General features: G+C 61.4%; 53 protein-coding genes and 1 riboswitch (2 of these 54 running past the window's edge). Of the genes, 23 read left to right on the top strand and 30 right to left on the bottom strand.

The window, feature by feature from the left end; all coding sequences use genetic code 11:
* Both kdpB and kdpA read right to left on the bottom strand, forming a co-directional pair.
* Nucleotides 1-1,291, bottom strand: the 5' portion of a protein-coding gene (gene kdpB, locus H8S62_RS12265; RefSeq protein WP_186919582.1) for a potassium-transporting ATPase subunit KdpB. It extends 785 nt beyond the left edge of the window; the window shows 1,291 of its 2,076 coding nt (coding positions 1-1,291); the start codon lies at nt 1,289-1,291; its stop codon lies beyond the left edge, outside the window.
* A gap of 14 nt (nt 1,292-1,305) precedes the next feature.
* A complete protein-coding gene (kdpA, locus tag H8S62_RS12260) occupies nt 1,306-3,129 on the bottom strand; it encodes a potassium-transporting ATPase subunit KdpA (RefSeq protein WP_186919580.1) in 1,824 nt (607 codons plus the stop codon).
* 277 nt (nt 3,130-3,406) lie between these two features.
* Between kdpA and H8S62_RS12255 the strand changes: the two genes are divergently transcribed.
* Entirely contained in the window at nt 3,407-3,637 is a 231-nt protein-coding gene (locus tag H8S62_RS12255; protein WP_186919578.1) for a hypothetical protein, read from the top strand.
* A gap of 181 nt (nt 3,638-3,818) precedes the next feature.
* On the opposite strand, the gene H8S62_RS12250 is transcribed toward H8S62_RS12255, so the two are convergent.
* The gene (locus H8S62_RS12250) at nt 3,819-4,337 is read right to left on the bottom strand and encodes a LytTR family transcriptional regulator (protein ID WP_186919576.1); all 519 of its coding nucleotides are present in this window, start codon (nt 4,335-4,337) and stop codon (nt 3,819-3,821) included.
* A 260-nt stretch (nt 4,338-4,597) separates the two neighbouring features.
* Between H8S62_RS12250 and H8S62_RS12245 the strand changes: the two genes are divergently transcribed.
* From H8S62_RS12245 to H8S62_RS12215, 7 genes are all read left to right on the top strand, one after another.
* Nucleotides 4,598-5,344: a LytR/AlgR family response regulator transcription factor gene (locus H8S62_RS12245; RefSeq protein ID WP_155148616.1), complete on the top strand. Its 747-nt coding sequence runs from the start codon at nt 4,598-4,600 to the stop codon at nt 5,342-5,344.
* The gene (locus H8S62_RS12240; protein WP_186919574.1) at nt 5,337-6,224 is read left to right on the top strand and encodes a hypothetical protein; all 888 of its coding nucleotides are present in this window, start codon (nt 5,337-5,339) and stop codon (nt 6,222-6,224) included. The genes H8S62_RS12245 and H8S62_RS12240 overlap by 8 nt, the downstream gene beginning before the upstream one ends.
* A complete protein-coding gene (locus tag H8S62_RS12235; protein ID WP_186919573.1) occupies nt 6,224-7,513 on the top strand; it encodes an ATP-binding protein in 1,290 nt (429 codons plus the stop codon). Before H8S62_RS12240 ends, H8S62_RS12235 begins: the two co-directional genes overlap by 1 nt.
* A 95-nt stretch (nt 7,514-7,608) precedes the next feature.
* The gene (locus H8S62_RS12230; RefSeq protein ID WP_186919571.1) at nt 7,609-8,226 is read left to right on the top strand and encodes a thiamine diphosphokinase; all 618 of its coding nucleotides are present in this window, start codon (nt 7,609-7,611) and stop codon (nt 8,224-8,226) included.
* 301 nt (nt 8,227-8,527) lie between these two features.
* The gene (locus H8S62_RS12225; RefSeq protein ID WP_155148624.1) at nt 8,528-8,890 is read left to right on the top strand and encodes a DUF134 domain-containing protein; all 363 of its coding nucleotides are present in this window, start codon (nt 8,528-8,530) and stop codon (nt 8,888-8,890) included.
* A gap of 1 nt (nt 8,891) precedes the next feature.
* Nucleotides 8,892-9,290, top strand: coding sequence for a NifB/NifX family molybdenum-iron cluster-binding protein (locus tag H8S62_RS12220; RefSeq protein ID WP_155148626.1), 399 nt, complete (start codon nt 8,892-8,894; stop codon nt 9,288-9,290).
* A gap of 61 nt (nt 9,291-9,351) precedes the next feature.
* The gene (locus tag H8S62_RS12215; RefSeq protein WP_186919569.1) at nt 9,352-9,864 is read left to right on the top strand and encodes a P-loop nucleotide/nucleoside kinase family protein; all 513 of its coding nucleotides are present in this window, start codon (nt 9,352-9,354) and stop codon (nt 9,862-9,864) included.
* A gap of 174 nt (nt 9,865-10,038) precedes the next feature.
* Here H8S62_RS12215 and H8S62_RS12210 read toward each other — a convergent pair whose 3' ends face one another.
* Nucleotides 10,039-10,209, bottom strand: a complete 171-nt coding sequence (locus tag H8S62_RS12210; RefSeq protein WP_155148630.1) for a hypothetical protein — start codon at nt 10,207-10,209, stop codon at nt 10,039-10,041.
* A 153-nt stretch (nt 10,210-10,362) separates the two neighbouring features.
* Here H8S62_RS12210 and H8S62_RS12205 point away from each other — a divergent pair, with 153 nt between their 5' ends.
* Complete coding sequence (locus H8S62_RS12205) at nt 10,363-10,944, top strand: RNA polymerase sigma factor (RefSeq protein WP_186919568.1); 582 nt, start codon at nt 10,363-10,365, stop codon at nt 10,942-10,944.
* A complete protein-coding gene (locus H8S62_RS12200; protein WP_186919566.1) occupies nt 10,941-12,554 on the top strand; it encodes a PepSY domain-containing protein in 1,614 nt (537 codons plus the stop codon). The genes H8S62_RS12205 and H8S62_RS12200 overlap by 4 nt, the downstream gene beginning before the upstream one ends.
* A 131-nt stretch (nt 12,555-12,685) precedes the next feature.
* Here the strand turns inward: H8S62_RS12200 and H8S62_RS12195 are convergent, their stop codons facing one another.
* The 3 genes from H8S62_RS12195 to H8S62_RS12185 form a co-directional block, all read right to left on the bottom strand.
* Nucleotides 12,686-13,843, bottom strand: coding sequence for an aldo/keto reductase (locus H8S62_RS12195; protein ID WP_186919564.1), 1,158 nt, complete (start codon nt 13,841-13,843; stop codon nt 12,686-12,688).
* Nucleotides 13,844-13,890: 47 nt separating this feature from the next.
* The gene (locus H8S62_RS12190) at nt 13,891-14,910 is read right to left on the bottom strand and encodes an inorganic phosphate transporter (RefSeq protein WP_186919562.1); all 1,020 of its coding nucleotides are present in this window, start codon (nt 14,908-14,910) and stop codon (nt 13,891-13,893) included.
* A 396-nt stretch (nt 14,911-15,306) separates the two neighbouring features.
* Entirely contained in the window at nt 15,307-15,810 is a 504-nt protein-coding gene (locus tag H8S62_RS12185) for an SLOG family protein (RefSeq protein ID WP_155148639.1), read from the bottom strand.
* A gap of 160 nt (nt 15,811-15,970) precedes the next feature.
* Nucleotides 15,971-16,115: riboswitch (FMN riboswitch) on the top strand.
* 81 nt (nt 16,116-16,196) lie between these two features.
* On the opposite strand from H8S62_RS12185, the gene H8S62_RS12180 reads away from it, so the two are divergent.
* The 4 genes from H8S62_RS12180 (at nt 16,197) to H8S62_RS12165 (ending at nt 22,082) form a co-directional block, all read left to right on the top strand.
* The gene (locus H8S62_RS12180) at nt 16,197-16,901 is read left to right on the top strand and encodes an ECF transporter S component (RefSeq protein WP_155148640.1); all 705 of its coding nucleotides are present in this window, start codon (nt 16,197-16,199) and stop codon (nt 16,899-16,901) included.
* Between the two features lie 294 nt (nt 16,902-17,195).
* On the top strand, nt 17,196-18,446 hold the full coding sequence (locus H8S62_RS12175; RefSeq protein ID WP_155148642.1) for a DNA polymerase Y family protein: 1,251 nt from the start codon (nt 17,196-17,198) through the stop codon (nt 18,444-18,446).
* 265 nt (nt 18,447-18,711) lie between these two features.
* Nucleotides 18,712-19,092, top strand: a complete 381-nt coding sequence (locus tag H8S62_RS12170; RefSeq protein ID WP_155148644.1) for a BlaI/MecI/CopY family transcriptional regulator — start codon at nt 18,712-18,714, stop codon at nt 19,090-19,092.
* Nucleotides 19,092-22,082: a M56 family metallopeptidase gene (locus H8S62_RS12165; RefSeq protein WP_186919560.1), complete on the top strand. Its 2,991-nt coding sequence runs from the start codon at nt 19,092-19,094 to the stop codon at nt 22,080-22,082. The genes H8S62_RS12170 and H8S62_RS12165 overlap by 1 nt, the downstream gene beginning before the upstream one ends.
* Nucleotides 22,083-22,180: 98 nt before the next feature.
* Here H8S62_RS12165 and H8S62_RS12160 read toward each other — a convergent pair whose 3' ends face one another.
* The 12 genes from H8S62_RS12160 to H8S62_RS12105 form a co-directional block, all read right to left on the bottom strand.
* A complete protein-coding gene (locus tag H8S62_RS12160; RefSeq protein ID WP_186919558.1) occupies nt 22,181-23,269 on the bottom strand; it encodes a Shedu anti-phage system protein SduA domain-containing protein in 1,089 nt (362 codons plus the stop codon).
* 36 nt (nt 23,270-23,305) lie between these two features.
* A complete protein-coding gene (locus H8S62_RS12155; protein WP_186919557.1) occupies nt 23,306-23,740 on the bottom strand; it encodes a hypothetical protein in 435 nt (144 codons plus the stop codon).
* An 80-nt stretch (nt 23,741-23,820) separates the two neighbouring features.
* Nucleotides 23,821-24,267 (bottom strand): hypothetical protein, encoded by a 447-nt coding sequence (locus tag H8S62_RS12150; protein WP_155148653.1) that lies wholly within the window; start codon nt 24,265-24,267, stop codon nt 23,821-23,823.
* A 287-nt stretch (nt 24,268-24,554) separates the two neighbouring features.
* Nucleotides 24,555-27,098, bottom strand: a complete 2,544-nt coding sequence (locus tag H8S62_RS12145) for an ATP-dependent Clp protease ATP-binding subunit (RefSeq protein ID WP_155148655.1) — start codon at nt 27,096-27,098, stop codon at nt 24,555-24,557.
* 123 nt (nt 27,099-27,221) lie between these two features.
* Entirely contained in the window at nt 27,222-27,761 is a 540-nt protein-coding gene (pgsA, locus tag H8S62_RS12140) for a CDP-diacylglycerol--glycerol-3-phosphate 3-phosphatidyltransferase (protein WP_186919555.1), read from the bottom strand.
* A 159-nt stretch (nt 27,762-27,920) separates the two neighbouring features.
* The gene (locus H8S62_RS12135; RefSeq protein WP_155148658.1) at nt 27,921-28,625 is read right to left on the bottom strand and encodes a CvpA family protein; all 705 of its coding nucleotides are present in this window, start codon (nt 28,623-28,625) and stop codon (nt 27,921-27,923) included.
* Nucleotides 28,626-28,761: 136 nt separating this feature from the next.
* The gene (locus tag H8S62_RS12130) at nt 28,762-29,955 is read right to left on the bottom strand and encodes a DUF5711 family protein (protein ID WP_186919553.1); all 1,194 of its coding nucleotides are present in this window, start codon (nt 29,953-29,955) and stop codon (nt 28,762-28,764) included.
* Nucleotides 29,956-30,072: 117 nt separating this feature from the next.
* On the bottom strand, nt 30,073-30,822 hold the full coding sequence (gene truA, locus H8S62_RS12125) for a tRNA pseudouridine(38-40) synthase TruA (protein WP_186919551.1): 750 nt from the start codon (nt 30,820-30,822) through the stop codon (nt 30,073-30,075).
* Between the two features lie 104 nt (nt 30,823-30,926).
* Nucleotides 30,927-31,733, bottom strand: coding sequence for a CbiQ family ECF transporter T component (locus H8S62_RS12120; RefSeq protein WP_173023838.1), 807 nt, complete (start codon nt 31,731-31,733; stop codon nt 30,927-30,929).
* On the bottom strand, nt 31,734-32,600 hold the full coding sequence (locus tag H8S62_RS12115) for an energy-coupling factor transporter ATPase (RefSeq protein WP_155148665.1): 867 nt from the start codon (nt 32,598-32,600) through the stop codon (nt 31,734-31,736).
* A gap of 105 nt (nt 32,601-32,705) precedes the next feature.
* Entirely contained in the window at nt 32,706-33,551 is an 846-nt protein-coding gene (locus tag H8S62_RS12110) for an energy-coupling factor transporter ATPase (RefSeq protein WP_186919550.1), read from the bottom strand.
* A gap of 128 nt (nt 33,552-33,679) precedes the next feature.
* Nucleotides 33,680-34,546, bottom strand: a complete 867-nt coding sequence (locus H8S62_RS12105) for a class I SAM-dependent methyltransferase (RefSeq protein WP_155148669.1) — start codon at nt 34,544-34,546, stop codon at nt 33,680-33,682.
* Nucleotides 34,547-34,739: 193 nt separating this feature from the next.
* Here H8S62_RS12105 and H8S62_RS12100 point away from each other — a divergent pair, with 193 nt between their 5' ends.
* Nucleotides 34,740-35,432: a hypothetical protein gene (locus H8S62_RS12100; protein ID WP_186919548.1), complete on the top strand. Its 693-nt coding sequence runs from the start codon at nt 34,740-34,742 to the stop codon at nt 35,430-35,432.
* 3 nt (nt 35,433-35,435) lie between these two features.
* A complete protein-coding gene (locus H8S62_RS12095) occupies nt 35,436-35,990 on the top strand; it encodes a Fe-S-containing hydro-lyase (protein ID WP_173023839.1) in 555 nt (184 codons plus the stop codon).
* Between the two features lie 352 nt (nt 35,991-36,342).
* On the opposite strand, the gene H8S62_RS12090 is transcribed toward H8S62_RS12095, so the two are convergent.
* From H8S62_RS12090 to H8S62_RS12080, 3 genes are all read right to left on the bottom strand, one after another.
* Nucleotides 36,343-37,824: an N-acetylmuramoyl-L-alanine amidase family protein gene (locus H8S62_RS12090; RefSeq protein WP_186919547.1), complete on the bottom strand. Its 1,482-nt coding sequence runs from the start codon at nt 37,822-37,824 to the stop codon at nt 36,343-36,345.
* Nucleotides 37,825-37,999: 175 nt separating this feature from the next.
* Nucleotides 38,000-38,866 (bottom strand): hypothetical protein, encoded by an 867-nt coding sequence (locus H8S62_RS12085; protein ID WP_186919545.1) that lies wholly within the window; start codon nt 38,864-38,866, stop codon nt 38,000-38,002.
* A 173-nt stretch (nt 38,867-39,039) separates the two neighbouring features.
* Nucleotides 39,040-41,289, bottom strand: coding sequence for a hydratase (locus H8S62_RS12080; protein ID WP_186919543.1), 2,250 nt, complete (start codon nt 41,287-41,289; stop codon nt 39,040-39,042).
* A 159-nt stretch (nt 41,290-41,448) separates the two neighbouring features.
* Between H8S62_RS12080 and H8S62_RS12075 the strand changes: the two genes are divergently transcribed.
* The 5 genes from H8S62_RS12075 (at nt 41,449) to H8S62_RS12055 (ending at nt 46,511) form a co-directional block, all read left to right on the top strand.
* The gene (locus H8S62_RS12075; protein ID WP_186919542.1) at nt 41,449-42,390 is read left to right on the top strand and encodes a metal ABC transporter solute-binding protein, Zn/Mn family; all 942 of its coding nucleotides are present in this window, start codon (nt 41,449-41,451) and stop codon (nt 42,388-42,390) included.
* Nucleotides 42,387-43,154 (top strand): metal ABC transporter ATP-binding protein, encoded by a 768-nt coding sequence (locus H8S62_RS12070; protein WP_186919540.1) that lies wholly within the window; start codon nt 42,387-42,389, stop codon nt 43,152-43,154. The genes H8S62_RS12075 and H8S62_RS12070 overlap by 4 nt, the downstream gene beginning before the upstream one ends.
* On the top strand, nt 43,154-44,002 hold the full coding sequence (locus tag H8S62_RS12065; protein WP_186919538.1) for a metal ABC transporter permease: 849 nt from the start codon (nt 43,154-43,156) through the stop codon (nt 44,000-44,002). The genes H8S62_RS12070 and H8S62_RS12065 overlap by 1 nt, the downstream gene beginning before the upstream one ends.
* Before the next feature lie 116 nt (nt 44,003-44,118).
* Complete coding sequence (locus H8S62_RS12060; protein ID WP_186919537.1) at nt 44,119-45,591, top strand: sensor histidine kinase; 1,473 nt, start codon at nt 44,119-44,121, stop codon at nt 45,589-45,591.
* Nucleotides 45,588-46,511 carry a GerMN domain-containing protein gene (locus H8S62_RS12055; RefSeq protein ID WP_186919536.1) on the top strand — a complete coding sequence of 308 codons (924 nt, stop codon included), beginning with the start codon at nt 45,588-45,590 and terminating at the stop codon, nt 46,509-46,511. The genes H8S62_RS12060 and H8S62_RS12055 overlap by 4 nt, the downstream gene beginning before the upstream one ends.
* 766 nt (nt 46,512-47,277) lie before the next feature.
* Here H8S62_RS12055 and H8S62_RS12050 read toward each other — a convergent pair.
* From H8S62_RS12050 to H8S62_RS12030, 5 genes are all read right to left on the bottom strand, one after another.
* Nucleotides 47,278-48,153 (bottom strand): carbon-nitrogen hydrolase family protein, encoded by an 876-nt coding sequence (locus H8S62_RS12050; protein ID WP_186919534.1) that lies wholly within the window; start codon nt 48,151-48,153, stop codon nt 47,278-47,280.
* Between the two features lie 43 nt (nt 48,154-48,196).
* Nucleotides 48,197-49,702, bottom strand: coding sequence for a sodium:solute symporter family protein (locus H8S62_RS12045; protein WP_186919532.1), 1,506 nt, complete (start codon nt 49,700-49,702; stop codon nt 48,197-48,199).
* A gap of 14 nt (nt 49,703-49,716) precedes the next feature.
* Nucleotides 49,717-50,007 carry a DUF997 family protein gene (locus H8S62_RS12040; RefSeq protein ID WP_186919530.1) on the bottom strand — a complete coding sequence of 97 codons (291 nt, stop codon included), beginning with the start codon at nt 50,005-50,007 and terminating at the stop codon, nt 49,717-49,719.
* Nucleotides 50,008-50,178: 171 nt separating this feature from the next.
* Complete coding sequence (locus H8S62_RS12035) at nt 50,179-50,460, bottom strand: hypothetical protein (protein ID WP_186919529.1); 282 nt, start codon at nt 50,458-50,460, stop codon at nt 50,179-50,181.
* A gap of 19 nt (nt 50,461-50,479) precedes the next feature.
* Nucleotides 50,480-51,442, bottom strand: coding sequence for an AEC family transporter (locus tag H8S62_RS12030; protein WP_186919527.1), 963 nt, complete (start codon nt 51,440-51,442; stop codon nt 50,480-50,482).
* Nucleotides 51,443-52,087: 645 nt separating this feature from the next.
* On the opposite strand from H8S62_RS12030, the gene H8S62_RS12025 reads away from it, so the two are divergent.
* Complete coding sequence (locus H8S62_RS12025) at nt 52,088-53,371, top strand: O-acetylhomoserine aminocarboxypropyltransferase/cysteine synthase family protein (RefSeq protein ID WP_155148700.1); 1,284 nt, start codon at nt 52,088-52,090, stop codon at nt 53,369-53,371.
* Nucleotides 53,372-53,678: 307 nt separating this feature from the next.
* Here H8S62_RS12025 and H8S62_RS12020 read toward each other — a convergent pair whose 3' ends face one another.
* From H8S62_RS12020 to H8S62_RS12010, 3 genes are all read right to left on the bottom strand, one after another.
* Entirely contained in the window at nt 53,679-54,422 is a 744-nt protein-coding gene (locus H8S62_RS12020) for an ABC transporter permease (protein ID WP_186919525.1), read from the bottom strand.
* Nucleotides 54,409-55,143, bottom strand: coding sequence for an ATP-binding cassette domain-containing protein (locus H8S62_RS12015; protein WP_186919523.1), 735 nt, complete (start codon nt 55,141-55,143; stop codon nt 54,409-54,411). Before H8S62_RS12015 ends, H8S62_RS12020 begins: the two co-directional genes overlap by 14 nt.
* Nucleotides 55,144-55,219: 76 nt before the next feature.
* A complete protein-coding gene (locus H8S62_RS12010; RefSeq protein WP_186919522.1) occupies nt 55,220-55,966 on the bottom strand; it encodes a MerR family transcriptional regulator in 747 nt (248 codons plus the stop codon).
* A 229-nt stretch (nt 55,967-56,195) separates the two neighbouring features.
* On the opposite strand from H8S62_RS12010, the gene H8S62_RS12005 reads away from it, so the two are divergent.
* Nucleotides 56,196-57,186 carry the 5' portion of a substrate-binding domain-containing protein gene (locus H8S62_RS12005; protein WP_186919520.1) on the top strand. It continues 797 nt past the right edge of the window, so the window shows 991 of its 1,788 coding nt (coding positions 1-991); it begins with the start codon at nt 56,196-56,198; the stop codon falls past the right edge of the window.

The following is a 57,186-nucleotide window of genomic DNA, read 5'->3' as shown; positions in this document are numbered from 1 at the left end:
CCTCATCCACCAGGGCGGCGCACTGTCGGCTGTAGGGATTCCCGGCGGCCTCCACATAGGCCCGCACCGCGTCCGCCGCGCCCTTGCGGATCTCCGTACCGTTGAAGTCCACGCCGGACATGCGGGTCTGGGCGGTAAAGGGGAGGAAGGTCATGTGCCGGTCAGTAAGCTCCCGGCCCCGGATGCCGAATTTTTCCTTGGCCAGCACCACGATGGAGCGGCCCTCGGGGGTCTCGTCCGGGAGGGAGGAGAGCTGGGCCGCGTCGGCCAGGGCCTCCTCGGTGCAGCCGTCCACGGGCAGGAAGGCGGCGGCCTGGCGGTTACCGAGGGTGATGGTGCCCGTCTTGTCCAGAAGGAGAACGTCGGTGTCACCTGCGGCCTCAATGGCCCGGCCGCTCATGGCCAGCACGTTGGCCTGGTTCAGGCGGCTCATGCCGGCGATGCCGATGGCGGAGAGGAGCGCGCCGATGGTGGTGGGGGCCAGGCAGATGAGCAGGGCCACCAGCGAGACCACCGAGGTGGGGTTTCTGATGCCGGCCTGATTGGCGGAGAACAGGGAGTAGGCGTAGAGCGAGGCGGTGACCAGTACGAAGATGATGCTGAGGGCCACCAGCAGAATCTGGAGGGCGATCTCGTTGGGGGTCTTCTTGCGGTTGGCGCCCTCCACCATGGCGATCATCTTGTCGAGAAAGCTCTGCCCGGCCTCCTGGGTCACCCGGACCACCAGGCAGTCGGAGAGCACAGTGGTGCCGCCGGTAACGGCGGAGCGGTCGCCCCCCGCCTCCCGGATAACGGGGGCGGACTCACCGGTGACGGCGGACTCGTCCACGCTGGCCGCGCCCTCCACCACCTCGCCGTCGGCGGGGATCTGCTCCCCGGCGGAGACCAGGAAGAAGTCGCCCCGCCTCAGCGCCGCGCCGGGCACGTCGGCAACGGCCTCGCGCCGGGCGGGATCGCTGAGCTTGTGGGCGGTCACGTCCCGCCTGGAGGAGCGCAGGGAATCGGCCTGGGCCTTGCCCCGGCCCTCGGCAATGGCCTCGGCAAAATTGGAGAAGAGGCTGGTCAGCCACAGAATAACCGCGATGGCCAGGGTGAACCCGCTGGACACCAGATTTTCGGAGACACCGAAGAGGGAGAGTGCAAAGAGCGCGGTGGTCAGAAGCGCGGAGAGATAGACCAGGAACATGACGGGGTTTTTGAGCTGGTCCCTGGGGGAGAGCTTTTTAAACGCGTCCTTCACCGCCCGGCCCAGAATGGACCTGTGGGCAAAGGGAGATAGATTGTTAGCCATTATTTACACCTGCCTTAACCTAACCCAGCCATCTGGGTGAACTCTGCGATGGGGCCCAGGGAGAGCGCGGGGAAAAAGCTCAGCGCGCCGACGATGAGCACGATGAGGATGAGCAGAAATACGAACATGGCGTTGCACGTGGAGAGGGTGCCCGCGCCTGCGGCAACCCTCTTCTTCGCGGCCATGCTCCCGCCGATGACCAGGGCGGCCACCATGGGGACGAACCGGACGAAGAGCATCGCCAGGCCCAGGCTTGTATTGAGGAAGGGCGTGTCGCAGCCCATGCCGGCAAAGGCCGAGCCGTTGTTGCCGCCGGCCGAGGCGTAGTTGTAGAGGATCTCCGAAAGACCGTGGGCCCCGGCGTTGTTCAGCGCGTCCGCCGTGGAGGGGAGCAGGGCCGCTGCGCCGCTGCCGACGAGGATGGCGATGGGTGTGGCGAGGCAGAGCAGGACCGCCATGCGCATCTCCCGGGGTTCAATCTTCTTGCCCAGGTACTCCGGCGTGCGGCCCACCATCAGCCCGGCGATGAAGACCGTCAGCAATATGAAGCCTATCATGCCGTACAGCCCGCAGCCCACGCCGCCGAAGACTACCTCGCCCAGCATCATCAGGAGCATGGGGACCATGCCGCCCAGAGGGGTATAGCTGTCGTGCATGGAGTTGACCGACCCGTTGGAGGCCGCTGTGGTAAAGGCCGCCCAGGTGGAGGAGGTGGCGATGCCGAAACGGGTCTCCTTGCCCTCCATATTGCCGCCGGGCATCCCGTCGCCCGCGATGACGTCCACCGCGCCGTTCTGGGCGAGCTGAGGGGTGGCCGCGTGCTCCTGGGAGGCCGCCACGCCCAGGAAGCCCACCAGCAGTATGAACATGGCCAGGAAGACGGCAATGCCCTGGCGCTTATCCTTGATGCTGAAGCCGAAGGAGAAGCAGAGCGCCACGGGGATGAGCAGCAGCAAAATCATCTCAATGAGGTTGGTGAGAGGGCTGGGGTTTTCAAAGGGGTGGGCGGAGTTGGTGCCCAGTATGCCGCCGCCGTTGGTGCCCGCCTGCTTGGGGGCCACCTGGCTGGCCTGGGGATAGAGTGGGAGGGCCTGCTTGGTGATAATCTGGGCGTCGGCCACCACCGCGCCGTCCAGCGTAACTGTGTTGTGCTCCAGGTCAATCTCCGCGCCGACAATCCGGCTGCCGCCTGCATCCACCGCGAAGGGCTCCAGCAGGTCTACAGTCCTGCTGCCGCCCAGGCTCTGGGGTACGCCCAGGCCCACCAGGGCGATGGAGACCACAAGGCACAGGGGGAGCATCACGTAGACGACGGCGCGGACCAAGTCGGTCCAGAAGCTGCCGATGCCCTTGGACTTCACCCGCATGAGGCCCCGTATCACGGCGAAGAGCACCGCGATGCCGCAGGCGGCGGAGACGAAATTCTGAACTGTAAGACCCATGGCCTGGGAGAGGTTGGACAGGGCGACCTCTCCGGAGTAGGTCTGCCAGTTGGTGTTGGTGACGAAGCTGACCGCGGTGTTGAAGGCCAGGTGCCAGCTCAGGCCGCCGAAGCCCTGGGGGTTCCACGGCAGCACGCCCTGGAGCATCAGGATGAGGAAGAGCACCACAAAGCCGAAGAGATTGAAGAGCAGCGCGCAGGCCGCGTATTTCTTCCAGCCCATGTCCTCTTCCGGCGAGATGTGCAGAGCCCTGTAGAAGCACCGCTCGAGGGGTCGCAGCAGCGGGGAGAGAAATACCGTTTCCCCGCCCATCGCCCTGCTGATGTATCTGCCCAGGGGGATGGCCAGGGCCACGAGAATCACAAGATAGAGACCATACTGCAAATAAGCGTTCACGTTTCTTACTCCTCCTTCATGAGCGTCCAGCCCAGATAGATTAAAACGGCGATTGTCGCGATGCCGATGCCGGCCAAAACGAATTGCATGGCGAGACCTCCTTTCCCGTGTGCCCAATCCTAGCGCAAAAAAAATAAGGGTGCCATTTGAGAAAGGGGCGGGGGCGTTAAGGTTTGATAAAGGCCGGGGCGGCTTAACGCGCTCTTAATGCGCCGGGCGGAACATGAACCCCAACTATACGCCAGGCGCGGTAAAATGGTAGAAAGGAAGTGAGTGTATGGAAGCGGCTGTTCTGCTGGGCGGTTTTTTGCTTGTGGCGGCGGCCGGATTCCCGCTGATGGGCCGGATAGACCGGTTTCTGGAACGGGGCGGGATTTCCCGGTATTGGAACGCGGAGGGCGAGCGGGCGGCGGCGTTGGGAAGGAAGGACGGCGGGAAGCGGCGCTTTGAGCGGATGCACTGCGCGGCAGGGGAGCCGATACGGCACGAAAAGGGACGGCGGCATTAACCATGCCGCCGTCCCTTTTCATGTATGTGTATGAATATGAAAATTGTAATGAAAACGCCGTTTATAGGGGACAGAGCTCCGCGGAGTGCGGGAGCTGGGATGATGTCAGAGGGGGACGGCGATTTAAATCGCCGTCCCCCTCTGAATGATATGGCCGGGAACCCCGGCAGCGGACACTGCGTCAAAGCGTCTCTCCCGCCCCTCCGACGGCAAAGCCCGACGGGACCGGGCAGCGCTTTCTGCGGGTCTGGGGATAGGGCAGCAGGGTCCCGTCGTAGAGGAGAATGCCGTTGGCCTGAATCATCTTGACAAAGCGCAGATTGACGACGACAGAGCGTTCGCAGTGGAGGAAAAACCCGGTCTCCAGCAGCGGCGCCACGGATGTGGGGAAGGAGCAGCGGGTGGTGCGGCTGGAGACCACGGTACCGTCGGCCAGATAAATCTGGAAGCTGTGCTGGCCCGAGCGGCAGTACACAATGTCGGAGATGGGGATGCTGCTGCGCCCCATCCGGGTCGTGACGGTAAAAAAGGACTCCTGCTCCGCCGCGCGCTGTCTGCCCGCCCTGCCCAGGACCTCGGACAGCTCCTGCTCCGTTTTGCAGGCGGAAACACAAATCTCCCCGTCTGAAAACCGGTCCCGGTACCGCTTGAGAACCGGTATCGGGTCAACCTGATCTGAACAGAGAATGATATGAATCATCGGCTTTTCTCCCTTGCAGCGTGGTATTGCGGTAACTGAATACAGTACTATTTTACTTCTTTTTTCCACGATGCCGTGCAGCGGGATTCGTGCAGGGGAACTCTTTTTTCGCGCAGATATGCAGAATAATTTGCATTAACGGCATATATTTCCTGTTTTGAGAAAATACACGTTTTACCGCCCATAGTACACCTGAGTTTTTTTGCCGTCCGCCCGTTTTCTGGTATAATAGTGGAGAATAAACGGGAGAGGTGATTTCCTTGCGCATCGCGCTGTGCGACGATCATAGGGAGACGCTTGAGGGGCTGCGGTCGCTGGTGGCGGAGTATGCGGCGGAGCATCCGGACCTGCCGGTGGAGACGGCGGCCTTTTCCGGCGGGTGGGAGCTGCTGGAGGCGGTGGGCGGTCAGGGCCGGTTCGACCTGTATCTGCTGGATATCATCATGCCGGGCCTGTCCGGAATCGAACTGGCGGAGCGGCTGGGCGCCATGGGCCCCCGTCCCTATGTCATTTTTCTCACCACCAGCGCCGACTATACGCTGGACGCCTTCTCCGTCCGGGCGCAGAACTACCTGCTCAAGCCGCTGGAGCGGAAGTCGCTTTTTAAGGCGCTGGATACCGCGCGGTCAGAGCTGGCCGGGCCGCCGGACAGGCCGGTGACGATCTTCAGCGCCCAGGGGAGCGCCGTGGTGGTGCCGCTGAGCGCCATAGTCTACGCGGAGAGCCGGAATCACACTGTCAGCTACCACATGAAGGACGGGCGCGTCATTAAAAGCCGCACCGTCCGGGAGCCCTTCGCACGGGTCGTGGGAGCGCTGCTGGAGAGCGGCTGCTTTCTCCAGCCCCACCAGTCCTTTGCCGTCAATATGAACGAGATTTTCCGCCTGTCCAGCCAGAGCGTCGACCTCTCCGGCGGCGTGCGGGTCCCGGTCGCCCGCTCACGGCTGGCCGCCGTTCGGGCCGCGTACATTGCGTTCCTGTCCCGCCGGGGGGGAGCCTATGCTTGACGCCGTTTTGGATCTGCTCTCCTCGGCGGTGATCTCGCCGCTCTTTTTCTGCTATGCCTACCTGCTCAACGACCAATGGCGCATACCCCGATGGAGTCTGGCGGCGCTGGCGGCCGCCTCCGGACTCAGCGCCCAGATTATCGCGGGCTTCACGGCCGTCCCCGTGGCGGCGCGGATCGGCTTCATTATGCTGTGCAACGTGGCGGCCCTCCTCCTGTGCAGCAGGGTGCGGGACGCCCGGTTTCTCTTTGTGCTCTGTACGGCGGGTATGCTTATGTTCATGATGACGGCGGACTGCGGTATCTTCGCCTATCCGCTGGGAATCCACAGGTTTTATGTCCGGCTGGTTATGGACGGCCTGGTTCTGGGCGTGAGCGCCGTGTTCTTCCGAAAGGGCTTTCTGGAGGTGTTCCGGTCGGTCGGGAGGGGGTGGGCGTTTCTCAGCCTGTTCCCCGTCACGCTGGGCGGCGTCTTCGCGGTCCTCCTGATTCAGCCCGGCTATCTCATTCGTTATGCCCAGCCGGAGACCCGGCTCATCGCCGGGGCGTTTTCCCTGCTGGCCGTCGTCGTCTACGGGACCTTTTTCCGCTTCTTCCAGCTTCTCAACGCCCAGCAGCAGACCGAGCTGGACCGCCAGCTGCTCCAGACGCAGCTGGAGACGCTGGAGCGGGAGCTGGGCGAGCGGCAGGCGGAAGAGGAGCGGGAGCGCATCCTCCGCCACGACCTGCGCCACCACCTCCACATGCTGGCGGCCTGCCTGGAGCAGGGCGACCTGGATGCGGCGGGGCGGGTGGCGGAGAACCTTGCGGAGACGGAGGGGCTGAGCCGCCTTTCGTCGAGGGAGACGGCTGCTCCTGAGGGAGAGGGGGCGGGGCGATAATGGCGGCGGAGAGCTTCTGGAGCGCCGTCAGCTCCCTGACCACCACACCCATCAGCTTTCTCTACATCCTGGTGCTGACCGACCGGTGGCGCTATCCGCCCCGGCGGCGCAGAATCCTGCTGGCGGCGCTGCTGACAGCGGCCATGGCGCTCCAGTGCCTCTGCCTCCTTCTGATGGAGGACACGATGGCGGCCAAGTATGCGGCCAATTTCGTCAGCGTGGTCTTCTGCCCGCTGGCGCTGCTGCTGGCCAGCCCCTGGCGGCACGGGCGGGTGCTGTTCATCCTCGCCACCGGGGCGTGCCTGTCCAACGTCTGCACCATGCTGCTCTCCTTTTTTGGACTGCCCTACAGCCCGGAGCGGGTGGCATTAAAGCTGCTGCTCAACGGCGGGGTCCTGCTGCTGTTCTATTTCCTGTTCCGGCCCCGTTTTTTCGATGTGCTCCAGACCCAGGCGGGATCGTGGTACTGGCTGAGCCTCCTGCCGGCGGCCTTCTGCACCTGCTTCGCCACCATGCTCCCCCATCAGTATGACCGCGGGGCGTACCGGTATCTCATCCCTCTGCTGGTCCTGCTGGGACTGCTGGTGATGTGGACCTATACCGGAATCACCTCGTTTTTCAGCATCATGACCGCCCAGCACCGCAGCCGCCGGGACAACGCCCTGCTGGCCACCCGGATGGCGGCGGCCCGCCGTCAGAATGAGGCCCGCCGGCGGGAGTCGGCCCGGGACCGGGACGAGCGGGAGGATATGCTCCGGTTTCTTGCCCGGCTGTCCAGGCTTCTGGAGGCGGGGCGGCCGGACGAGGCGCTTGGCCTGGTGGAGGGGATGAACGATCGCCTGACGGCCCGGCGGCCGGAGACCCGGCGCTTTACCGCCGATCCCCTGCTCAACGCGGTGCTGGACTACTACTGGGAGTGGGCGGGAGAGGCTGGGGTGTCCCTGTCGATTCAATTCCAGCTGCCGCCCCATTTCCCGCTGGACTGCTCCGGCCTGGCGGTGGTATTGTCCAACGCGCTGGAAAACGCCATGCACGCCTGCCAGGAGCTGCCGCGGGAGGCGCGGCGGATAGAACTCATCGGGCGGAGCACGCCAGGGCAGTTTTTTCTATCCATTACCAATACCTGCCGCGGTCCCGTGGAGCTGGACCCGGCGACAGGACGCCCAATCTCCCGCCGGGAGGGCCACGGCTACGGCACCAAAAGCATCGCCGCTTTCGCCGCCGCCCACGACGCGGCGCTTCAGTACAGCGCCGATAGCGGCAGCTTCAGCCTGCGGATGCTGCTTTGAGCATGGATGGTACGCAGCGCTCCGGCCCGGCTTGCCGAAACGAGGCCGTTATGATACAATAAGCGCCATCAAATGAGAGAAACGGCGGGGCGCGGATGGAAGAGAGATATTGCTGCATTGTGGGCGCGGGGGAGCGGACGGCGGCGCTGCCCCGGACCGGACCGGGCGACCTGCTCGTCGCCGCCGACGGCGGCTTCGCCTGGCTGGAGGCATTGGGCCTGCGGCCCGACCTGGTGGTGGGAGATTTCGACTCCATGGAGCCGCCCAGTTCCCGGCCCGACGCGGTGCGCCTGCCCAAGGAGAAGGATGAGACCGACACCATGGCCGCCCTCCGCCTGGGGCGGGAGCGGGGATACCGGAATTTCCGCATCTACGGCGGCACCGGCGGCCGCTTCGACCACACCCTGGCCAACCTCCAGATCCTGGCCTGGCTGGCCCGGCGGGGAGAGCGGGGCTGGCTCTACGGGGCGGGGTGGACCGCAACCGCGATTATGGACGGTATGCTGGACTTCGGCGCGGAGCATAGGGGAATGATATCGGTCTTTGCCCACAGCGATGAGGCCCTGGGGGTGGATTTGGAGGGGCTGAAGTACCCGCTCAGAAACGCGGCGCTGGAGAATACCTTCGCCCTGGGCGTGAGCAATGAGTTCACCGGCGTGCCGGCCCGGGTGTCCGTGCGGCGGGGGACGCTGCTGGTAATCTGGCAGAACTGAAAAAACGGGGCGCCTTCGCGCCCCGTTTTTTCAGTCTGTTAAAGAAGCCCCGGGGCTTCTTTAACAGAAGGCTGCATGACGGCTGAGGCTCGATTTCTTTGGAAAAAGCCGCCCCATCCGTCATGAGAAGTGTCATTTCTCAGGCGCAAGTCCCCAAAAATCGCGGATTCTAACCTGATTCCGTCGTCTGCGGACGGCGGAACTCTGCGAGGCATTCTCTGCGGAGGGTTTTATATATTGACATATGTCAGAAAAGGATCTACAATTATAAATGACATATGTCGGAAACAGAGGTGGGGCCATGCCGAGACCACAAAAGTGCAGACGGGTCTGCCAGCTGCCCCGGTGCGCTGGCTTTACGCCCGCCGGTCAGGCCGGAACAGCGGAGCGGGTGATTCTGACGGTGGACGAGTATGAGGTCATCCGCCTGGTGGACCTGGAGGGCTTGACCCAGGAGGCCTGCGCGGCGCAGATGGAAATTGCCCGCACCACAGTGACGGGCATTTACGACAGCGCCCGCCGGAAGCTGGCCCAGGCGCTGGTGCATGGGAAATCCCTGGTGATCCAGGGGGGAAACTACCGCCTGTGCGAGGGCGGACAGGGGCGGGGCTGCTGCCAGAAACGGGGCTGCCGCCGCAAAATTCAGACGACGGAGGAGAATTGACATGAAAATTGCAGTGACCTATGAGGACGGACAGATTTTTCAGCACTTCGGACACACCGAGCACTTCAAGGTGTACGAGGTGGAGGACGGCAAAATTCTGAGCGCCGGGGTGGTGGACACCAACGGCAGCGGCCACGGGGCCCTGGCGGGCTTTTTGAACGGCGTGGGGGCCAAGGCCCTCATCTGCGGCGGTATCGGCGGCGGGGCCCGCAATGCTCTGGCCGAGGCCGGAGTGGAGCTCTATGCGGGGGTGTCCGGCGACGCGGACGCGGCGGTCCGGGCCCTGCTGGAGGGGCGGCTGGCCTACAGCAGCGAGGCCAACTGCGACCACCACGGCCATGAGCACCACGGCGACTGCGGCAGTCACGGCCATACCTGCGGCGGGCACTGCGGCGGCTGAACACGAGTACCCGGACCGGATCTGATGCCGGTCCGGGTACTTTGATCGGGAGGAGAAGGGCATGGTTTTGCTGATCGCCGGCGCATCTCACACGGGAAAGACCCTGCTGGCCCAGCGGCTGCTGGAACGATACCGCTGCCCCTATCTGTCCATTGACCACCTGAAGATGGGGCTCATCCGCAGCGGCAAGACGGCGCTGACGGCCGAGGACGACGGGGCGCTGACGGCCGAGCTCTGGCCCATTCTGCGTGAAATGGTGAAAACAGCGGTGGAAAACGGCCAAAATCTGATGGTCGAGGGCTGCTACATTCCATTTGACTGGAGAAGCAGCTTTGAGGCGCAGTATTTGGCGCATATCAGGTACGTCTGCCTCATTATGACGGAACGCTACATAGAGTCGCACTTTGGTGAGATAAAGGCCCACGCGGACGATGTGGAACACCGCCTGGACGACTCCGGCTGTACAAAAGAGGGGCTGATTGCGGATAATACGGCGAATCTGGCACAGTGCCGCGCCCATGGGTGCGATTACATCCTGATTGACGGGGACTATGCCGTGGACATAACGCTGTAAGGCGCGCCGGTATTAGCCGGCGCGCCTTACAGTTCAGCTTGCCAAAGAAGCCCCCCGGGGCTTCTTTGGCAAGCTGCATGACGGATATTCATTTGGTTCCGCCGTCTGCGGACAGCGGAACTCTGTGTGGCTTTCTCTGCGGAGTTTTTTATCAAAGCCGGCGCTCCCCCACACCTACCCGCCCTGTCGGCGCAGCAGTGCGATGCCGCCGCTTGTCAGACCGATTCCCAGCAGGCTCAGGCCCGTATTCGGGTCCAGCCTGTTTAAAACCGACAGGACCACCACCGCCACGCCCATCGCGAGCGTGACGGCCTTTAAAACCAGGGTGACGATTGAACCGGACATTTTGCATTCCCCCATAAGCGTATTCCATGACTTCTAAAGCATATTGTCACGGGACAGGGCCTATGATAGAATCTTTTCAACAGCAGAAAATTTCGGCGGCGGCGCAATAAACGCGTCCGGGCCGCCGTTATTGTAGTGAGAGGGGACCGCGCCATGCTACTGTTTGGACTGGCCGCAATCGAACAGCAGGTCTTCCCGGGGGCGGCCCCCGCCCTGGAGGACAGCCTTATCCTGGACGTCGCCAAAGGCGACACCCGGGCGTTTTCCGAACTCTATATCCGTACCCACAAATCAATCTACGGCTTCGCGCTGTCCATCGTTAAAAACCAGCAGGACGCGGAGGACGTAATGCAGGACACCTACCTGAAGGTGGACCGGGCGGCGGGGAGCTACCAGCCCCGGGGCAAGCCCATGGCCTGGCTGCTGACCATTGCCCGGAACCTGGCGCTGGAGCGGCTGCGCTCCCGGCGGGACGTGCCTCTGGAGCAGGAGGACTGGCACCTCTGGTCCGCAGAGGACCCCACTCAGGCGCAGGAGGACGCTCTGGTGCTGGAGGCCGCCATGGAGCTGCTGGGCGATGAGGAGCGGCAGGTGGTGACCCTACACGCGCTGAGCGGGCTCAAGCACCGGGAGATTGCGGCGCTGCTGGGGCTGCCCCTTGCCACGGTGCTCTCCAAGTACCGCAGGGCGCTTATGAAGCTGAAACATTATCTGGAGGAGGTGGAACAGGCATGACGGACCGCGAATTGGAAGCCCGGCTGGCGCGGGCCATGGCTGACGCCGCCCCCGACCGCCTGGACGACCTCCTGAGAGTCAGGGAGGGCCGCCGTGCCCCGGAGGGCGGCGGAGACAATGTGACCGACATCGGCGAGGCCCAGGGAAGGAAGCGGCGGTCCTGGCGGACGCTCGCGGCGGCTACCGCCGCCGCGCTGGTTCTGGTGCTGGGAGGCGGCGGCATTTTTGGCTGGCGGTACGCCAACGCGCCCGACTCCCTGGTGGCCATCGACGTAAACCCCAGCGTCCAGCTTACGGTGAGCCGGAACGAGAAGGTGCTGGAGGCCGAGGCCCTCAACGCCGACGGAGCGGAGATTATCGACGATATGGACCTGCGGGGGTCCGGGCTCAATGTGGCCGTCAACGCCCTCATCGGCTCCATGGTCCAGCACGGGTATATCGACGAGCTGCGCAACAGCGTCCTGATCACGGTGGAGAACTCCGACGAGGGGAAGGCCCGGGCGCTCCAGGACAGCCTGATGGCCGACGTGGAGGGCCTGCTGGCCGGAAACGCGGTGGACGCGGCGGTGGTGGGGCAGACCATCACCACCAAGGACCAGGAGCTTGAGACCCTGGCGGCAGAGAATAATATCTCCGAGGGCAAGGCGGCGCTGATCCAGCGGATTATGGCAGTGGACCCCACACTGAAATTTGAGACCCTGGCCGGGCTGTCCATCACCGACCTCAACCTGCTGGCAGAGTCCAAGCGGGCCGACGTGACCGACATGGCGGTGACGGGCAAGGCCAGCGACAAGGCCTATATCGGCCTGGAGCGGGCCGGGGAGATCGCCCGGGCGCAGCTCCCGGGCGCCACCCTCAAGAAGGTGGAATTTGACTATGACGACGGCATGGTGTACGAGGCGGAGCTCCTGCTGGACGGATACGAGTATGAGCTGGAGATCGACGCAGTGACCGGGGCCGTGCTGAAATGGGACTGGGAGCTGGACGACGATGCGCCGCCGCCTGTCAGCCCCTCGCCGTCCCCGAAACCCGTGCCGGGCGAGACGGCCGGTCCCGCGCCAAGTACGCCGCCCAGCGTCGCGCCGCAGCCCCTGCCAAGTCCTTCGACGCCCACGGAGACGCCCATGCCCAGTCCCTCCGAGCGTCAATACATCACCGAGGAGGCGGCCAGGGCCCTGGTACTGGCGGAAATTCCCGGCGCAGAGTTTACGGAGTTCAAATTCGAGCGGAACGACGGCAGGCGGATTTACAAGGGCGAGGCCGTGCTGGAGCGCACCGAATACGAGTTTAAAATCGACGCCGCCACCGGGGAGTTTATCAAGTGGGAGTCGGAGCGGATGGACGAGGACGACTGGCGGGAGCACCAGGAGAAACAGGGCGGCGGCCCCAAGGACCCCAGCCCCTCAGAGTACGTCGGGAAGAAGGGGGCGGAGGACATTGTCCTGGCGCAGCTCCCTGGCGCGCAGGTGGGGAAAATCAAGCTGGACAAGGACGACGGCAGGGCGGTCTATGAGGGCAAGGCCTGGCTGAACGGTTGGGAATACGAGTTTGAGATCGACGCGGTGAGCGGAGAGATTTTGGACTGGGACTCAGAGCCGATGGACGATTGAGAAAAAGAAAAGAAGGCCGTCCCCGCTGCCTGCGGGGACGGCCTTCCTCTGTGGCGGGAGGAGCGGAGGGGAAGGAAGGGGAAAGGCGCAGAGCGGGCGTTGAGCCGACCCCGCGGCGTGCAGGGCGGGAATTATTTGCCAAAGAGCGCGGCGGCGCGGGCCATGCGAGCGGACACGCTTACGTGGAAGGGACAGCGCTCCTCGCACTGACCGCAGGCAACGCAGTCGGAGCCGTGGGCGTCCAGGGCGTCGTAGTGGGCGCGGACGGTGGGAGGGACCTCGCCGCCGCCCGCCAGGGCCAGGTCCAGGCAGCGGTTCACGGCGGCCACGTCGATGCGGGCGGGGCAGGGATGGCAGTGGTTGCAGTACATACAGCGGCCCTGGGCCCCGGCGTAGAGGCCCGCCCCGGCCAGAACCTCGGAGTAGTCCCGCTGGGCGTCGGTGGCGGTCTCATAGGCCGCGGCGGCGCGGACCTCCTCCGGCGTGCGGCAGCCGATGAGGACCGAGGAGACCGCAGGACGGGTGAGGGCGTAGTGCATACACTGTGCGGGGGTGAGGGCCGCGCCGAAGGGGGAGGCCTCCGCCGAGAGGAGCGTGCCCGCCCCCAGGGCCTTCATGACGGTGATGCCCACGCCGAGAGACTCGCAGGTGCGGTAGAGCTGCTCCCGGGCGGGGTCGGCGCTGGAGAGGCCGCCGCCACGGAAGGTCTCGGGGGAGAGCAGGCCCTCGATGCTGACCCCCTCGGGCACCAGATCGAAGGCAGGGTTGATGCTGAACATGAGCACATCCACAAAGCCGGCCTCCACCGCCCGGCGGGCGGCGAGGGGCTCGTGGGAGCTGAGGCCCACGGCCTTGACGACCCCCTGGTCCTTGAGGGACTGGGCGTACTCCACCAGGCCGCTTTCCATCAGCGCGTCGTAGTCGCCCTGGGTGTCCACAAAGTGGAGCATACCGATGTCCACATAGTCTGTGTCCAGGCGCTTGAGAAAATCCTCAAAGGCGTGCTTGGCCTCGTCCAGCCTGCGGGTGCGGCAGTACTGGCCGTCCAGCCAGGCGGAGCCGATGTGGCCCTGGAGGACCGCCCGCTCCCTGCGGCCCTTCAGGGCAGCGCCCAGGTCGGTGCGGACCTGTGGCTCGGACATGAAAACGTCCAGGATGTTGATGTCCTGGCGCAGGGCTTCGTCCACCACGGCGCAGACCGCTTCGGCGTCCTGGCCCTGGAGATGCTCACAGCCCAGACCCACCTCGCTGACGGTGAGGCCGGATTTTCCCAGCGTACGGAATCTCATACGGTATTCCCCCTTTTTCTACATCATACCCTGAACGGCGGGGGCTTTCAAGAGAAAAGGGAGAGAAAACACTTTGCGGTGAAAAAGCCGATGAGGCCGCAGCCGGGAAAGGTAAATATCCAGGTGAGGAGGATGGAGCGGACCACCCCCCGGTCCGCCCTGCCGCCCACACCCAGGATGGCGGCGGTCTTGGCGTGGGTGGTGGAGACGGGCAGGCCCAGCGCTGTGCAGAGAAGCAGGCAGACCCCGCCCCCCAGATCGGCGGCGAAGCCCAGCCGGGGGGTGAGGGAGACCATGTCCCGGCCCACGGTGTCGATGATGCGGCGGCCTCCCATGGCGGTGCCCAGGGCCATCACCAGGGCGCAGAGGACCATGAGCCAGAGGGGGATGAGAAAGGTCTCGGTGTCCCGCCGGCCCGCGGCCAGAGCGGTGCCCAGGAGGAAGACCCCCATGAATTTCTGCCCGTCCTGGGCGCCGTGGAGAAAGGCCATGGCCGCCGCGCCGCCGATCTGACATTTGCGGAAAGCGCGGGAACTGCCCCGGCGGGGGAGAAGGCGCACGGCGAGCCTGCCCAGGAGGAAGCCCAGCGCTACCGACAGAACGAGGCCCAGCAGGACCTTGCCCCAGGCGGCGGCGCGGACGTTGGAGAGCCCGCCCCGCAGGGCGATTGCCGCGCCGGTGACTCCCGCCACAAGGGCGTGGCTCTCGCTGGTGGGGATGCCGAACCGCCAGGCCAGGACCGCCCAGGCCACGATGGACACCAGGGCGGCGCAGAGGGCGGTGAGGGCGGAGGAGGGGTCGCCGGAGAAATCGGCGATGTCGTAGATGGTCTCGGCCACCGAGGAGTTGACCGCCGTCATGCAGACCACGCCCAGGAGATTGCAGATTGCGGCCAGCACCACCGCCGGGCGGAAGGGGAGGGCGTCCGTGACCACGGCGGTGGCGATGGCGTTGGGGGCGTCGGTCCAGCCGTTGACCAGGATGACGGCCAGGACCAGCGCCGTGGTGACGGCGAGAACAGGGTCCTGGGCGAGATGGGACACGAACGTGGTGAAGGAGATCGGCATAGCATTACACCCCCATTGGGCCTTGTTTGATAACTGGCAATATGCCCGACGATTGGGCGTGTTGACATTTTTGAAACAAGGCTTAAGCGCGGCGGACGTTTCCTGCGGGAACTGCAGATATGACCGCCGCGCCTTCCGGGGGCGCCGGTTCCCCCTGCGCCCCCCTCCGCGCGCGGAGGGGGCTGTCTGGAGGCTTACGGAAAAAACCCCCGTACACAGAGTGTACGGGGGCGGAGCGGGAGATATGAGAGAAATGAAAGGGCCTCCTGCGTCAGGGCGGGGAGGAGGACTGCCGCACCCCGAGAAGGACTGTGTGTCTGCCTGCCGCGGATACGCATACTGCCGGCTCCGCGATTGATTGGTACTGCGAGGGACGGCGGGGAAGGCGGACGGTGCTCAGGACTGCACGTCCAGGGTCACGATGTCCAGGCCGTGCTTCATGGCGTAGGAGAGGGTATACATGGTGCCGCCCAGCATTCCGCCGTAGACGGCGATGAGCATGGAGGAGCGGTCCACCATGTAGCGGTCCCGGCGGAGCATACAGCCCCGGTCATAGTGGTGCTGAACCATGGTCTCGAAGTCGCAGCGGCGGATGAGGCCAAAGTATCGGTCCCGGTCCCGCTCCCGCCAGCGGGCGGCCTGTTCCTCGCAGGGGAGGGCGGCCTCCACCGTCACCCCGGGGCGGTTCTCCCGCAGGGCGAGGGCGGCCTCGCAGAAGTAGAAGTCCGCGCCCTGGGCCATGCCGCAGATAAAATGCCGCTTGCCCTTGCCGTAAGCATCCCCAAGGGCGGCGGCCAGACGGCCCTTCAGCTCCACGCAGCGCGGGTCCGACTCGTCATAACGCCAGGGCAGCTTTTCCGGCCTGTGGCCGGTAAAACAGCAGGTCTGTTCTCTGTCCATTCCAATCCTCCGCACATGATATCTTATTTCTGCATTGTATTATATCCAGCCGCGCAAGTCAATGACAACATCGAACGTTTGTGCGAAAACGGCTTTTTTCATATAGGGGGTTGCATTTTTCCGGCCATTGAGTATAATATGCTCAGGACAACTGAACAAGGAATGTCTTCAGGGCAGGGTGAAAATCCCGATCGGCGGTAAAGTCCGCGAGCGTTCTCCGTGAGAGCGCAGACCCGGTGCAACTCCGGGACCGACAGTGACGTATCCGTAAGCCGGGTGCGAAGTCTGGATGGAAGAAGATGTGTTAAAACACCTCCTTTGTATGCTTTTAACACCTGAAAGGCATTGGCTTTTCAGGTGTTACTATGCCATAGGGAGTGTTTTTTATGCCCGTTCTCTCCGACACCCGCAGCGCCCAAGCCAGCCGGATCAACGTCCGCACCATCGCCTGCACGGGAATGCTCTGTGCCATCGCCTACGTGGTCATGTTCCTCTCCAAGACCATCTTCGCGCCCCTGGCGGTGGCGGGCTTCCTCACCTTCGACCTGAAGGACGTGGTCATCGCCATCGGCGGCTTTATCTTCGGGCCCCTCAATGCCCTCGCCATCTCCCTGGTGGTCTCCCTCATCGAGATGGTCACCGTCAGCGGCACCGGCCCCGTGGGTCTGCTCATGAATGTCCTGGCCACCATCTCCTTCGTCTGCCCCGCCGCCTTTCTCTACAAGCGCCGCCACCAGGTAAGCTCCGCCGTCTTCGGGCTGGTTCTGGGCGGGCTGCTCATGACCGGCGTCATGCTGCTGTGGAACTACCTTATTACTCCGCTGTACCTGAACCTGCCCCGGGAAAAGGTTGCGGAGATGCTGATTCCCGCGTTCCTGCCCTTCAACCTCATCAAGGCGCTGATGAACGGCGCGCTGACCATGCTGCTCTACAAGCCGGTGGTCATGGCCCTGCGAAAAGCCAGGCTGGTGCCGGAGGAGGACCGCTCCGCGGGCGCGCACAGGAAGGGCAGGCTCAGTGTGACCATCATCGCGGTCATTGCCCTCGCCACCGCCGTCCTGCTTGGGCTGGTGCTGGCGGGCGTTATCTGAATCATGCGGCCAGGCAGCCCGTGGAAAAGCCCTTTAGGGCTTTTCCACGGGCTGCTCATTTCTGAGGCCTATGTCCCCAGAAATGACGAAGATACATTTGATTCCGCCGACTGCGGACGAGGGAACTCTGCAAGGCTTTTTCTGCGGAGGGCTTTTCCACGGGCTACTGCACTTTTAAAACGCTGTAATCAGCCTGAAGTTCCCCTGTCTTTTAATAGGGGAACTCTGGAACGGATGTTTGACTTCGCGAATGGAATGACCTATAATATGGGCAGGGAAAGGAGGCGCTCCAACATGGACAGGACCATACTGCACTGCGATTTGAACAGCTTTTACTGCTCGGTGGAGCTCCTCTCGCTGCCGGAGCTCCGGGAGAGCGGCAGGCCCGTTGCGGTCTGCGGAGATCCGGAGAGCCGGCATGGAATTATCCTGGCCAAGAACGAGGCGGCCAAGGCCAAGGGGGTCAAAACGGCCGAACCAATCTGGCAGGCCCAGCGCAAGTGCCCGGGGCTGGTGCTCCTGGGGGCCCACCGGGACCGCTACCAGTACTGGTCCGCGAGGGTCAACGAGATCTACGAGCATTTCACGGACCTGGTGGAGCCCTTCTCCATCGACGAGAGCTGGCTGGACGTGACAGGCTCCATGCACCTGTGGGGCGGGGACGGAGAGAAGGTGGCCAACCTGGTGCGGGAGACGGTGAAGGGTGAGACCGGCGGTCTCACCGTGTCGGTGGGGGTGTCCTTCAATAAGGTTTTCGCCAAGATGGGGAGCGACTACAAAAAGCCCGACGCCACCACTGTGATTACCCGGGAGAATTACCGGCAGCTCCTCTGGCCCCTGCCGGTGACAGATCTGCTCTTTGTGGGCGGCGCGGCGGCGAAGATTCTGGCCGGGTACGGCGTGCACACCATCGGGGATCTGGCCCGCTTTGACCGGGAGGCGCTGACGGGTATTCTGGGCAAGCAGGGGGCCACTCTCCACGATTACGCCGCCGGCGCGGAGCACGAGGCGGTCAGTCCGGCGGGAACCTATGCGCCGCCCAAGAGCGTGGGCAACGGCATCACCTTCAAGCGCAATCTGCTGGGGCTGGAGGACGTGCGCACCGGCGTGGCCGTCCTGGCCGACGAGGTGGCGGCCCGCCTGCGGCGGCACAATCTCAAGTGCACCACCGTCCAGGTGACCATCCGGGACCCCGGCTTCAAGGATATCTGCCGCCAGAAGCGGCTCTCCGCGCCGACCTACGTCTCGCGGGACCTCTCGGAGGCGGTCATGGAGCTGATCTTGTCGTCCTGGAGGCTGGAGTCCCCCATCCGCGCCCTCACCGTCACCGCTCAAAACCTGGTGGACGAGGACGAGGCCGCCGAGCAGTTGGACCTCTTCGCCGCAAATGCCGCCCCCAGGCGGGACAAGCTGGAAAAACTGGAGCATACGGTGGACCGCATCCGGGACAAGTTTGGCGGCGGGGCCATCACCTTCGCCTCGGCGGTGAAGGGGGAGATCGGCGTGGAGGAGGAGCGGAAGGACAACGTGCCGCCGGTGGAGTAAGAAGAAAGCGGATAAGGCCGGGTGGGTTTCGTACAAATAAGAGTTGTTTGAGCAGCGGATTACCGCCGACAGCTCCGCCGAAGGGTGGGGCGCGGCCGCCGGGAACCTGACCGTCCATAACATTTAACTCCTGTCTGTGGAAAACCAACCCGGTTCATTTTATTTAAACTTCTGCAAATGCAAACAATTAGTTGACAGATGACTTCTGCAATTGTAGAATAGGGATGGAAGAAGTTCTGCATTTGCAGAAAAGGAGTGAACGGCGATGAGAGAGTACAGACGTCTGCCGGAGTCGGAGCTGGACATTATGCTGGCGGTATGGGGGGAGCGGGGAGAGGTCACCGCGCCCCGGATTCTGGAGCGGCTGGAGCGGCCCCTCACGGCCAGCGCCCTGCACAGCTATTTCAAGCGGCTGGAGGAGAAGGGCTTCCTCGCCTGCCGGAAGGAGGGGAAGACCAACCTCTACACACCCCTGGTCTCCTGTGAGGAGTACCAGGAGACGGAGGGAAAGTCCATTCTGGGGAAGCTCTATGCCGGCTCCCTCAAGCGCTTCACCGCCGCCCTCTACGACGGGGGAAACCTGGGGCGGGAGGACGTGGAGGAGCTGCGGGCGTTCCTGGACGAACTGGAACAGGAGGGCATGTGATGGAGGCGCTGTTTCTGCGAATGCTCACCCTCTCGGCGGCCTGCGGCGCCGTACTGCTGCCGCTGCTGGTACTGGGGCGGCGCATCCGCCACCGGTATGCCGCCCGCACCATGTATGTGCTGTGGCTGCTGATGGCGGTGCGGCTCATTCTGCCGTTCCAATTCCAGCTCCCCGCCCCGGTCGTCACGGTGGAGGCGCCCGGCTATACCTTCGAGCTGCCGGCGGCCCCGGCCGCTCCGGCCGCCCCCGCCGGGCAGGGAGGGGCGCCGGGGGCGCCTCCCGCTGCGTCCGTCGGGGGCGCTCCGGCCATAACGCCGAATGTTCCCCAGACACCTGCGCCCACCGTCAGTCTGACGGAGCTTCTGTGCATGGTCTGGCTGGCGGGCATGGCGGTATTTCTGGGGTATCAGCTCATCAGCTACGCCCTGGCCCGCCGGGCACTGCTGCGTGCCTCCGCCCCGGCGAAAGCGGAGGCAAGGGGAGCGCTGGACAGTCTGCGCGGGGAGCTGGGCATCCGCAGGATGGTGGACCTGCACGTCACGGAAAGGGTGACATCCCCGGTGATGCTGGGACTCTTCCGGCCCGTGGTGCTCCTACCGGCGGGGGAGGAGGTCCCTGCGCTGGTACTGCGGCATGAGCTGTGCCACCTCAAACGGCTGGACGTGGCCTACAAGGGGCTGATGCTCCTGGCAAACGCCGTCCACTGGTTCAACCCCCTGGTATGGTGGATGGCCCGGGAGGCGGGCCGGAACCTGGAGCTTTGCTGTGATGAGGCCGCCCTCCGGGGCGCACCGGCAGACGAGCGCAGGGCCTATGGGGAGATCCTGCTCCGGACCGCCGCGGGCGGCGCGTCCCCCGCCTTCTCCACCCGCTTCGGCAGCGGAAAAAAGCAGCTCAGGGAGCGGCTATCAAACCTCTTCCAGAAAAAACGCACCGGTGCGGTCCTGGTTTGCTCGGCGCTGGTCCTGGCGCTGGCCCTGGGGTCACTGGTGGCCTGCGAGAGCGGGGGTGAGGCGGCCGCGCCGCTGTCCCCCTTCGACGCCCTGGTGGAGCTGGAGGACAGCGCAGCCTTCGACCCGGAGACGGGCAACCTGACCTTCGTCCTTCCTGCGGGGTACGCCCCCGCATCCGACTGGAATATTCATGTTGCGGGCCGGCAGTTCATGGGGGACGGCGGCGATGGCATGAGCCTGCACTACTTTGAAGGCGAGACCTGGGAGCCGGGGGATACCGCTATAATCAATCTTACTGAGGGGCAGGTTAAAAATCTCACGGAACTGACCCTGGACGCCGCCCTTCCCGACCCGGGAGCGGAGCACCTGGGCGGGGAGCGGAGCATCAGCGTGGATCTGCTGGCCGTTGTCCGGGCGGCCACGACGCTCTACACCGACACGGAGTACGGCTTTACGTTGCGGCTGCCGGAGAGCTGGCAGGGGAAGTATGTGACGCAGCCGGACAGCAGCGGCAGCGGGACGGTGTTCCGCCAGAAGAGCCGCGGGGCCAACAGCGGAAATATCTTCACCCTCTATACGGAGGAGACCGCCGCGTTCCGGGCCAGCTGGGGGGATGGGAGCTACGAGGAGATTGAATCGCACTTCAACGGCGGCGGGATGATCATCTTCGGCAAGACCGGGGACTACACCGTCTACGCCGTTTTTGTCTCCGACATGAACTATGACGCCACCCGGGAGGACGTGGCGGCGGAGTACGACGTGATGCTGCGGGACGCCGGGGCAATGGACCGGACCAATTTTGCCGCCGCGCCCACGGCGCAGGGAAACTCGGCGGCCGTGGACCGCACGGATCTGGAGGCCTGCATCGGAGACGCCATCCTCCAGGCCCAGAGCTGGCACGCCAATGACGAACTGCATACGCAGGCCCATGTGACGCTGAAGACCGAGGAGAGCGGAACACGGACCATAGCCTATGTCATGGCGTATTATCTGGGCTTCCTGGACGTACCAAACGGCTTTGAGACGTTTCAGGGCGGCAGTATGCCGGTGGCGATCACCTTTGAGAAAAACAGCGAGGGAGAGTATCGGCTCGTGGAGTACTGGCAGCCCAGTGACGGCGAAGGGTACTGGAGCTCCATCCGGGAGAGGTTCCCCAGCGACATACCGGACGGGCGTCTGGATACTCAGACCTATGTGGAGAAGCTGACGCAGGAGTGCTACGCCCAGGCCGTCGCCTACTGGGATGTGGATGTGCAACCCATTATTGAAGGGCTGCTGGAGACCATATGCGCATCTTCCGGCGTGACCGCCGACCCGGACACCTACCCGGACGGGGCCCGGCGGGAGCTGCGCTGCTACGGCCAATCGACTCTGGATTACTGCATGGAGGAGTTTGAAAAGGGCGGTCAAACCGGGCTGAAGGGGACTGTGATGGCGGCCATTTGTCAAGAAATTTTAGGCTCGCAGCCCGACGTTCTGCCCAGTCCCGGCGAGACGGGCCAGAGCTGGTACGAGGCGTACAGAATTGCGGCGGCGGAACAGGCCCTTCTGGCGCAGCGCCCGGACTATACGCTGCTGCGCATGGTGCGCCATGGAGCGTACTTCGTGGCCGCGGCCCGAAAGAACCCGGACGACATCGTCGGCTACTATGCCCCCACGGCGTTTATTCTGGCCCGGCGGGATGGGATTTGGAGCATTGCTGCGGAGCAGGGCTGCGATCCCGCGCTGACGCCCGGGTTTTCCGCATCGGTCCTCCATGCTGAGGGGATGACCGTGGTGGTGGGGGATCTGGGAGACAGGCTGCTGCTGCCGGGACCGCTGGACGAGGAGGGGATGGGGTTTCGCGCCTTTGAGGAGACCGATGTGGTCCTGGTGACCGATGGGGGAAAATGGGGCGCAACCTTCCGGAAGGACGGGGACATTCTCTTTGCCGTGGACGGCACCCTGGAGGTGAGCGACCTGCTTTTCTCCGTGGACGGAGAGCAGGTCACCGGTTATCAGCAGATTTTCGGTGAATCGCCGCAGGCGCTTGATTAAGGATGACAATAACGAAGTAATCGCGTAAAAGGAATCGCCCGCTGCCGTCACTACGGCAGCGGGCGATTCCTTATGCTTAAGTAGATGGAACCCAAGTATTATTTGCGCTCCAGTTTTTTTATCCAACTGTCCCAGGTTTCTGTTTCAATATGAAAGTACAGCGACTGATCGGCTTGGTGACGTTTTTGACTTTCCTTTAAATCATCAACGGTATGCCCGCCGATAAAGATGAAATGAAGATGAATATCCTTATCAGAGTCGACCTGAAGCTTTGGCCTGGGGCCGGGAAAGGCGTGGTAGGGCCGTTTGCCGTCTACTACGGACTGACGGACCTGGTGAACAAAGCGCCTGAACTGTTCGTAGTTCGAGCGTACCCATGCTTCCCGGGAGAGCAGCTGTCCGCGCCCCTCCTGAATGGGGGCAGTAAACTCCTGATAATGGTTTTTACGAAGAAGATGGTGCTGGGCGGCCTTAATTTCTATCAGATAGACACTCATACGGGAACGCCCTGTAAAGACGGCAAAATCAACCCTTCCTGAACTGCCCACAGGAAATTCGGAGAAACAGATATACTCATCTTTTGGAGATGCATATATCTCCGAAAAAAAGGAGAGATCCTCTTTCAGAAATGCAGATATTGTCTGCTCATTGGCACTGGAATGAACCAATTCGTCTAATTCTGCCCGGCTGTGCATTTTTGCTGCGATCTCCAGCCGACGCTCTGAGATTTCCGGCGGTTCTATATATTGGAAAACTTTAATTGGTGGAATACCATCCAGCGCCTTTCGTATCTCCGCCTGAAGCCATGGGTCCTTGTCAGTCGACAGATCGAATTCGGTCGGGCTGCACTCCAAAAGCGCCTCTATACGTGTGCGAGAGAGCCCGCGCCATTCAGGGTGTCCGTCCGGAGTAAACGTAACTAAGTCAAATTTATGGGTAAAGAAGGCAGGACCCTCAAAGTGATCAACAATCTGGGAGACCTCCGGTATTTTCTTGTTGGCAATTAACTGACGCCGAATATTTTCAATTGCATTTGTTACTGAGACGGATGGATTCTCATCCAGTTCAGTCAATACGGCATAGAAATCCCCTCCCCGGCCGGAGAATAGGCGCACACGGCAGATTCCGGCAGGAGTAATACACCAGGAAGGGGCCTTAAAGCGAAAGATAAAGTCACAAAGCTTCAAAAAGGCATCGTCTCCATCAGTATTATAGTCAAAAGTCTAGATGCGGAGAAACCGCTCAAAATCCGCACGAAGCTGATACTTCAAAGAGTAGTACTCCTCCGGCTGCATCGACATATTAGACATAATTTCTACATCGCTCTCTTTATTCGCCATTTGACGGAGAATGGCATACTTACATTCCCCCAGCCGCCAGGCATAGTCCCACAAATCAACGCCGCGGGTAAAGTCGCCCTGATGATGAAAAAAGAGTGTGCCCGGCGTCTCGTTGGAGTCCCCCAATGGCTGATCCAGAGAAAGCGGACTTTCCAGAGAAATATTCCGGTTATGTACTCTGCGGTACTCGTCTATGGCCTCCTGAACTCGGTAATAGAGATAAGAGTTCCACTCGCAGCAGCCCTCGTATCTGTGATAGGTAATTTTCGCATCCCAATAGGCCAGCCAGGCCTCGCCTCGGCACTCCTCCTGATCCATATTTCCCCCAAAAAGCCGGCATGTATCATAAATAAATGACCTAATGGAGGCGTATTGCCGTATATCAAAGAAGTGTGTGCTCATTGCTTCCTACCTCTCCTTGAAGCAGCGGGGGGAGGTGTGAGACTCTGGGAGAGCGCTGTTTTTCCAGGGGCCGGCGCAGATTCAACCAGGAGGCCAACCCAGGCATTGGCATCCTGATTCCAAGCGACCTCATATCGGGCAGGAAGAGGGATGCCCTGCTCGACCAGAGCACGGGTAAAAGCGGGATCCTTAATGCGGCCGCCTTTTGGAAATTTATAGTTTGGTTGTTCGGAGGAGCGTATAGTGAGCAGCGTGCGATCAGAATGGATACGAAACTCAAGAGCTAAAGAGGGAATCTCCGTTATGAGCTTATCGTAAAATTTTTGATTAAGGGCGATGTGTCCGCTTGCAGAGACATTGACGGCGTAGGTATTGATGAGAGAATGCGGGTGGGGGACCAGGAGCATTTCTGAAAAGTCAATAACAATGGTTGCAGGATTCATAAGGGTTCATTCCTTCCGCTATAGAATATAAGCTTTTAGCTGGTCTAGTGCAAATTATAGGCTTTTTTTATCAAAAACTCCAGTGACGTACTATACAAAGAAAAATATGAATACCTATACAATATTGATATAAAAAATGTATAAATATTCATAATGCTCAAGAATATACAAATATTTATCAATAATATACATGTGCGGCCCGATGGAAACTTTGTACGATTAAAGGATTGGGACACAATAAAAGGCTCTGGGGGACCATGCGGTCCCCCAGAGCCTTTTATTGTATTTTACAGTGTCTCCACATGGACGGTCTCGCCGTCGGAAGAGGCATTGATCTGGGTAATCGGGTTTTGGTAGCTGTCAATAATCTTGTTGGCGATGGGGTCCTCGAGATCCTTCTGTATCTGACGGCGGAGGTTTCGTGCGCCATAGGTCATGGAGTAGGACCTCCTCACCAGATGGTCCAGCAGGGACTCGTCGTAGTGGAAGGCAATGCCCTTCTCCTGCAGCGCGTCGGTCAGCTCGCCCAACATAATTTTGGCGATTTGTTTGAAGTTGTCCTCACTGAGCTTATTGAAGTAGACGATCTCGTCCACGCGGTTGATAAACTCCGGACGGAGGAAGCCCTCCAGAGCCTTCATGGTCCGCTCCCGGCCCTGGTCGTTGGCCGTGCCGCCAAAGCCCACGCTGCCGGAGGACTTGGTGTCGCTGCCGGCGTTGGAGGTCATGACGATGACGGTGTTCTCAAAGTTCACGTTCCGGCCCTGGGCGTCGGTGATATGGCCGTCGTCCAGAATCTGGAGGAGGATGTTCAGAACATCGGGATGGGCCTTCTCAATCTCGTCAAAGAGCACCACGCAGTAGGGCTTGCGGCGTACCTTCTCTGTGAGCTGCCCGGCCTCGTCATACCCCACATAGCCCGGGGGCGAGCCGATGATCCGGCTGACGGCAAACTTCTCCATAAACTCGGACATATCCAGCCGGATGAGAGACTCGGGGGAGTGGAACATATCCATGGCAAGGCGGCGCACCAGCTCGGTCTTGCCCACGCCGGTGGAGCCCACGAAGATGAAGGACACGGGCTTGCGCTTGGAGGCGATGCCAACCCGGTTGCGCCGCACGGCGGCGGCAACGGCCCTGACGGCGTCATCCTGGCCGATGATGTGCTCCTTAAGGCGGTTCTCCAGCTGGGCAAGGCGGGCGTACTCAGCCTCCTGAATGGAGGAGGCGGGAATTTTGGTCCACAGCTCAATGACCCGGGCGAGATGCTCCAGCGTCAGCGGCGGGGCGCTCTGTGCGTCCAGCTTAGCCTGCTCCTCCATGAGCTGGAGCTCCCTGCTCTTGAGGACGGCGAGGCGCTCGTACTCGTTCTCGGAGGGCTCGGCCTGGAGGGACTGGCGCGCGTCGGTCAGGGCCTGGAGCTCCTGGCGGAGCTTGGTCTGCTCGCGCTCGTTGTCCTTGAGCCCGGCCTCCTGTCCCACAGCGGCGGCGAGGGCGGTGTGCTCGCCGGCCAGCTTCTGGAGCTCCCGGCGCAGCTCGGCCTGGCGGCTCTCGTTCTGCTTCAGGTCGGCCTGACGCTTCACGTCACGGCTGCTCTGCTCGGCCATGATGGCGTCCCGCTCACGGGCGACGGCGTCCAGCTCCTTGGTGACCTCAGAGAGGCGGGCCAGGGTCAGGTTGTGGAGGTTGACGTCGGAGCAGGCCTCGTCAATCAGGTCGATGGCCTTGTCCGGGAGATACCGGTCGGTGATGTAACGCTCGCTCATGGTGACGGCGAGACGGGCCATCTCCGGGGAGATGGAGACGAAGTGGTACTTCTCGTAGTAGGGCTTGATGCCCATAAGAATTTTCACGCTGTCCTCGATGGAGGGCTCGTCTACAATGACGGGCTGGAAGCGGCGCTCCAGCGCGGAGTCCTTCTCGATATACTTGCGGTACTCGGTGAGAGTGGTGGCGCCGATGACCTGGATCTCGCCCCGGCTCAGGGCCGGCTTGAGAATATTGGCGGCGTTCATGCTGCCCTCGGCGTCGCCCGCGCCCACAATATTGTGGACCTCGTCAATCACCAGAATAATATTGCCCAGCTTCTTGACCTCGTCAATAAGGCCCTTCATGCGGCTCTCGAACTGGCCGCGGAACTGGGTGCCCGCCACCAGGGCGGTGAGGTCCAGGAGATAGACCTCCTTGTCCTTGAGCTTATAGGGCACGTTGCCCTCAAAGATCCGCAGAGCGAGGCCCTCGGCAATGGCGGTCTTGCCCACGCCGGGCTCACCGATGAGGCAGGGGTTGTTCTTCTGCCGGCGGTTGAGGATCTGGATGGTCCGCTCGATCTCCTGATCGCGGCCCACGATTTTGTCCAGCTTTCCGTCCGCGGCCTTCTGCGTCAGAGAGATGCAGTAGTTCTCGAGAAATTTCCGCTTCGGCGCACGCTCGCCCTTGCCGCTCTTCTCCTCGCGGGGTGATTCCTTTTCCTTGCCGCGCTCGGGAGGCGTGGGAGCGTCGCCCTGCGCGCCGCCGAAGAGCTTGTTGAGGAAGGGGAAGGTGGCGGTGCGGCCCTCGTCGTCCTCGTCCTCGTCGCCGTCCTCGTCCTGAGGGGCGAGGCCCTCCATGCCCTCGGCGCCGCCGAAGGCAGAGAGCATCTCGTTGGTGAGGCCGTCCAGGTCCTCGTCGCTGATGCCCATCTTCTGCATCATATCTTCCACGGGCTTGATGCCCAGTTCCTTGGCGCACTTGAGGCAGAGACCCTCGCTCTTGGTCTCGCTGCCCTCGATCTTCTGGATGAAGATAACGGCTACATTTTTGTGACATCTGGAACAGAGTGTCGGCTGCATATGTGTCAACTCCTTTGGGACGGACATGCTGTCTGCACGCCCGGCGGGACATACTTGCCCCGGAAAATTAATTTTAGTGCGAAATTATGAACTGCGTATGAATTTCGCTGAAATTCTGGTAGGTTACTTGGTTTTTTTCTTTCCGAGCACGCTGAGGTAGATCCACAGGTAATAGAGAAACGCGGCCACAGTGAGGGCAAGGGCCACGGAGATCATGACGGTGGCCCAGGTCTTGGGGATGGAGGGGAAGAGGACCAGGGCGGCGCAGACGATGAAAAACACCCCCGTGGAGGTCTTGCCCAGCCAGTTGGCGGGCATCACGTCGTCGATCTTGTGGAACATGGACAGCGCGCCGACGCCCATGGCGGCCTCCTTGAGGAAGAAGATTACCACCGCCCACACGGGGATGATGCCCGCGGCGGTGATGCTGACGATTACCGTGAAGGTCATCAGCTTATCCGCCAGAGGGTCCAGGATCCGGCCCAGGCGGGTGACCTGGTTGAAGTGCCGGGCGATGTACCCGTCTGCGATGTCGGTGGCGAAGGCCAGCGCATAGATGCCGGCCGCCCAGTAGCGGGCCTCCGGGAAGGGCTGGAAGAAGACCACCGCAAAAATGGGCACCATGGCCAGCCGGAGGAGGGAGAGGGCATTGGGGACGTTCATAGGAACACCTTCTTCTAGAGTGAAAAGTGATATGTCATAAGTGAAAAGCGAATCGGTGCAGCGTCATAGGAAAACGTCCGCAGCTTGGTGAAATGAAGTGAAAAAGGCGCGGCTCTTTTCAAAAGAGAAGTTTGGCCGCCTTTTCCGTTTGCACATTTCTTAGATGCCCGTAATGAGCGTCATGGGATTGGTTGTCATAAAGAATTTGAGCAGATGGGTCTGTTCCACAGCCTCCTCGGGGATCAGGCTGCCCGAACAGCGCAGAAGCCAGGCGGCGATGAAGAGGATGATAACCGCCTTCACAAGCCCGATCAGCGCGCCGCCGGTCTTGTTGAGGGCGTTGAGCCCGGGCAGCCTGGTCACCAGATCCAGGGCGTGGGCCAGAAGGGTCCAGGCGATCATGATGAGCACGAAGCAGACCAGGAAGACCACCATATATGCCACCGACTGGGCGATGGCTGCCGCAACAGCCGCCGCGGCGCTGGCCGCCACGTCCAGCATGCCCTCGTTGACGGCCTTGTCGATGGAGCTGATCAGATCCTCATAGAGCCCCATGCCCTTGAGCACGTCCAACACGTCCTGGAGGGGAAAATCCTCGGGGGCGGCGGGAGCGGTCTCGCCGGGCTTCGGGGTGGAGTTGGCTATCTGCTCGTCCAGCTGGGCCTCGATGGCGGCGGCAAATCTGGGCTCCAGCGCCGCGCCGATTTTCGGAGCCAGGGAAGAGGCCAGGAAACTGGACCCCACGAAGGCCACCACCACGGCCAGCAGACCGCACAGGGAGAGGACGAAGCCCTTGGAGGCGCCGCGCCAGAGGAAGAGGAGCAGGACGGCCAGTATGACGATGTCGTAAACAAGATAGGACATAAGACCTCCAAGAAAGTAAAGTGTGAAAATAGTACGGCGCCTGGAAATCGGGCGCTGATCTGCCGCCGTCAGAACAATCAGCCGCCGGCAGGCGGCCATACCGCGCACAGATCAGCCGCTGCGCCTCCCGTTTGCTCTAATTCGGAACGTACAATCTCGCCGTGTCGCTGGCAATCAGCAGCGCAGTGCCGTCGCTGCGCATAAGAACCTTTCGGGCGCCCTGGATGCCCGCCACACTGCTGTAAAGAGTCATATCCGAGGTGTAGATGTCCAGCCGGTCGGCGGTGAGAACGGCGATATACCGCCCGGCGGCGGAGAGGGAGAGCACCTGCTCGTTCATGGGCATAGAGACGCCGGCCGTCCCCGTGTCGTCTATCACCACCAGATCGGACAGGGTGCCGGCCCGGTACTTGCCCAGAAGGGCCACGGCAAAATCGTCTCCGCCCAATGAAAATTCCTTTAAGTAGCGTCCGCCGAAATCATAGGATCCGGTCAGAGCGCCGTCCTTGCCTGCCAGTGCCACACCGCTGTCGCCCAGGGCCCAGAAGCCCGCGCTGCTCTCCTGGAAATCCAGGACCACCATGCTGCCCAGCAGGCAGGAGGCGTCGGCCTCGGTCTGCTCCTCGGTGCGGTCCAGGGCATAGAGGGAAAAACGGCTCTGGAAGCCGGCGTCCCCCTGACCGATGGTGATGGTGGCGAGGGATTTGTTGTCCGCCGTCACCACCGCGTCCATGATGAAGCTGCTGGAGAGGTTGAGCCGGAGGACGGGGGCGTAGTCGGCGTTATACACCGTTACGGAGCCCTTGTAGCCGGTGGCCTGGGTGGTCACCGCCAGCCAGCCTGAGGGATTGACCCGGGCGGAGAGCAGGGTTTTGCCCGCGTCCAGCGTCAGGGAGAAAATCTCCTCCTTGTTCTTGAAGACGAAGAGGGAGCGGCCGCCCGCGTCGTAGACCAGTCCGTAATTCCCGGCGGAGGAGACCACAGGATTCTCCAGCGCGGCCTGCTCGTCCACGTACTTGACGCCGCTGCCCGAGAAGAGGCGGTAACTGGTGGAGGAGGCGGTGAGCAGATTTTCCCCGACTGCGGCAAAGCGGTCGTAGACCTCGCCCCCGTGCACGAAGGACTGGGCCTGGCCGCTGTCGTTGCGCTCCAGGCTGCGGTAGGTAAACCACCGGCGGAACACGTCGAAATTCAGCTTGTCCCGGTAGACCACAAGGGTCACCGCGCCGAACATCAGCGCAAGGGTCACCAGAAAAGCCAGCAGCCGTACAAAAATATTCGGTTTTTTCCTGACCGGCTTATCGTCCGCCGGCGGCTGCTTGTCTCTCATATGTATGCACCTTTCGGAAAATGAAGAATGAAAAATAAAAGAGGCTCGCCCCGAAAAATACATCGGATGGGAGGACCGGCTTCAAAGCTGTTTTTGATTGACGCTTTCTTCTCCCGTTTATAAAACGGCTTCCTCGTACCACAGCTTCGTCATGTAGAGTCCCCCGGGGGGAGAGGTCGGACCCGCGGCGGTGCGGTTTTTGCCCGCCAGAATGTCGGAGACGGCCTCGGGTGGAAATTTGCCCTCGGCGGCGTAGACGCAGGTGCCCACCATAGCCCGCACCATGTTGTAGAGAAAGCCGTTGGCACAGACCCGGCACTCGATCATATCGCCCGTGCGGGAGATGTCAAAGTAGTGGACCGTGCGTACCGTGGAGCGCACGTCGGTGCCCACGGTCTGGACGGCGGCGAAATCGTGGGTGCCTACAAAGCGGTCCGCCGCCGACTGCATCACTTTTTCGTCCAGATACTTGGGGTAGAACCACACCCGGTTTACAAAAAAGGCGTTGCGGATGCGGGAGTTGTAGATGCGGTAGGTGTACTCCTTCTTCAGGCACGAGCCGATGGCGTTGAAGTCCCCGCCCACTTCGGTGGCCCTGGTCACGACAATGTCGTCGGGCAGGCGGGTATTGAGCGCCAGAGGCAGGCGGTCGCAGGGGATGGTGGAACTGGTGTGGAAATTGGCGATATACACCTCGGCATGGACGCCTGCGTCGGTTCTGCCCGCACCCACGCATTTGACGCCGTGGCCCACCACCGTGGCGATGGCCTTCTCCAGCGTCTCCTCCACGGACACGGCGTTCTTCTGGATCTGCCAGCCGTGATACGCCGTTCCGACATACATCAGCTTTAACGCTATATTTCTCATAGAACCTCGCAGCACTTATTCTAGCGCAATATTTGTGATAAAGAATGAAACTTTCATTAGAGTTTTCTTAAATTGTAAAACAGCGTTATGAAAGTCTCAGGGTCTTACAGCCCAAAATGCCCCAGCACGCCCACGCCCGCGCAGAGGAGCAGGCCGCCCGCGATGCCCACGATATCCGGGGTCTTGTACTTGAGCTGGCGCAGGCGTGTGCGGCCCTCGCCGCCGTGGTAGCAGCGGCACTCCATGGCGATGGCCAGCTCGTCCGCCCGGCGGAAGGCCGAGATAAAGAGGGGCACCAGCAGGGGTATCAGAGCCTTGGCCTTGTCCAGCAGATTGCCGGTATCGAAGTCCGCGCCCCGGGCTTTCTGAGCGGACATGATTTTGTCGGTCTCCTCAATCAGGGTGGGGATGAACCGCAGGGCGATGGACATCATCATCGCCAGCTCATGGACAGGGACGTGGAGTTTTTTGAGGGGCCCGAGAAGGTTCTCCAGCCCGTCGGTGAGCAGGATGGGGGAGGTGGTGTAGGTCAGCAGGAAGGTGCAGATGATGAGCATGGAGATGCGCAGCACCATGAAGACCGCCGCCCAGATGCCCTGGACGGTGAGCTTGAGGAAGCCCCACTGCCAAAGAATGTCGCCGGGCGTCCAGAAGAGGTTCAGAATGCCGGTGATGATAATGATGAACAGGATGGGCTTGAGCCCCTTGAGAATGACCTTGAGCTTTACCCTGGAGACGGCGATGGCGGCGGCCAGCACCAGCAGCAGAATTCCGTACCCCGCCAGCTGTTTGGCGAGGAAGAGGGCCACGATATAGATGACGGTAAGCAGAATCTTTGTCCGGGGGTCCAGGCGGTGGAGAATGGAATTGCCGGGGAAGTACTGGCCCAGGGTGATGTCCTTCAGCGCCACTTACACCGCCCCCTTTCTCTTCAAAACGTCCAGGAAGGCGGCCTTGGCCTGCTCCATGGTGTAGACCGTGTCGTCCACATCCACACCCAGCCGGCGCAGCCGGTGGAAGACCCGGGTCACCTGGGGCACGCCCAGGCCCATGGCGACCAGCTCCTCCTCGTGGGCGAAGACCTCCCGGGGGGTGCCGGAGAAGGGGATGCGGGCGTCGTCCACCACCACGAGGCGGTCCACCGTGCGGGCCACCTCCTCCATGGAGTGGGAGACGATAATGATGGTGGCGTTTTTGGCCACATGGTAGTCGTGGATATTGCGCAGGATATCGCTCACACCCACGGGGTCCAGCCCGGCGGTGGGCTCATCCAGAATGAGGACGGAGGGCTCCATGGCGATAACCCCCGCGATGGCCACACGGCGCTTCTGGCCGCCGGAGAGCTCAAAGGGGGACTGCTCCAGAATTTCGGGCCCGAGGCCCACGAATTCGGCGGACTGGCGGACCCGGCGGTCAATCTCCCCATCGTCCAGCTTCATGTTTTTGGGTCCGAATGCGATGTCCTTATACACCGTCTCCTCAAAGAGCTGATACTCCGGGTACTGGAATACCAGGCCCACCTGGAAGCGGGTCTGGCGGGTGCGCTCCTTGCTCTCCCAGATATCCTGCCCCTCAAAGAGAACCCTGCCGGAGGTGGGCTTCAAAAGGCCGTTCAGATGCTGGATCAGGGTGGATTTCCCCGACCCGGTGTGACCGATAATGCCCAGGTACTCCCCCCGGTAGGCGGTGAAGTCCACGTCGACCAGGGCGAAGCGCTCGAAGGGAGTGCCCGCCGAATAGGTGTGACAGAGTTTTTCCGTTTGGATGATAGGCTCCATAGTTCACGTATCCTTTATGATTGATGGTGCATCCCCGCAGGTGACGCCCGAAGGACGGCGGCCCGACGGCCCGCTATAAGGCCCGACCATATCGGGCCGGACAAGTCACTTTAATATTTGGTAGAGCGCCTGTGCGCACTCCTCGTCCGAGATGGCGTCCAGCGGGACGTCCAGCCCCTCCCGGCGCAGCTCCCAGCACAGCTCCACCGTCTCCGGGACGGTGAGGCCCACGGCGCGCAGCTCCTCCACCCGCTGGAAGACCTGCCTGGGGCTGCCGTCGGCGATGACCTTGCCCTTGGCCATGACCACCAGCCGGTCGGCCTGGGCGGCCTCGTCCATATGGTGGGTGATGAGGACCACGGTCATGCCGTACTCCCTGTTGAGCAGGCGGATGGTCTTCAAAACCTCGTCCCGGCCGATGGGGTCCAGCATGGCGGTGGGCTCGTCCAGCACCACGCATCGGGGCCGCATTGCGATGACGCCCGCGATGGCGATGCGCTGCTTCTGCCCGCCGGAGAGGAGGTGGGGCGCATGGGCGGCGTACTCGCTCATGCCCACCATGGCGAGGGCGTCGTCCACCCGCTTACGGATTTCCGCCGGGGGCACGCCCAGATTCTCGGGGGCGAAGGCCACGTCCTCCTCCACCACGTTGGCGACAATCTGGTTGTCCGGATTCTGGAAGACCATGCCCACGGTGCGGCGGATGTCCAGCAGATCGGCATCCTCACAGGTGTCCATACCGTCCACATACACCTTGCCCCCGGTGGGGAGCAGAATGGCGTTCATGTGCTTGGCGAGCGTGGATTTGCCCGACCCGTTGTGGCCCAGGACGGCCACGAAGGAGCCCTCTTCGATCTCCAGATCCACCCCGTCCAGCACCACCGGGGAAAGCCCTCCCTCGGCGGCGTAGGCAAAGCGGAGATGTTCGGTTTTAATGATGGCGTCAGACATATCGTTACCTCTTCATATAGATAAAACAGAAGAACAGAAGAAAGAGTAAAAAAGCGCTGGGGCTGCGGAGCGCCGCAGTGAGAGACGCCGTTTCCGGCGGCACAGCTTTTTCGCCCTGAGTGTTCTCGTTACCTGTCCGCCCTCCACCGTCCAGTGGCGCCGCAGGGGAGAACCAGCCCGGTATCAGTGACGGGAAGGCCCAGCTCGCCGCTCTCGGTGCGGCCGCCGTGGCGCTTTGTGACGATGCTCTCCAGAAGATAGGTGAGCACCGACGGGGCGAGCCCCGTGGTGTAGGAGTTGATGATGAAGAAGAGCGGCGCGTCGGAGAGCACCCCCGCCACCAGCTCCACGAAGGGGTAGAGGTTCTCCTCCAGCTTCCAGATCTCGCCGGAGGGGCCGCGTCCGTAGGAGGGGGGGTCCATAATCACCCCGTCGTACCGGCGGCCCCGGCGGATTTCACGCTCCACGAACTTGCCGCAGTCGTCGATGATCCATCGGATGGGCGCGTCCTCCAGACCGGAGGATTTGGCGTTCTCCTTGGCCCAGGCCACCATGCCCTTGGCCGCGTCCACATGGCAGACGCTTGCCCCCGCCGCGGCACAGGCCACGCTGGCCCCGCCGGTGTAGGCGAAGAGGTTCAGCACCGAAACGGGCCGCCCGGCTTTCCGGATCTGCTCGCCGGCCCAGTCCCAGTTGGCGGCCTGCTCGGGGAAGAGGCCGGTGTGTTTGAAGTTCATGGGCTTGATGTTGAAGGTGAGGTTCCCGTAACCCACGGTCCAGCGCTCGGGGAGTTCTTTTTTCTCCCACGCCCCGCCGCCGGTGGACGAGCGGGCGTACCGCGCGTCGTGCCGCCGCCAGAGCGGATTCTCCCGGGGCGTATTCCAAATGGCCTGGGGATCGGGCCGCACCAGGGTGTATTTCCCCCAGCGCTCCAGCTTTTCGCCCCGGCCGCAGTCAATCAGTTCATAGTCGCGCCACTTGTCAGAAGTCCACATATCCACTTCTCCATCTTATCCAATGTCAATCGTAGTATTATATCATTTGGGGTTTTGCGCGTCAATTATAATAAAGCAGTATGGCGTGGGGGAAAAAACAGAAAACATTGTGTTATTTGCGGCGTTATGATAAAATGCAATCGAATCATCAGCGGGGGCATACGCCCCAGACATGAGAGACGAGGTGTTCCGTATGAGCGTACAGCAGTTCCGAAGCGCCGCCTTCGGCGGGTTTAACAAGCAGGATGTGCTGAACTATATTGAGACCACGAACCGGGAGCATGCCGCCGCAGTGGAGAGCCTGAAAAAGGATCTGGAGGAGGCGAGGACCGGGACCGCCGGACTGGAGGAGCGGGCCGCCGCCGCCGAAAAGCGCGCGGATGAGGCCGCCGCCCGGGCCGAGCAGCTCTCCGGGAACCTGAGGGCCTGTGCCGCCAGCCTGGAGCTGGCCAGGGCCGAGGTGGAGGAGAAGGCCGCGCGTCTGGAGGAGGCCGAGGCCCGCACCACCCATCTGTCTGAGCGGCTGGACCGGCTTGTGCCCGCCGCCGAGGCCTACGAGGACCTGAAGGACCGCACGGCGGGCATTGAGCTCAACGCCCACCACCGGGCCCAGAGCATCGTCACCGAGGCGGAGCAGCAGGCCCGGCAGATCCGCGCCGCTCTGGAGCAGTGGATCGGGCGCGTCCAGGCCGGGTATGACCGCCTGCGCACCGATGTGGACGCCACCATCGCCCACGCCGACGGGGAGCTGGAGCGGGTGCGCAAGAGTTTGACGGCCATCTCCGCAGAGTTTGCCGAGCACGACACGACACTGGAGGAGCTTCTGCGCACCTACCGGGAGGAGGGCCCCAAGGCCCCCAAGCCCCTGCCGCTGGACGGTGAGTGAGCGGTGGAGACCGCGCGGAGGCTGAACACGGCGGAGCTGCCCGCCGCGATCCCCCGGCTGAGGGCGGGGGACAGGGTGCTGCTGTCGGGGACCGTCTATACCGCCAGGGACGCGGCGCATAAGCGCATGCTCGCCCTTCTGGATGAGGGGAAAGCGCCACCCTTCCCCCTGGCCGGGGCGGTAGTTTACTACGCCGGTCCCACGCCGGGGCAGCAGGGCATGGCGGTTGGGGCCTGTGGGCCCACCACGTCCAGCCGGATGGACAGCTTCACCCCCCGGCTGCTGGATTTGGGGCTGGCCGCCATGATTGGCAAGGGGCAGCGCTCGGCAGAGGTCATGGAGGCCATCGTCCGCAGCGGCGCGGTATACTTCGCAGCCGTTGGCGGCGCGGGCGCGCTGATTGCCAGGTGCATCGAGTCGGCGGAGGTCGTTGCCTTCGGGGACCTGGGCTGCGAGTCGGTCAAGCGGATGACCGTGCGGGATTTCCCGCTGACGGTGGCGGTCGACTGCCGCGGCGGGAACCTCTATGAGACCGGCCGGGCGGCATACGCGCGGTAGCGCGCGTTCAGGCAGCCGCGCCCTGTGGGGTTTGCAGCCCTTACATACAAAATGCTAAAAAAGGAGTGCGGGGCCGCATGGCCCCGCACTCCTTTAGACCGTGAAAAAAACCCTGCGCAGAGAAGCCTCGCAGAGTTCCGCCGTCCGCGGACGGCGGAATATAGTTAGAATCCGTCATTTCTGGGGACATGCGCCTCAGAAATGACACTTCTCATGACGGATAGGGCGACTTTTTCCAAAGAAATCGAGACCTATCCGTCATGCAGCTTGCTGTCAAAGAAGCGCCGAGGGGCTTCTTTGACAAGCTGAAAGGAGTGCGGGGCCGCATGGCCCCGCACTCCTTCTGCAATTCTCAATTAGTATTCAAATACCGTACGATGCCCTCGCAGATGCCCTTGACCAGCTTGTCCTGATAATCGCTGTCGTTGAGCTGCATCAGTTCGTTGTGGTTGGTCATGAAGCCGGTCTCCACCAGCACGGCGCACATGTCGGTCTCCCGCAGGACCACGAAGTCCGCGTCCCGCACGCCCTTGTCCTTGGCTCCGGCGGCCTGGCACATGGGGGCCTGGATGGCCTGGGCCAGCCGCTTGCCCCGCCCGCTGGAGGGGTGGTAGTAGGTCATGGCCCCGTAAATCTCCGGGTCTTCGTAGGCGTTGGCGTGGATGGAGACGAAAATGTCGGCCCCCACGTCATTGGCGATGTCGGCCCGGTCGTAGAGGTCCATATACACGTCGGTGGTGCGGGTCATCACCACGTTGTAGCCCTGCGCCAGCAGCAGGGCCTCCAGCTTTTTGGACATGGCCAGGGTCAGGTCCTTCTCCTTGATGCCCTCGTACACCGCGCCGTCCCGGCTGCCGCCGTGACCCGCGTCGACGACCACCGTCTTCTTGGTGGGGTCGATGGGGGTGGAGGGGACGAAAACCTCGTCGTCCTCCCGGTCGGCGTCGGTGAGGAAGGTGGTGAGGAGCAGCCCCTCGTCGGTGGCCTCAATGGTCACGTTCTTGGAGAAGGTGATGCCCTCTTTGAGGTCCAGCACCACCCGGACGGTCTTCTCATACTCCGGGAAGAGGTCGTCGTCGTGCTGGGCGTACCGGACGGTGGTGATGAGGTCGTTGTCCACCGAGATGGTGCCGGGGAAGCCGGAGGAGAGCTCCGCGCCCAGCAGGTCTACCACCACCCGATCCTCCATGTCCAGCACCTGGTACTCCGGCGTGCGGTCGGTGGCGATGAGGACGGTCTGGCGGTCCGAGTCGGCCACCACGCGGGTGATGAAGGTGTTCTCACTCGCGCTCTTGGTGATGGAGGCGGTGTAGGTCTCCTGGTCCCATTCCACCGTGCAGCCCAGCTGTTCGGAGACGAAGCGGATGGGCACCATGGTACGCTCCACGGCCTTGCCGCCCACCATGCGCTTCACCACGTAGGCGCTCACACCGTCAGGCAAGGCAACCTCCTTGCCGTTCACCAGGGCGGTGGGGGAACCCAAGGTGAGGACCACCGTGTTCAGCCCCTTGCGCAGAATTACCTGATTGGTGCCCTGGGGCCACAGAACGGTGGCCCCCAGCGGCTCTCCCACCGAGCGGACGGGCACCATGGTCCGGCCGTATCCGTCGATAACCCAGGCCAGTGCCGGCACGTCGGCCGAGAGATCCAGGGGCTTGCCGTCGAAGACAAGATTGACCACCTCGGCGGTTCTGGACTCGTACTTTCCCAGGGACTCGTTATGTACCTGGATGTCGATGACGCCGTTGGGCCCCGCAGCCCGGGCGGGCAGGAGGGAGGCCAGCAGCGCGAGCAGCAATAGGAAGGATGATACCTTTTTTCGGGCGTTTTTCATAGGCGGCGCTCCTTTTGTCACATTCCTTTCTATTCTAGCGAATCGGAGGGGATCCGTCAATGGAGCGGCGCAAAAAAGGTTGACATAAATTTTGGATTTCTTTCCGTCATCTTCCCCAAGCCTGAGAGGGTGGAGGGGCCGGAGACTGATTCCGGCACGTATGCCTGCGGCCTGGTCAGAGCTGCTGAAGCAGGCGGAAGATATGGGGGTTGGCCCAAAGGCCGAACGCGAGGCTGACGGCGTTTGCGCACAGGGCGTAGGAAACCCGGCGGCCCCTGGTATGCCCTTTGAGCTTCATGGCGCAGACCACCGCCTCGGCGATGAAGATGGGGACTTCGGCGAGAATCATCATGAGAAAGGGGTAGCCCCGGTCGCCGCTGCCGATATACTGTCCGGCCATGCACCAGGTGAGGAACGCCTGGGTGACCAGATTGAGGAGCAGAAAGACCTTCCGGTTTTTCCGCCAGTCAAAGCGGAAAAGGAGCAGGATAACGCCCTCGATGAGTAGTGTGGGGATGCAGGTACATAGAAACTGAATCAGGTACGCCAGCCACACCGGGGTTGCGTAGGCAATGCGGTTGGCGGCATAATCGTAAATAATCGTGGTGTAGTAGGCGTCGCGGTGGAAAATTTGATCGGTTGCCCGGAGGCCCGAGGCCGAGGACACAGCAATGCGGAACTCCCTGGGGAGACTGTAGACAGAGAAGGCGTGGACCATCATCTCCCCGGAGGGCGTACCCGCCAGATCGCCTTGCCAATAGCCATGGCTGCTCCACGCCACTGAGGGCCACCAGTCCTCCGTGTGCAGGGAGAAAAGCCCCTCCAGCAGTGCGGGGTCGTACTCATAAAAGCCGTCTGGGAAACTGTTCCATGGGCGCTCGTGAATGAGCAGATCCAGATAATACTCTCCGTCCGGGGCGTTTTTTACCTTGACGGTTAGGATGGGGTCCGGCATGGCCGAGTTGGCCGAGGCGGCGGTGGGGAGCGCGATTATCGCCAGAAGAAACACACAGGCGAACAGGGAGGATAGACGCTTTTTCATCAGTAACTCCTTTCAGGCAGGGGAAAACAGGACGCGGCTATCCGCTTCCCCCTGCCTCTGCTGTGTAAGCTTCCTGTAAGTGATTCAGTCCTGCAGCGATATGGCTTCAGCCTTAAAAAACGTGACATATGCCAGGATTGCCGCGCCAATGCGGCGCGGCAATCCTGGCTCCATCATTTTGCGTAATAGTTGATTAAGCACCCGGCCAGCACAATATCCCGCTCTTCTCTGGTCATGGAGGGAAGCCGGAGCTTGACGGGGCGCGCCTGACCATCCTGGATGAGGACGGCCTCCACGATCTCGGACATGGAATCCAGGGCCTTGCGGACGCCGGGAATCCAGAGGCGGTCGCCGCTCTGGATGTTCCAGGCGGCCACGTCCTCCGCGATGAAGGGCAGCATCCCCCAGTTGACCACGTTGGAGCGGTACCGTTTGGTGGCGTACTCGGCGGCCAGGTTGGCGCAGCCGCCCAGCACCCGCTGGCAGGACGCGGCCTGCTCCCGGGCGGAGCCGTCGCCGGGCTTGAGGGCCATGATGAAGGACCCCAGGCCCGTGGAAGCGCCGTCATGGCCCAGAAGGGCCTCCTGGACCTCGGGGTCGGCGGGGTTCTCCCGGCGCTTCCGCTCCAGGGCCAGCACCGCCTTGGCCCGGGGCACGTACTGGGGGTCCTTCCGGGAGAGGGCGAATTCGCTGAGGCGCAGGGGGTTGGAGCGGTAGGAGGAGGTCTCGCCGGAGGGAATGAGCTCGTCGGTGGTGGTGACGGCGTCGTAGATGGCGGCGCAGGCGGTGAGAAGCAGATTCTCCGGCAGGGCCACCTGCTCGGGCCAGTCGGCGATATTGGGGCCGAAGACCAGCTCGGCGTCGGGCCGGGGCTTGCCCACGCCGAAGTAGACCCGGGCGCGGTAGGCGCTGTCGTCGTAGTGGTAGGGCTCGCGGGCGGCGTCGACGGGCACGTCGGGAAGCTCAGTGGCGGCGGTCAGTACGCCGCCGTTGAGGGCGGTGGCGGCGATGCTGCGGGCGTCCATCAGGGCCACGTAGCTCACCTGGCCGTCGCTGGGCTTGGAGCCCTCCCGGTTGGGGAAGTTCCGGGTGGAGTGGCGGATGGAGAAGGCCCCGTTGGCGGGCACGTCGCCCGCGCCGAAGCAGGGGCCGCAGAAGCAGGAGCGGATGGAGGCCCCCGCCGCCATGAGGGAGGCGATATAGCCGTTCTTCGTGAGCTCCAGGTTGATGGGCATGGAGCCGGGGTAACAGGACAGCCAGAAAGCGTCGGAGCCGATGGGCTGGCCCTTGAGAATTTCCGCCGCCCGGACCAGGTTCTGATAGGTACCGCCGGAGCACCCGGCAATGACGCCCTGGTCGGTGTGGAATTGGCCGTTGACAATTTTCCCCGTCAGGGAGGGGGCGCCGTTTTTGAGCTCCAGCTGGCGCACCGCGTCCTCCTCCACCTGGCGCAGCATATCGGCCATGTTGGCCTTGAAGTCCCGGATGGTGAAGGCGTTGGAGGGGTGGAAGGGCAGGGCGATCATGGGCTCCACAGCGGAGAGATCCACCTCGATGAGGCCGTCATAGTAGGCCCCGTCGGCGGGGGCCTGCGCCCGGAACTGATCGCCCCGGCCCAGAACGTCCAGGTGCTCCTTCACGATGCCGTCGGTGGACCAGATGGAGGAGAGGCAGGCGGTCTCGGTGGTCATCACGTCGATGCCGGAGCGGTAGTCCATGGAGAGGCTTTCAACGCCGGGGCCGAAGAACTCCATGACGGAGTTCTTCACGGCGCCGATTTGAAAGGTGGCGCCGATGAGGGCCAGGGCCACGTCCTGGGGGCCCACGCCGGGGCGGGGGGCGCCGGTGAGGTGGATGGCGATCACCCTGGGATATGCGATGTCGTAGGTCTTGGACAGGAGCTGGCGGGCCAGCTCGGGGCCGCCCTCGCCGATGGCCATGCAGCCGTATGCGCCGTACCGGGTATGGGAGTCGGAACCCAGGACCATCCGGCCCGGCGCGGCGTACCGCTCCCGCATATAGGAGTGGATGACGGCCTGATGGGCGGGGACGAACTCCCCGCCGTACTTCTTGGCGGCGGAGAGGCCGAAGACATGATCGTCCTCGTTGATGGTGCCGCCCACCGCGCAGAGGGAGTTGTGGCAGTTGGTCAGCACGTAGGGCAGGGGAAACTCCGTGAGGCCCGAGGCCCTGGCGGTCTGGATGATGCCCACGTAGGTGATGTCGTGGGAGGCCATGGCGTCGAACTTGATTTTCAGGTCCGCCATGTTGTCATAGGTGTTGTGGGCTTTGAGAATGCCGTAGGCCATGGTGCCCGACTTGGCTGCCTGGGGGGCGGGAAGCCCGGCGGCCGGGCCGTCCTGTTCGGGGACGAATGCGCCGTTTTTATAGTACACGCCCGACTGGGTCAGTTTGATGCTCATGGACGTACCTCCGTTTTCTTTGGATTTACTAGATATCATACCAAATCGGGGGGAAAAGTGCAATACACCGATCTATCTATTTTACAAACTGCCGGAGATGGGATATAATAACTTCATCTGTCCACAGCAAACAGCTTTTGAGCAACTCCGAGGTGCAATGTGAAAAGAACTCTTGCCGCCGGCCTGATGGCCGGACTTCTCCTTCTCTCAGCCTGCGCGGGCCCCGCGGGGAGCGGGGAGGAGGACCACACCTTTACCGTGGCCGCCATGACCTACCCCGTCTACCTCTTCGCCTCCCGCGTGATGGAGGGGGCGGAAAACGCCGTGGCGGAGGCGGTGGTGAACCAGCCTATGAGCTGCCTCCACGACTATACCATGACCGTTACCGATATGAAGAATCTCCAGGGGGCGGACATCCTCCTCCTGAACGGGGTGGGACTGGAGGACTTTATGTCCGCCGCCATCGACGCCAGCGGACTTCAAACGGTGGACTGCTCCGTAAACGTGCCCCTCCTTCACTACGGGGAGGACAGCGGAGAGCATGAGGAGCATGACCACGACGGCCACGACCACGGCGAGTACGACCCCCACATCTGGATGGACCCGGACCGGGCAGCCGTGATGGTGGGCAACATCGCCGCGGCCCTCTCCGCCGCCGACCCGGGCAACGCGCGGCTGTACGAAGCCAACGCGCAGGCGTATCAGGAGGAACTGACCGCCCTGGCCGCGGAGCTGCGCCAGCAGCTCGCTGGCCTCGGACGGCGGGAGCTCATCACCTTCCACGAGGGCTTCGGCTACTTTGCCGACTCCATGGGCCTGACGGTTTTAAAGGCCATCGAGGAGGAGGCGGGGAGCGAGGCCAGCGCCAGGGAGATTGTGGAGATTGTGGACCTCATCAGGGAACACGATCTGCCCGCCATCTTTACCGAGCAGGGCGGCTCCGACGCCACCGCCCAGGCTGTCCGGCGGGAAACCGGGACGGAGGTCCGCCAGCTCACCATGCTGATGAGCGCCGACGGCGTACCCGAGGGGGCGGACGACCCCTACCGGGCGGCGCTGGAGTGGAATGTGAACACAATTTTGGAGGCGCTGGGTGAATGAGAAAACCAAAGCATGACAGTAAGGCCCCCGGCTGCAGCGGCGCGTGCTGCCTCCGGGTGGAGGACATGGGGGTGGATATCGGCGGGGCCGACATCCTGCAGCACGTGAATTTCCACCTCCACTGCGGTCGGATTGTGGCCCTCATCGGGCCCAACGGCGCGGGGAAGAGCTCCCTCTTCAAGGCCATTTTGGGACAGATACCCCACACCGGGACCATCGACTTCCAGCGGGCGGGGGGAAAGCGCACCCGCCCCCTCATCGGCTACGTCCCCCAGTCCCCCGCCTTTGACCGGGGAGACCCGGTAAGCGTCTTCGACTTCTTCTCCGCCGCCGTCTCGGACTGGCCGGTCTTCCTGCCCACGCCGAAGAAGCTCCGGGCGCGGGTGGCCGATTGCCTGGAGCGTGTTCACGGCGGCGACCTCATCGACAAGCGGATGGGGGCACTCTCGGGCGGCGAGCTCCAGCGGGTGCTCATGGCCCTGGCCCTGGAGCCCCTGCCCCATATCCTGATTCTGGACGAGCCCCTCTCCGGCGTGGACATTGACGGCGAACGGCAGCTGCTGGACATGCTGGACGAGATCTGCTCTCAGTACGATCTGTCCATCCTCCTCTCCACCCACGACTTCGCCACTCTGGAGGAGTACGCCGACCAGGTGATTCTGCTTAAAAACACTGTGCTCCGAGTGGGGGCGCCCGCCGAGGTGCTGGCCTGCGACGAATTTAAGGAGGTCTTCCACCTGGACCTCAAGAGGGGGGTGGGCTGATGGATTTCTGGTATTGGCTGGTGGGCCTGCTCCCGTTTGAATGGGCCGTCCCCGGCGGGATGTACTTTATGAAGAACGCCCTGCTGGCGGTGCTGGTCATCTCGCCCCTCTTCGGGCTGCTGTCTACCATGGTGGTGCAGAGCCGAATGTCCTTCTTTTCCGACGCCCTGGGCCACTCCGCCTTCACAGGCATGGCCATCGGGGCCATTGTGGGCTTTATCGATCCCATGTGGTGCGCGGTGCTCTTCGCCATTCTCTTCGCGCTCCTCTTCACCTTGGTGCGGCGCAGGACCAATATGGCCAGCGACACGGTCATCGGCGTTTTCTCGTCCACCGCCGTGGCTCTGGGCATCTTCCTGGCGACACTGGGAGGGAAGAGCTTCACCAAGTTCAACAATCTCCTCATCGGCGACATCCTCAGCGTGGAGCCCGCCAAGATTGCCCTCCTGGCCATGATTCTGCTGGTGGTGGCGGTCCTCTGGGTCTGCTCGTTTAACGGCCTGATGCTCTCCGCCGTCCATCCCGCCCTGGCGGACAGCCGGGGGGTAAAGGTCTTTTGGCAGGAGGCGGTCTTCTCCGCCGCCATCGCCGTGGTGGTGACGGTCTCCATGACCTGGGTGGGCCTGCTGGTTATCAACTCCCTGCTGGTGCTCCCCGCCGCCGCGGCCCGGAATCTGGCCCGGAACCAGCGGCAGTACCACCTGTTTTCCGTGCTGGGGGCGGTGGCCGCCGGCGTGGCGGGGCTGATGACCTCCTACTACGTCGGCACCTCCGCCGGCGCATCCATCACGCTGTATCTGGCCCTCTTCTTTGCTGTGACCTTTCTTTTCCGCAGAAAGCGGCAGTAGGGGGCGGACTTTAGCCCGCCCCCACTGCGGCTGCGCGGCGTCCTGGCGGACGGGGACCTGTCCGCAGCCGATCCCCCGCGACTGATTCGCTCTTACTTGATTTGGGAGGTGGTTCCATGGAGAAGAAGCCCCGCGCCGCCAAGCCGCGCAAGGTCCATCTGTGGAGCTCCCTCCAGACCAAGTTCGCCCTGACTTATATCGTGGTCATTGCGGCGGTGCTGGTGCTGCTGAATACATACCCCCTCCTGGTCTCCCGGGATCTGGTCATCAAATCCAAGCAGACCGCCCTCCAGAGCCAGGCGTCGGTGGTTGCCTCCAACCTGGCGGGCCTTGAAAACCTGGGCCTGGATAATCGGGACAAGGTGGATCAGATCATAGGCGACCTGCCCGACATGGGCCTGGGCCGCATCGTGATCACCGACGCGGCGGGCCTTATTCTCTACGACAACGGGGAGGTGGGGGACAACGTGAGCCGCTACGCCCTCTTCGGCGAGGTCACGCAGGCCCTCCGGGGCGAGGGGTACGACGTGTTCCGCTGCGAATACCGGGACGGGGCCTTCCGCAGCCGCGCCGCCGCACCTGTGGTCTACCGGAATGTGATCATCGGCGCGGTTTACTTCTACGAGTACGACAACGAGCAGGGCGGGCTGCTGGTGGGCATCCAAAACAATCTGCGCAATATCTCCATCGTCATCTGCGTGGCGGCCCTGCTGCTGAGCCTGGTCTTCTCCGGGGTGCTGACCAGCCGCCTCGCCACCCTGCTGCGGGCCATCCGCATCGTCCGGGAGGGGGAGTACAGCCACCGGGTCCAGCTGGGGGGCCACGACGAGCTGGCCCTCCTGGCGGACGAGTTCGACCAGCTCACAGGCCGCCTCCAGACAACGGAGGAGGTGCGCCGGCGCTTTGTCTCCGACGCGTCCCACGAGCTCAAGACACCTCTGGCCTCCATCCGCCTGCTCACCGACTCCATCCTCCAGAACGAGCAGATGGACGCGGAGACCGCCAAGGAGTTTGTGGCTGACATCGGGGAGGAGGCCGAGCGCCTCACCCGCATCACGGAGAAGCTCCTCACCCTCACACGTATGGACACCGCCCCCCCGGTGGAGACCGAGCCGGTGGACGTGAAGTATGTGGTGGAGAAGGTGGAGCATATGCTCTCCCCTCTGGCCCAGGCGGTGGACGTGCGCCTGCGGTGCAGACTGGAGGAGGGCTGCCTCGTCCGGGCCACCCAGGACGATCTCTATCAGATCGCCTTTAATCTGATGGAAAATGCCATCAAGTATAACCTCCCCCAGGGCGAGGTGCTGGTGACTCTGGAGGGGACGGGGGAGACCGTCTTCCTCCGTGTGGAGGATACCGGCGTGGGCATCCCCGAGGAGGACCTGCCCAAGATATTCGACCGCTTCTACCGGGTGGACAAGGCCCGCAGCCGCGCAGCGGGCGGCACGGGGCTGGGCCTCTCCATCGTCCGGGACACCGCGCGCCAGCACGGCGGCACGGTGACCGCCCGCCACAGGGAGGGGACCCAGGGCACCTGCTTTGAGGTGACCTTCCCCCGCTGCCGTGCAAAGGGGGTGTGCAGGGTATGAATAAGCGCCTGATGGCGATCCTCTGCGCCCTTGCCCTGCCACTGAGCGGCTGCGGTGTGTCCGGCGGGGAGACCCTGCCCCCCGAGGGGGCATATAAGGTCTACTATGCCGTCACCGGCAAGCAGGCCACGGTCCGGAGCGTGGACTATGAGTACCGCATTCCCGACGCGGATGCGGAGACCGCCTCCGCCCTGGCCAGGATGGTGATGACCGCCCCGGAGACCTATGGGCTGTCCTCGCCCGTCCGGCCGGAGGTCCACTTCCGCTCCGCGGAGCTGGAGGAGGACGGACGCCTCCACCTGGACCTCTCGGAGCAGTACGGCGGACTCTCCGGCATTGACCTGACCATCGCCAACGCCTGCTTCACCCTCACCCTCTGCCAGCTGGAGGATGTGGATTCGGTCTACATCACCGTGGAGGGGGAGCCCATCCCCTACCAGACCCTTCAGCTCCTGCGGGAGAGCGATCTGGTTCTGTCCGGCGCGGAGGAGGAGACTGTAACCATCTCCGCCACGCTCTACTTCCCCTGGGCCGGGGGCTACGGTCTGGCGGCGGAGCAGCGGGACGTGGTGAAGACCGAGAGCGAGGGCGTGGCGGCCGCCCTGGTGAGCGCGCTTCTGGCGGGCTCCCAGAGTGGGGACGGCGTGCGCCGCCTGATGCCCGAGGGGACTCAGCTCCGCTCCGTCACGGTGGAAAACGGCGTGTGCACCGTGGACCTCTCCGGGGAGTTCCTCAGCGGAATGCCCGAGGTGGCGGCGGATGCCCGGCTGCTGATCTACTCGCTGGTGAACACCGTCTGCGCAATGGAGTCGCTGGAGGTCCAGTCCGTCCAGCTTCTGGTGGAGGGTCAGCGAGTGCCCGATTACGGCGGTGTAAACGCCGCCGTGCCCCTGGAGCCGGACTTTACCCTGGCGCAGTAGAAGATCACCGATTGATATAGAGGAAAGCCTTATTCGTGAGATGAGCTGAATTATACCGCTTATCAAATCCGAAATAGGGCGTATATGTCCCATAAACCCACCAAAACCGGTCGGGGAAGATTCCGGATTCTTTTTGAAAAGTCAGAGCTGTTCTCGGGTATGAGAAAGCGACATTGGCCTGGCGACTTGAAGCCGGTACGTTTCTTCCGGACGAGTGGAGGCATTACAGGGTTTTCGCACAGGGCTATATTGCGGATGTGATTTTTCAGTGGCTACCCGGTATCACTGTGTACTGCGGCGCCGGGGCAAATATCGGTTAGCCTTGACATATCCCGAGCAGTTGCTTAGCACGCACGTTCTTGATGGTTTTGTTATGTAATGAGTTGAAGTGCTCGGCCCATTAAACTGTTTTGTTGGATGTGTTTAGAACTTGCACACGGTTTACACGCTGAAAAGTTCTGGAGATGCGCTGAACATGGTGAAATTAGCTCCTATCGGTTGTGGTAGGAGCTAATTATGTGTTTATACTTCTTGCAACTGAAACTGGCTATTAGCACTACGTGTATAAATAAATCAGTAGAGCGTAAAGCAATAGAGAATTGCAGACAAGACGCTTCTGCTTCTACTATTATAAATGATGAAAGACAGAGAAGCGAGATCTTATCATCTTGACGGGAAGGCACCCGTAAATAAAAAACAGAGAGACGGCCAGAGGCCCATCTCTCTGTGCAAAAATACGATGTCATCCCTGCATGTACAATTGCAGTCAGGCTTTCAGCTCCATGAGTGCTTTGGCGTATCGGAAGGTCTCGGAGAGCACATCGTACCTGGCATCTCGCAGTGTAGGCATGAATGCCCGCTCGGCATAGAGCGGCGTCGATTCCAGAGTGGCTCGAACCACTGCGGGTCCTTCCAATAGCTCATTCAAAACCTTTCCGCTGGGGTCCACTGCCATACTGTTCCCGGCAAAATATGCCTCCCCGTGATAACCACAGCGATTCACACCGATGGAGTAAAACCGGTTCTCAATAGCGCGGCATCCCACCAGCGTATAAAGGACCTTTGGTGGCGTTACATAGTCTGGCGCGTTCCAGATATTAACCATAATCTCACAGCCCTTGTATGCTTGCAGGCGGGAAACTTCTGGGTACCATGTGTCATAGCAGATTTGCATTCCAATATTGCCGAGCTCAGTCTTAAAAACGTGAATAGCATCCCCTTCGCGGAAATAGTGCTTTTCCTCGCCTGGTATATGGATCTTGCTCTGCTGTCCTATGAGTTCACCGTCCGGCCCGAAAAACGCGGCAGTATTATAAATCAACCCGGGAATTTCATGGTGTGCCTCGCATAGACCTATGATGCAGTAAACGCCGTAATTCCGGCACAGCTTGCTGACGAGCCGAGATGTTGCCCCTTCTGGGATTAACTCTGCCACGCGCATGTAGTCATTTCCAAAGTCTCTGGACCGCTGAAACACATACCCAGAGTTGGATAGCTCGGGGAAAATAACGAGGTCTGGTTTTTCTTCGGGTGCCACCTCGCAGGCGTTGCGGAAAGATTCTTCTATGTTTTTGCGGTTGGTTTGCACGTCTAGGGAGACTATGTTAATTTGACACATCGCTATCTTTAACGCATCTTTCATGACAGCCTCCATTTCATAATATATAGACGAAGCCCTCAGACAATCAGCCTTTTTCTACCTCAATTACCATGCCGTCAGTATAGAAAGGCTCAATCACTTCTTCCTGTGAATGCTTTGTCAGTTTACTGACGACTATAGTCACTAGCGTCCCCAAAATCAGCCCCCAACCAATTACGTGGAACCCGAGGGGGTTCGTCCAGGCAGGGTTGAGGTGCCCAACCAGCACAATTCCCGCACCCAAGATACCGCCGGATAGTGCCCCTGCTTTTGTCGTCCCGGGGAAATAGGCCATTCCTAAAAACATTGGTGTAAAAGCACATCCCATGGAACCGGTAGCCAGTGTGGAGAGGGTCATCAGCAACTCAGGCGGGTCAATAGCCATGAGAACACCGCCGAGCGAGACTACCAGCGTACTGACGATGAGTAAGATTTTAATGCCACGGGGTGACATACGCCTGACCGCACCGCTGGCAATGTCGTTGGTAATAGACGCCGATGCTGTAAGGACGAGTGCGGTCGCCGTGGACATTGTGGCCCCCAATACGCCGGCTAGACATACACCAGCCAACAAGGGATGAAGCTGAGTCAGTGCCAATTGTGGGAACGCGAGATCTGGAGAATTCAGATTGGGCAGCAGGCATTTGGCAGCGGCGCCTGCGACATACATACATGGGTACCAGATTAAAATTGCTATTGAGCCAAAGATGATTGCTGGCTTGAATGAGGTACCGGGCTTCGTAGCTAGGAACCGGGACTGCGCCGAAGGCTGGCCAATACCGACCACCGCCATCAGGCAAAGGCCATAGGAGATAAAGCGTGGGATAGACAAATAGTTATCCACGCCCGGCATCCGAACCAATTCTGGATCGATAGAGTCCATTGTCGTTATCATGTTTACCAAGCCAAGCTTGCTCAACACTACGACGGCTATCAGTACCAAACCGAAGGTCATAAATCCCGCTTGTAACACATTGGTCCATGACTGTGCTTTTGCACCTCCAAAGGAGATGTAGAGGGTCATAATAACACCTATCAGAATAATACAAGCGGCGTAGCTCCAGCCGGAGACACTCTCAATCACGCGGGCAGACCCAGAAAACTGTGTGGATATGTTGGCAAATAAAATAACGACGATCATAATACCGGTAATTCGTCTGGCACTTTGACCAAAGCGAATTCCAAGCAACTCTGGTATAGAGGAGACCTTAAAGCGGTTTCCCAGGGTAGTAAAGCGCTTACCTAGAACCGCAGTGCCCAGTACGCCATACCATAGGCCGTTATTCTGCCACGCTGCCCCGACCAATCCCTTGGCATAAATCAGACTGGGAGTTGCAATCAGGGATCCACCGCTAATAATTGTGGCGGCGACTGTAAGCCCCATAATCCAAGTGCTGATTGTGCGGCCAGCAGTATAGTAATCCGAGATTACGCCCTCCGCGTTCTGACCAGTCTTATGCTTCTCAGCCAGCCGTACCGCCTTCGGCCGATAGAGTCCCACACCCAAGTTGAGGGCAAGGAACAGAATAACGACGGCAAATGCCATACTCATGGTTCTGTCCCCCTTCAGTCCTTATAAATTTTTGTAAGATATACAATCAGATAGACGATTAATGCAACTGTTGGCACAAAGATTCCGAGGATAATCCAGAGGGGAATGCCCCATACATAGGAAATATCGCCATATCCGAAAATCCCACATGAGGCAATCGTAAAGACCGCAAAGACCAGATAGGCAATGATGGTAATAAAGGCCTCTTTTTTGCACTGGTGATAGCTGCAGCCAGAGGTGGCACGCATATCCAGTTTATCAGCTGTGTATTTACCTGTCTGTGCATTCTCTTGAGTCTTATTCATTTAAGATAACCTCCTCCTTTTTACTTCCTTCAAGTAGCCGCCCTGCACAAGTTCTCTGCATATCCGTCTGTCTGACCGCCACCCTTCTGTATTTTTTTGCTTATGATGTACCAGATCGCCTCCTTCTGGAAATTTTTATCTAATACTGGGTCGGCCTAGTAGCGTAAATGATTAATAAACATACAGAATTTTATAGATAAAGTTTACCATCGCAATGATGATAATACAGTTGAGTATAATCTCACAACGGACCTCTCTGCGTGTGAGCGGGCTATTCGTAAGCACATAAATGAAAGAGAGGATCAGCGCCAGCGCAGCGCCCACAGTCATCAGATACATTCTGGCCAAATCCTCCTTTACAACGATGCCATAGAGGAAAAAGACAAGCAATGTGCCAATTACAAGGACCTCATCTCGTACCAGCGCAGACAATACAAAACGCCTTCTCTTCAAGATTATCTCCCCCTCTGACTTAAAGTAGCTGAAATATGCTCAGTAAATACAGTGCAAGCGTTACGGTAAATACCGACAGGATTGTGGACAGCACCACTGCTGCCGCCGCTAAATCGCTGTTGCCGCCCATAGATTCCGTCATGACATAGCAGGCCGACGGGTTTGCAGAGGTAAACAGGATTGCGATAGCCGCCAGCTCGATACCCCGAAATCCGCAGAATACCGCCACCGGGACCACCAGTACCGCCTGAAACAGTGTCTTAACCAGGGCCGATAATATTGTATTTTTCCAGCAGCACCGAAGGCGTTCCATGTCCAGTGAAGCCCCAACACACAGCAGAGACAGCGGGACCGCTACATTGCCCAGGCTCTCAACGGGGCTGCGCAGCAGCGGCGGCAGCCTCCAGCCCAGAAGTTCCGACAACACGGCCGCTGCAACCGCTAAAATAAGGGGGTTCTTAGCGATCTGTACGAGGGTATGCTTGATGGTCTCCCACCTGCCCGCAGACTTTGGACCGCCGCCCACGAAGCAGAAAACTGCAAGTATGTTATAGAGAATGACAACGGTGGTAAGCAATCCGGTACACTGGGCGACGCCCGCCTCTCCCGCGATGCTGCGGATCATCGACAGCCCCAGCACCGTGAAGCTGCTTCGAAAACCTACATGCACGAATGTCCCCTCGTCCTCCCGCGGTCTTACAAAGCGTTTCGCGAAAAGCCACAGCAGCGCATAGACGGCCAGGGTCGCCAGCAGCGCAAAGCCCGGCAGACGAACGTTTTTTAATGATGTAAGGCCCGTTTCGCTGATATCGAGAAATATTCGTACCGAGAGGAAATAGGTAAAGCAAATGCGGCTGAGTTTCGCTGTGAATGCGCGATTTACCACCCCCCTACGCATAGCGATATGCCCTAGAAACACCAAAGCAAAGGTCGGAAATACAGCGCTTATAGAAAAACTCAAATTTTGAAGTGCATTTTCCACCAGAACCACCCTTTCACGGTTCAGTAGAACGGGCCTATTTGATGCCTGTATCTTATACCGATAATTTCGACATATCAATAGCTTATTTTATGAATTTCGACAAAATTCAACAAAATATTGTCTGAGTTTTAGTTCCCGCAAGAGCGGATAGTCAATCCTGTTTATAATAAATGAAATGAGACAAATGCTCCGATTTAACAGTTTATTTGCACTATAATCGACAAAATTCTGAAAGCATTGCAGACGGGGAAATACTGAAATTGACATTCTCGTCAAAAGGTTTTAAAGTCAGTTGATAATAATAATCCTCTGCAGCTATCGAAACATGGCGATATCATGCGAACTTTTAGGCGAAAACCTAAGACGAAAGGATTTATATTGAATGCAATCAGGAAACTGAGCATTGATGTATGAAAGGGGATGAGAACGGAGTACAGATTGTAATTATTCTTGAATATAAGAGAAATATCAAAATAATAAGACATATAGATAAAAAAAGTTTAAAAGTGAAAAATCTTGTAAGTATTCTTGACATATCCATACCAAGCGTGTAGGATATACGTTAACGTGTAAAAGCAAGCGCCCCATGGGGAAACCAAAGCGGTGCCGAACGATTCATTTTCTAGAGAGAGGGAGAACACCACTATGAGCGATTACCGCATGAACACCAACTGCATTCACGCCGGCTACCGGCCGGGCAACGGGGAGCCCCGGAACATCCCCATCGTCCAGTCCACCACCTTCCGCTACGCCACCAGCGAGGCCATGGGCGCGCTCTTCGATCTGGAGGCCAGCGGCTACTTCTATACCCGCCTCCAAAACCCCACCAACGACGCGGTGGCAGCCAAAATCTGCACTCTGGAGGGCGGCAGCGCCGCCATGCTCACCTCCTCCGGCCAGGCGGCCTCCTTCTACTCCGTCTTCAACATCTGCTCCTGCGGGGACCATGTGGTCTCCTCCTCCACCATCTACGGCGGCACCTATAACCTCTTCGCCGTCACCATGAAGCGCATGGGCATCGAATTCACCTTCGTGGACCCCGACTGTACCGCGGAGGAGCTCTCCGCCGCCTTCCGGCCCAACACCAGGGCCGTCTTCGGCGAGACCATCGCCAACCCCGCCCTGGCTGTGCTGGACATTGAAAAGTTTGCCAAGGCCGCCCACGACCACGGCGTGCCCCTCATCATCGACAACACCTTCGCCACCCCCATCAACTGCCGCCCCTTCGAGTGGGGGGCCGACATCGTCATCCACTCCACCACCAAGTACATGGACGGCCACGCCAACGCCGTGGGCGGCGCCATCGTAGACAGCGGCAGATTCGACTGGACGAAGTATCCCGATAAGTTCCCCGGCCTATGCACCCCCGACGAGAGCTACCACGGCGTGACCTATACCGAGCGCTTCGGCCTGGAGGGGGCCTACATCACCAAGGCCACCGTCCAGCTCATGCGGGACTTCGGCGCAATCCCCTCGCCCCAGAACTGCTACTACCTCAACATTGGCCTGGAGACCCTCCACCTGCGGGTCGCCCGCCACTGTGAGAACGCCATGAAGGTGGCGAAATACCTCCAGAGCCATGAGAAGGTGGCCTGGGTCAAGTACGCGGGCCTCCCCGGCGACAAGTACTACGAGCTGGGGCGGAAGTACCTTCCCAATGGCTCCTGCGGCGTGGTGTCCTTCGGCGTGAAGGGCGGGCGCAAGGCCGCCGAGCGGTTTATGGCGGGCCTGGAGCTGGCCTCCATCGCCACCCACGTGGCCGACGCCAAGACCTGTGTGCTTCATCCCGCCTCCGCCACCCACCGCCAGATGAACGACGCGGAGCTGGCCGCCGCCGGCGTCGCCCCCGATCTGGTCCGCTTCTCCGTGGGCATCGAGGATGCCGCCGATATCATCGCCGATATTGAAAAGGCGCTGGCAGACGTATAAGGACAGGCTGAAAATGCCCACGGAGACCGGCGCTTTTGCGCCGCGCAAGCGTTTTGCAGAGCAAAACCTTGGCGCAGGGGTGATTTACTCACCCCGAGCATAATAAAAATGGGCTCCCATAAAATGCTTGCATTTTATGGGAGGGGTATTGAGGATGCCGCCGATATCATCGCCGATATTGAAAAGGCTCTGGCAGGCGTGTAAACTCTAAATACAAACCGGCCCGCCTCCATTTGGAGGCGGGCCGGTTTTTTGCAGCTTTCAATATCACGCAGGGTCCGGCGGGCCGTATGCTGCGGTCCCCGCATCACTCCCACCGGAAAAACCTGACGGATACGCCGGCGCAGGCGAGAGCCAGCGCCGCCATGACGATGATTGGGACCAGCACGTCGGACGCCGGGTCCCCCAGGGCGGCGGCTTTCAGCAGCTTGATACCCTGGGTCAGGGGGAGAAGGTCGGAGACGCGCTGCAGGGCGCGCGGCATCATCTCGTAGGGCAGGGTTGCGCCGGAGAGAATCAGCATGGGGAAGTAGAGTGCGCTGGCGATGATGCCCGCTATTTTCGTGTTCGGCGCCACGCCGCCCACCATCATGCCGATGCTGAACATGGACAGCATCACCAGAAAATACCCGCCCAGGAACTGTCCCCAGGACCCCCTGAGCCGGAGCCCGAAGAAGAGCGCGCCCACGGCGTACAGCAGCAGAAGGGAGGCCAGGGCGTAGATTGCGTAGATGCACACCTGTACCGCCAGCAGCAGCCCCGGGCTGACAGGCGTCACCTGGAAGCGCTTGAGAATCTTTTTGTGCCGGTAGTCGGAGATCACCAGCGGCAGCCCCATCACGCCTCCGGCGCAGATGGCGATGGTGGAAACCGCGCCGAAGGACTGTTCCAGGAAGGTGTATCCCGCCCCCTCGAAGGCAGGGCTTCCGCCGTAGAGGACGCCCAGCAGCACCAGCACCGCCAGCGGCGCGCAGATGGCGAAGATGACCATATCCATCCCACGCAGGGAGAGCTTCATCTCGTTTTTCAGCATGGCTTTAAAGGCTCTCATCATCCGTTCCCTCCTCACCGCTCAACCACAGATATGCGTCCTCCAGCGTCCCGCCGGGGCCGGCCGCCACGGTCTGGGCCACGGTCCCGCAGAAGACCTGCCGTCCGCCCTTCAGAATACAGACCCGGTCGCACAGGGCCTCTACCTCGTCCATGAAGTGGGAGGTCAAAAAGACGGTCAGGCCCTCGGCCTTCAGACCGGCCAGATACTTCCATACCCCCCGGCGGGCCTTGGCGTCAAGCCCGGTGGTCAGCTCATCCAGGAAGACCACCTCCGGCCGGGGGAGGAGGGCCAGTACGATAAACAGGCGCTGCCGCTGTCCGCCGGACAGCTCGCTGACCGGGCGCTTCTCCTTCCCGGACAGGCCGAACCGGGCCAGCAGTGCCGCGCCGTCGGCGGCCTCCCGGTAGAGGGAGCGGGTGGTCTCGCACAGCTCCTCCACCGTGATTTTGTCCTGGAAATGGGCCTCTTGAAACTGGACCCCCACCCGTTCAAAAAGCGTCTTCCGCTGTGCACGGGGGTCCAGCCCCAGGATGCGCACCGATCCGCTGTCGGCCTTCCTGGTGCCCAGCGCACACTCGATGGCGGTGCTCTTTCCCGCGCCGTTGGCTCCCAGCAGCCCGAAAACCTCGCCCCGGCCCACCGTGAGGGACAGGTCGCTAACTGCCGGAACGTCGCCGTAGGACTTACTGAGATGCCGGATTTCAATGGTATTTTCCACGCATAAAAACCTCCTTTTTTCTGCCGTGGGCAGAATCATACCACCGGACCGAGGTCTGGTGGTAAAGTGGAGGGTTTTAAAAAAGATGCTCCATTTTTTCCAGCCGTGCGTACATCATCCGGGCGTTCTCCCCGGCGCGGGCCAGGGAGGTGAGGAGCTTGTCGCAGACGGCGATGATGTCGTCCCCCTGGTCCGGCGTGTCGATTGCTGTCCGTATGTCTGCATTTGGGTCGAGAGACAGCGCGCCCAGCAGGCGCAGGATGGCGGACAGGGAGTAGTTGGCGCAGCGCAGGGAGCGGATGATCTTCAGCCGAAGCAGATCTTCAGCGGTGTAGACCCGGTAGCCGTTTTGACGCCGCTTGACTGATAGCAGGCCGTTCAGCTCCCAGCTGCGCAGGGTGTCCATGGAGATGCCCAGATACTCTGCGGCCTCCCTGCGGCGCAGGGGGGCGTGGTCCGTCGGCTGCGCGCCGGACAGGAGTTCCCGTACGCTTTTAATAGCCTCCTCGGCGTTGTTCTGCTCCCGGCAAATCGCCTGGAGATACGCCTTTGTCAGGGCCTTGGCTTTGACCAGATCCCCGGCCGCGGCGGTCTTGATGATCTCAACGGCCTGCTTGCGCAGCCCGTTTTGCAGGACCTCCACCTGAAGGGCCGTCCGGGCCAGACGCAGCTGCTCCAGGTGGAGGTCCGTAAAGACCCGGTAGCCGTTTGCCCTGCGCTTCGGCGGGGAAATCAACTTCAAATCCTCGTACAGGCGGACCGTATTCGGATGCACGCCTATGAGCCGGGCCGCCTCCGATGTGCGGTAAGTCTTCTGCTCCATTTCAGCACCTCCCTCTTGATGATACCATCCGCAAAAACCCTGGTGTATTAATGGAAGGTTAAAATAAATTGTAGCACGCGGCGGACGGAGGGACAAGTTTTGCCCGGCGTGTAACTTTTACCGCGCCTGGAACGATATAAAAATCAGAGCGGATAATTGATTCAGCGCTTGACAAATATATACTTCAATTGTAGTATGTGTCTATCAAGTACGGAGAGAGGTGCCCGTTATGAAGTCAATGGGGAAAAAGATACTTGCTCTGGTGCTGGCCTCCTGCCTGGGGCTGCTGTGCGCGGCGGCCGCCCGGGCGGCGGAGAGCGCCCAGCCCTGGTCCAAGGCCCTGGGCGACGGAAGCTACGTCCTCAAGCGCATTGAGTATACCATACCGGAGGATATGTCGTACGGCGACTCCGAGCGCCTGCTCGCCGTCTACTCCGCCACCGGTGAGACCGTCGCCATATCCGGCTATGCCGAGGATGCCCTCTACGCCGTGGTCCCCGCCGGGCGGGCGGACGAGGCGCTGGAGGCAAGGGTCGTGGAGAAGCCCGCGCCTTTTACCGATCAGGTTCAGACCTGGAACGGCAGTGAATACGATCAGACTCCGCTCAGCGCCAAGAATTTGGCGCTCCGGGGCGTCCTCCGGGGGAACGACAGGGGCGAGCTCCTTCCCGACAACACCATCACCCGTGCAGAGGCATTTACCCTCGTCACCCGCGTCCTGGGTGTTAAGAGCGCCGCCGACCCCGGCTATGCCGACGCAAAGCCCGGCGACTGGTACTATGAGACCGCCGCCGCCGCCCGGGCCTGCGGCATCGCCGCGGCGGACGCGAACTTCAATCCCTACCGCACGGTGACACGGGGGGAGATCATGACCATGGTCTACCGGGCCTTTGCCGCCGCCGGGATGGTGGAGGTCCCCGCCGGGGACGAGGCTCTGGACCTGGCCGACGCCGCCGCTGTCCCCGACTGGGCCCTGGAGGCCTATCAGGCCCTGCGGGGTAATTACGGCCTGTGCATCACCACCGCCACGGAGACGGAGGAGCTGGACAGCGAGGGCTTCCCCATCTCCGTCTACAGCGCCGAGGCCCTCAGGGGGGCCACCCGGGGTGAGGTGGCGGAGCTGCTCTATTCCGCCATTCGCTTCCTGCCTGTCTACCCGTCCAAGGCCGCCATTGAGTACGGCTTTACCGACAAAATGCCGGTCATAGACGGCTCCACCT

Source organism: Lawsonibacter faecis, from assembly GCF_014287675.1.
Taxonomy (GTDB): domain Bacteria; phylum Bacillota; class Clostridia; order Oscillospirales; family Oscillospiraceae; genus Pseudoflavonifractor; species Pseudoflavonifractor faecis.
This window is presented reverse-complemented; position numbering and strand designations above follow the sequence as displayed.

Coding starts and splice junctions, on each gene's coding strand:
- H8S62_RS12085 (WP_186919545.1), bottom strand. CDS start 38,866: ATGAAAAAGCGTCTATCCTCCCTGTTCGCCTGTGTGTTTCTTCTGGCG.
- H8S62_RS12055 (WP_186919536.1), top strand. CDS start 45,588: ATGAATAAGCGCCTGATGGCGATCCTCTGCGCCCTTGCCCTGCCACTG.
- H8S62_RS12235 (WP_186919573.1), top strand. CDS start 6,224: ATGGCGGCGGAGAGCTTCTGGAGCGCCGTCAGCTCCCTGACCACCACA.
- H8S62_RS12190 (WP_186919562.1), bottom strand. CDS start 14,910: ATGCCGATCTCCTTCACCACGTTCGTGTCCCATCTCGCCCAGGACCCT.
- H8S62_RS12165 (WP_186919560.1), top strand. CDS start 19,092: ATGGAGGCGCTGTTTCTGCGAATGCTCACCCTCTCGGCGGCCTGCGGC.
- H8S62_RS12090 (WP_186919547.1), bottom strand. CDS start 37,824: ATGAAAAACGCCCGAAAAAAGGTATCATCCTTCCTATTGCTGCTCGCG.
- H8S62_RS12225 (WP_155148624.1), top strand. CDS start 8,528: ATGCCGAGACCACAAAAGTGCAGACGGGTCTGCCAGCTGCCCCGGTGC.
- H8S62_RS12230 (WP_186919571.1), top strand. CDS start 7,609: ATGGAAGAGAGATATTGCTGCATTGTGGGCGCGGGGGAGCGGACGGCG.
- H8S62_RS12215 (WP_186919569.1), top strand. CDS start 9,352: ATGGTTTTGCTGATCGCCGGCGCATCTCACACGGGAAAGACCCTGCTG.
- H8S62_RS12060 (WP_186919537.1), top strand. CDS start 44,119: ATGGAGAAGAAGCCCCGCGCCGCCAAGCCGCGCAAGGTCCATCTGTGG.
- H8S62_RS12250 (WP_186919576.1), bottom strand. CDS start 4,337: ATGATTCATATCATTCTCTGTTCAGATCAGGTTGACCCGATACCGGTT.
- H8S62_RS12195 (WP_186919564.1), bottom strand. CDS start 13,843: ATGAGATTCCGTACGCTGGGAAAATCCGGCCTCACCGTCAGCGAGGTG.
- H8S62_RS12155 (WP_186919557.1), bottom strand. CDS start 23,740: ATGGATCAGGAGGAGTGCCGAGGCGAGGCCTGGCTGGCCTATTGGGAT.
- H8S62_RS12100 (WP_186919548.1), top strand. CDS start 34,740: ATGAGCGTACAGCAGTTCCGAAGCGCCGCCTTCGGCGGGTTTAACAAG.
- H8S62_RS12170 (WP_155148644.1), top strand. CDS start 18,712: ATGAGAGAGTACAGACGTCTGCCGGAGTCGGAGCTGGACATTATGCTG.
- H8S62_RS12205 (WP_186919568.1), top strand. CDS start 10,363: ATGCTACTGTTTGGACTGGCCGCAATCGAACAGCAGGTCTTCCCGGGG.
- H8S62_RS12200 (WP_186919566.1), top strand. CDS start 10,941: ATGACGGACCGCGAATTGGAAGCCCGGCTGGCGCGGGCCATGGCTGAC.
- H8S62_RS12220 (WP_155148626.1), top strand. CDS start 8,892: ATGAAAATTGCAGTGACCTATGAGGACGGACAGATTTTTCAGCACTTC.
- H8S62_RS12020 (WP_186919525.1), bottom strand. CDS start 54,422: ATGAGAGCCTTTAAAGCCATGCTGAAAAACGAGATGAAGCTCTCCCTG.
- truA (WP_186919551.1), bottom strand. CDS start 30,822: ATGAGAAATATAGCGTTAAAGCTGATGTATGTCGGAACGGCGTATCAC.
- H8S62_RS12105 (WP_155148669.1), bottom strand. CDS start 34,546: ATGTGGACTTCTGACAAGTGGCGCGACTATGAACTGATTGACTGCGGC.
- H8S62_RS12010 (WP_186919522.1), bottom strand. CDS start 55,966: ATGGAGCAGAAGACTTACCGCACATCGGAGGCGGCCCGGCTCATAGGC.
- H8S62_RS12130 (WP_186919553.1), bottom strand. CDS start 29,955: ATGAGAGACAAGCAGCCGCCGGCGGACGATAAGCCGGTCAGGAAAAAA.
- H8S62_RS12185 (WP_155148639.1), bottom strand. CDS start 15,810: ATGGACAGAGAACAGACCTGCTGTTTTACCGGCCACAGGCCGGAAAAG.
- H8S62_RS12175 (WP_155148642.1), top strand. CDS start 17,196: ATGGACAGGACCATACTGCACTGCGATTTGAACAGCTTTTACTGCTCG.
- H8S62_RS12050 (WP_186919534.1), bottom strand. CDS start 48,153: ATGAAAGATGCGTTAAAGATAGCGATGTGTCAAATTAACATAGTCTCC.
- H8S62_RS12115 (WP_155148665.1), bottom strand. CDS start 32,600: ATGGAGCCTATCATCCAAACGGAAAAACTCTGTCACACCTATTCGGCG.
- H8S62_RS12240 (WP_186919574.1), top strand. CDS start 5,337: ATGCTTGACGCCGTTTTGGATCTGCTCTCCTCGGCGGTGATCTCGCCG.
- H8S62_RS12145 (WP_155148655.1), bottom strand. CDS start 27,098: ATGCAGCCGACACTCTGTTCCAGATGTCACAAAAATGTAGCCGTTATC.
- H8S62_RS12110 (WP_186919550.1), bottom strand. CDS start 33,551: ATGTCTGACGCCATCATTAAAACCGAACATCTCCGCTTTGCCTACGCC.
- H8S62_RS12065 (WP_186919538.1), top strand. CDS start 43,154: ATGGATTTCTGGTATTGGCTGGTGGGCCTGCTCCCGTTTGAATGGGCC.
- H8S62_RS12135 (WP_155148658.1), bottom strand. CDS start 28,625: ATGTCCTATCTTGTTTACGACATCGTCATACTGGCCGTCCTGCTCCTC.
- H8S62_RS12210 (WP_155148630.1), bottom strand. CDS start 10,209: ATGTCCGGTTCAATCGTCACCCTGGTTTTAAAGGCCGTCACGCTCGCG.
- H8S62_RS12080 (WP_186919543.1), bottom strand. CDS start 41,289: ATGAGCATCAAACTGACCCAGTCGGGCGTGTACTATAAAAACGGCGCA.
- pgsA (WP_186919555.1), bottom strand. CDS start 27,761: ATGAACGTCCCCAATGCCCTCTCCCTCCTCCGGCTGGCCATGGTGCCC.
- H8S62_RS12150 (WP_155148653.1), bottom strand. CDS start 24,267: ATGAATCCTGCAACCATTGTTATTGACTTTTCAGAAATGCTCCTGGTC.
- H8S62_RS12180 (WP_155148640.1), top strand. CDS start 16,197: ATGCCCGTTCTCTCCGACACCCGCAGCGCCCAAGCCAGCCGGATCAAC.
- H8S62_RS12255 (WP_186919578.1), top strand. CDS start 3,407: ATGGAAGCGGCTGTTCTGCTGGGCGGTTTTTTGCTTGTGGCGGCGGCC.
- H8S62_RS12045 (WP_186919532.1), bottom strand. CDS start 49,702: ATGAGTATGGCATTTGCCGTCGTTATTCTGTTCCTTGCCCTCAACTTG.
- H8S62_RS12025 (WP_155148700.1), top strand. CDS start 52,088: ATGAGCGATTACCGCATGAACACCAACTGCATTCACGCCGGCTACCGG.
- H8S62_RS12070 (WP_186919540.1), top strand. CDS start 42,387: ATGAGAAAACCAAAGCATGACAGTAAGGCCCCCGGCTGCAGCGGCGCG.
- H8S62_RS12040 (WP_186919530.1), bottom strand. CDS start 50,007: ATGAATAAGACTCAAGAGAATGCACAGACAGGTAAATACACAGCTGAT.